We start from the raw sequence: 57,671 nt of genomic DNA on the forward strand, positions 1-57,671 counted from the left end.
GGCCGCATCGCTGCCGGACTTCTTCTCTGCAATGCTCATCTGCCACCGCCACGCGGTGTATGTTCTGCACCGATGAGCATCGCATTGACAGCCTCGGACGGCACCGTCCTCGCCGCCCACCGGTTCGGCGCAGGACCCTGCCGTGTGGTGGTCGCCGGTGCAACGGGAGTACCCCAGCGTTTTTACGCGCGTTTCGCGGCCTACTTGGCCGAATGCGGGCTATCGACGCTCACGTTCGACTATCGCGGTATCGGTGCCTCCAAGGACTCGCCACGCCATCACTTCGGCATGCGCACCTGGGCGGAACAGGACCTGGCCTCAGCGATCGAGTACGCCGCTTCCGGAGGCCCGGTAGCGGTGATCGGCCATTCCTTTGGTGGTCAGGCGCTGGGACTTTGCGGGAACAATCATCACGTCAAAGCCTTGCTTGGCATCTCCGCCCAATCCGGCCACTGGCGGCTTTGGGATTGGCCATACAAGCCATGGATGTGGTCCATGATGCATGTTGTCCTGCCCGCCATTCTGGCAGTGCGCCGCGATATTCCAGGTGGCCTGCTCGGACCGGACTCGCTACCCGGTGGCGTCGTACGCGAATGGGCGCGCTGGTGCCGCGGCCCGCATTACATCGCCGATACACAAGGCAACCCGCTGCGTGCCGGCTTTACGCAATGGACCGGCACGGCCCGCTTCTACCTGATCGAGGATGATCAGCAATACGCGCCGCCCCGCGCGGTACACGAGCTCGCGAGCTTCTACGCCCAGGCACAATGCGAGGTCATCGAACGCGCGCCCAGCGACTGGGGTATCGATGCGCTGGGTCATTTCGATTTTTTCCGGCCCTCAGCTGTGGCCGGTTGGGCGGAGGTAGCGAAGTGGCTGACCGCAACGCTGGACGGCCCCGAAACGCGCCCGGCCAAAGACCCAATTGAGTGAAAGCACAGCACCCTGTGCCGCGCGCATGTCCCACCGTCACGTTGGAAACTGCGCAACACCAAACCGGGTGGCCGCGCCCAGCAAAGCGAAACCGCTGCCAGGCTGATCGCAGCTCCCGGCCCGCTCGCTTGACACCGCGCCCCCCGGCGCTACCGTCCGGAGCATGTCCATGATCAATCAACCTTGGCGCAGCTTGGCACTCACGGCGATGGTGCTGCTGACGTCACCGCTGGCAGCTCAAGACACCAGCGCCCTGTCGGCGGACGACATCGTCACCTGCGCGCGCGCCAATGCGCCGCAGCAAACCTTCAAGCAGGATGCGAAGCTGGAGACCGTTCGTGAGGACGGCGACGCCCGCACCCTGTACGTGCGCATGGTGGCGCAGAAAAGCGAACATGGCGTGGATGCGAATCTGAAGGTTCGCAACCCACCCGACCTCAGCGGCATGGCCTTTCTGGTGCTCTCCAATGCGGGGCCAAAGGACACGATGTTCACCTATGTGCCCGCGCTCAACCGGTCACGCCGCGTCACCGGCAATGCCTCCACGCAAAGTCTGTGGGGGACAGACTTCACCTACGCCGACATTCGCCAACTGCTGGGCGCCGTCAGTGGCGGCGATGTCACACGGGTGGACGATGAAACCGTCGCCGATCGCCCCGTCTACCGGTTGAGCGTGATTCCGCCCGAAGCGAGTGAAGCAACTTATGCGCGGGTGGAGATGGCACTGGAGCAGACGCATTGCGTGCCGCTGCATGCGCAGTTCTATGACGGCTCCGATACGCTCGTCAGGGAGTTGGAGGTCGACCCCGAAAGCATCGAGCAGGCCGGTAACCACCACTTTGCGCGCAGCATGACCATGCACAACCGGCAGACCGGAAGCCGGACGCTGGTGGAGTTGTCGCGCGTTGAATTCGACGAGTCGATACCGCGGCGCGCCTTCCATCCCCGCGGCTACGAGACCATCGATTGAAATCACCCCGGGCGTTGGGCCGACCCGCCATCGGCGTGCTGGCCGTTCTGCTGCTCGCCTGCACTGCCTGTGGCTGGCTCGCCTGGGCTGAGCTGGGCGGCTTGCGCTTCAATCCCAGCACCGAAGCGCTCATCGATCCATCCGACCTCTCGCCTGCGGATCGGCGGCGTGAGGAACTGATGATCCTGCTGACGGCAGATTCCCCGCTCACAGCAGCTCAGCTGACGGCCGTCGATCGGATCACGACGTTGCTGGAGGAACAGGCCAACGGCGCCGCGGTGCGCTCCCTGACCACAATCCAGATTCCGGTCAGCTATGACGACAGCGTGGAGCTACTGTCGATTCGTGGCTGGCTGGAGGATGCCGATGCGCAGTCGCGCGTGCCGCTGAACACCCTGCTGGACCATCCGCTGATCACCGGTCGCCTTGTATCTGCCGATCACCGAGCGGCGGGTATCCACATCACATTCGCGCCGAACATTACTTCGTCGGACGCCCAGGCGCGCGCCCTCATCCTGGTCGATACCGCACGGGCGGCAGCCGGCAGCACGCCGCTGAGCATCGCAGCCACCGGCGGGCCGTTGGTCAGCCATGCGATTTCCTCGAGCCTGCAGACGCAGTTGCAGCAGGTGTTACCGCTGCTCGCGCTGGCCTTCGTGATCGTGCTGCTGGTCGCCTTCCGCTGTATCCGGCTGGTGCTGGTCGCCGTGGCATCCGTCACCTTGGCCGTGATCGCGGCCCTGACGGCATTGGCCCTGATCGGCGGCACCCTGAACCTGGTGACCACGTTGATCGTACCCCTGGTGGCGACACTGACCGTTGCCTATCAGATGCATCTTCTGTCAGCCACTGATCACCATGACGACGCCGACCAAGGCGCTAAGGCCATTGCCCTGCCATTGCTGGTCACCGCCCTCACGACAGCGGTGGGGTTGCTCGCCCTGGCCGTTCACCCAACACCTGCGATTCGCAGCTTTGCGCTCGCCTCGGCCCTGGGGGTCGCCTCCAGCGCGCTGATCACCCGCTACTGGTCACCGGCCGCCATGAGCCTGCTGGGTGCCTGCCCGAATGCCGGACGGCCCATGGACCGCATCCTGGAGGCCCTCGCGACCCGCCTGGCCGCCTGGAATGCCCGCTTCGGCCGCTGGGTGCTCAGGATTGCCGTGCTCTGCCTGATCGTCGGACTGCTCGGTGCCCTGCGCCTGGAAACCGATGCCAATCTGGTTGACGACCTGCCGGACCACGACGTCGTGCGGCAGGACTACGCCACCGTGACCGATGCGCTGTGGAGCACGACCGGTTTCTCGGTGATGATCCGCACATCGACGCCCGGCGCCGTGCTCCAACCCGATCTGCTTCGGGCCATGGCCCGCCTGCAGGATTGGCTGGTCGACCAACCCGAGATTCAGGGCAGCTATGGGCTGACCAATATTCTGGAAGAGCTGAACGTGCAATTTGGCGGTGTGCCGCGCTCGGACGCCCTGCCAACCAATCCAATCCTGGCCAAGCAGCTGATCATCGCCGCTGCGCCGGACGACGTGTACGACTACACGAACCTGCAATTCTCAGAGACCCGGATTCATATCGGCACTGCCGTGCAGAACACCCGCGAGATCACCGAGCTGGTCGAACGGGTCGAGCAGCGCCTGGCCAGCTTTCCGCCTGGTCTCGACATCCAGCTCACCGGCAACGCCGTCACCTTCGCCCGGACCGTCAACAAGCTCACGGGCGGGCAGGCAATCTCGTTCCTCGCCGCCTTTGGCGCGATCTTCGCGATTCTGTCCGTGGTGTTCGCGTCGCTCCGCGCGGCCGCGTTCGCAATGCTGCCGAACATGGTGCCGGTGGCGCTGTTCTTCGGCTTGATCGGATGGACCGGCATGCCGCTTGGCCCGACCACCGCGCTGGTCGCCTGCATCGTGCTCGGGATCGCGGTCGACGACACGCTCCACTACCTGGTGCGCTTTAACCACCATGCACGCGAACGTGCCAACGCCCGGCAGGCCACGGAACAAGCACTGCGCGATGTGATCCGCCCGGTCACGCTGACCACGCTGGCGACCTGCATCGGCTTTCTGACGCTGACAATCAGCCCGTTTCAATCACAGGTGTTATTCGGCTGGCTGGCTGCATCCACACTTGCCATCGCCTGGCTTTGCGATCTCACCGTTGCACCGGTAGTCGGCCTGCGCGCGGATGTGGTCACGTTGTGGGATGTGCTGCGGGTCGATCTTGGCAACACGCCACAGAAAAGCATCCCGCTGCTGGCCGATATGTCACCGCGGCAGGCTCGGGTCTTCGCCCTGCTCTCCAACCTGAGAACAATTGATGCCGGCACACGCTTCATCCGCGAAGGGGATCTGGCGCGCGACATCTACGTCATCGTCGACGGCACGGCACGCGTATGGGTGGACCGAAACGGGGACGAGGTCGAGATCAACCGTGTCGGTCGCGGAACCACGCTGGGCGAAACCGGCTACTTCTCTACCCGGCGCACGGCAAATGTCACCGCGGTGACCGATCTGCGGGTGCTGGATTTCGACACCGACGATCTGGAGCGGCTACGCCGGCGCCATCCGCGGGTCGCGTCACTGGTTTACCGCAACCTCAACAGCATTCAGGCCGAACGGCTCGCCAGAGCGACCCGGCAGATCGCCGAACACGCCTGCGACTAGGCGCGCGCACCACAGACGCGCCTATCGGCGTCCCGGCGCGCCCGTTTCCTGTGTCAGCTGCTCCAGCAACGCATCCTTGTCACGCCAGATCCCAGTGATCCACTCCTGCGTGGTCTGGCGCGCTCCATCATCCGCGTTGTAATCACCCTGGCCGATCGCGGCAGGCGCCTGAACTTCGCGCACATCGATGATCACTTCCGGAATGCGCCCACAGAACAAATCCCAGAATGACCACGGGCCGCCGACGTAGAAGAACGTCACGTCGAGCACGGCATCGAGCTTGTTGCCGATGGCCCTGATCGCATAGGCCACGCCGCCCGCCTTGGGTTTGAGCAAGTGCTTGTAAGGCGATTGCTGCGCGGCATGCTTGGCCTCGGTGATGCGGGTGCCTTCAACGAAATTGAAGATCGTCACCTGGCGGTCGCCGTAGCGCGCGAACATCCGTCGCGTTGTCTCGACGTCCCGCCCCTTGAGGTTGGGGTTGGCGCGGACCTGCTCACGGGTGTAACGCTTCATGAACGGGAAATCGATGGCCCAGACCACCTGGCCAACCACCGGCAGCCAGATCAACTGCTGTTTGATGAACACCTTGTACGGTGGCACGCGATCGGTGAACGCCACCATCATCGCGAACAGATCGTTCCAGCTCCGATGATTCGCGATCAGCAGGTAAGTGCGATCCCTGGTGATCTTCGCGTCCCCGCGAATGGTCCATCGAGTCGGGAGCAAGTGGCGCATCAGCCAGCCGTTCAAAGAACACCAACCGCGGTGCGCAATCCACTCCATCACCGACACGACCCGAGAACGCAGCCGCCCCGTGGTGACGAACTTGAGCGGCATGATCAGAAAGATCGCCGTACCCATCAATATGGTCTGCGCAGAAACCAGCAGCAGCAGCGAGACGCCGCGCAGATGCGCAATCAGTCGATACATGGTGTCGTCCTTGCGCCGCGGCTAGTCCAAATCCAGGCTGGACCGAAGCTCTTCATTCTGATCGATAATGCGGAAGCCCCGATAGTCGCGGGGCGGTATGGACAGCAGCACGCAGGGGCTGGTGAGCATCTGCGTGACCATGCGGTCCTTGCCCGGTTTGATCCATTCTCCGGCCAGCCACATCACCCGGTCGCGGTCGATGGTCGCATCGGTTTTCGGCTCGATAAAGTAGCCGCCCGTCCGCCGTTCACCCATCTCCAGCAGCAACAACGGCCCGCTCGGCAGCTTCTCCGGCGGGACGATTTCCAGTCCGCGTTCAGCCTGCCAGCCGATCCAGTCCTCGGGCGTCGGAAAGTACGACAAGGCCGCGTGGCGCTGCTCGGTGCCGCAATGGATGGACCGCCGGATTTCGGAGACTCGGACATCTTCCGGCTCCGGTATTTTTTTCATCAGTCCGCACCCGCCAAGGCACGCCAGCGCGAGCGCCGGCACGCCGACGCGCGAGACTGCGCCTGAAATGTTGATTCGCATGGAAAAACGGTAACCGACACCACGGCCGATTTCCACCGAGAACACCGTTGTTTCAGCGAATTTTTCCGCCTGGACGGCTCCGAGCGCGCAGCATAGGCAGAACGGCTGGGCGGTGGTAGCGTTATCGCATGAACACTTCCGTCGCCCGTCGCGCCCGATTCGACCGCTCGAAACTACAGGATACGCTGCGCACGCTGGTTGACGACGGCATTCTGACCCGTGCTGACGCCGAGCAGGTACTGCGCGCCGAGGCCAACGCGGAGCAACCGCGGCATCCTCTGACGGCGATCGCCGCGGCCGGGCTGGCTCGCGCCGATGATCCCGAGCGGGTGTTGACGCTGGAAGCCCTGACGCACTGGTCGGCCGACCGTCACGACCTGGAGTACTACCGCATCGATCCGTTGCGCATCGACAGTCGGCAGGTCACATCGGTTGTCCCCTACGCGTACGCCGCCCGCGCCGGCATCCTGCCGATTCGGGTCGATGACGATCACATCACCGTGGCCACGGCCGATCCCAGCGAGCGCGACTGGGAAACCGACCTGGCCAAGGTCTCCGGTCGCAAGGTGCGCCGGGTGGTCGCGAACCCGGAAGACATCGAGCGCTATCTGATCGAGTTCTACGCGCTGTCGCATTCGGTGACGGCCAGCGAACAGGAACGCTCCGGCCAGGGCACCAACCCCGCCTTCCACAGCCTCGAACAGCTGATGGACCTCGGTCGGCGTGGACAGCTCGATGCCAACGACAGCCATGTGGTCAACATCGTCGACTGGTTGTTGCAGTACGCCTTCGAGCAGCGCGCCAGCGACATTCACATGGAGCCGCGTCGCAATGGAGGGCGGATCCGCTTTCGCATCGACGGCGTCCTGCACTCGGTGTACGAGATCCCGCCCTCCGTCATGACGGCGGTGACCAGCCGCGTCAAGATCCTCGGGCGGATGAACGTGGCCGAGAAACGACGGCCGCAGGACGGCCGGATCAAAACCCGGAGCCCGGAGGGCCGCGAGGTCGAACTACGCCTGTCGACCATGCCGACGGCCTTCGGCGAAAAGCTGGTCATGCGGGTGTTCGACCCCGACATCCTGGTCCGAAATTTCGACGCGCTGGGCTTCGAGCCGTCGGATCAGGAGCGGTGGACACGGATGACGACGCGGCCCAACGGCATCGTGCTGGTCACCGGCCCCACCGGCTCGGGCAAGACCACGACCCTCTATTCGACGCTCAAGCATCTGGCGACGCCCGAGGTGAACATCTGCACTATCGAGGACCCTATCGAACTGGTCGAGCCCAGCTTCAACCAGATGCAGGTCCAGCCGAAGATCGACGTGACCTTCGCCTCTGGCGTGCGCACGGTGCTGCGCCAGGATCCGGACATCGTCATGGTCGGCGAGATTCGTGATCTGGAAACCGCCGAAATCGCGATCCAGGCTGCACTCACGGGCCATCTGGTGCTGTCCACCTTGCACACGAACGATGCACCGTCGGCCATCACCCGGCTGACCGAACTGGGTATTCCGGCCTATCTGATCCGCGCCACGCTGCTGGGCGTGGTCGCGCAGCGGCTCACGCGTCAACTGTGCCCCGAATGCAAGCAGCCTGCGGCGGTTGATGCGGCCAAATGGGGGGCATTAACGGTTGGCCACACGCTCACCGCGCCGGAAACCGCCTACGAGCCGGTCGGCTGTCCGGAGTGCCGCAAAACGGGCTACCAGGGCCGGGTCGGGCTTTACGAAGTCATGGAAATGAACGACACCCTGACCGAGGCGGTGCAGGACGATCTGGACCTGGAGCAACTGCGCCGGCTCGCAGTGCGCGAAGGCACCCGCCCGCTACGCATCAGCGGCGCCGTCAAGGTTGCCCAGGGCGCAACCAGCCTGGATGAGGTGCTGAAGGTCGCGCCCACCGCGTTACACAGCGGCTGATAGCGCTCGCTCGGGAAACACCGGGCTGTCTAGCCGACGAGTGGCCACCTGGAAACCGGCCCGCTCCATTCGGAGTGCACTTCGCGGTGTGACTAGATCAGAGTTTCCCTAAACGCGCCGAAACCGCGATTCCGCGATCAGGTCGGCCACCTGCCCGGTCGGCACACCGTCGCGGCGCGAACGTTCGAAGACTTCTGTCACCGTATCCCCAATGCCACGCAGGTGCCGCTCCACCTTGTCCCAGGTGTAGCCGGTACGCTCGTAGAAGATATCGATGATGCCGCCGGCATTGATCACGTAGTCCGGCGCGTAGAGGATGCCTCGGTCCAGCAGCGCCTGATCGTGGGCACGGCGGTCCAGCTGGTTGTTCGCCGCACCGGCAATGACCTTGGCCTGCAAACGCGACAACGTGGCGGCATTGATCGCCGAACCCAGCGCACAGGGAGCAAATACATCCACGGCCTGCGCATCGATCTCGGCCACGGGCACGACATCGGCGCCGTAAGCCTCGACCACACGATCAATATTGGGCTGGTGGATATCGGCGACGACGAGCTTGGCGCCTGCCGCATGCAGGTGGCCGGCCAGCCGGTAACCGACATTGCCCACCCCCTGAATCGCCACGCGGACACCCTCTAGGTCGTCGCGTTGCAACTGAAACCGCACCGCGGCCGCCAGGCCATGGAACACGCCCAGGGCGGTGGCTGGAGAGGGATCGCCGCTGTGGGGCTCGCCACCGGGGCCAGGCCGCTCAATAACGCCGCCAACATGCGCGGTGACCTCGCCCATCCGGCGCAGGTCTTCGACGGAGGTTCCGGAATCCTCCGCGGCAATGTACAGACCGCCAAGCCGGTCGACCGCACGGCCCATCGCTCGCACCAGGGCATCCGATTTCATCTGGCGGGCATCGCCGATGATCACGGATTTGCCCCCGCCGAGATCGATATTCGCCATCGCCGACTTGTAGGTCATGCCACGCGACAGCCGCAGCACATCGGTCAGAGCATCGGCGCTGGACGCGTAAGGCCACATCCTGCAGCCACCCAACGCCGGACCACGGACGGTATTGTGTACGGCGATAATTGCCCGGAGTCCCGAAGCCTCGTCGTGGACGAAGTGCACGCATTCGTGCTGATCAAATTCGGGATGGTCGAACACGGACATGAGGCCGGCACCGGAAAAAAGGGGCGCGGATTATCGCATGCCTCGCAGGAAATACCCGGTTTGTGGCTACGCGGGCACCTCGAGGGCTTTGCGCAAATCGTCGGCGGCTTGTTTGATCGCCAGTTTAGTCCGCAGGCGACGCACCGGGTGCGTGGCGTGCTCTCGAAGCGACAGGCCACGGGCGGTCAGCTGCAGGCCCAGCGGCGCGGCGGCTGCGACCTCGAGATAGCCACGCTTGAGCAATAGTTCGCAGCTCAGCAGCAGCCAGTCCCGGTGCAGTCCATCGCTTCGCCACAAGGCCACCATGGCCTCGAAATCGAAGGCTTCGTTAGGCGAACCTATTCGTGTGACCAGGTGCCGGCTCAGCGCCCGGTCCGACGGCCGGGGGCAGTGCCGGACCGCAGGGTCCGCCGGTTGCATCTGCGCCCGCAATGCATCAGGGGGAGGCGGCGGCTGCATGTACGCAGCGCCGGAGGCGGTCAGGCGGAACTGGGTATCGAATTCACGCCTAACGATCTCCAGGTAGCCATCGCGCAGCAGGATATCCAGGGCGGCGCGCAAGTCTTCGGCCCGCCTGTCTGCTTCGCGCCAGAATCGCGCCAAGGTGGACGACAACACCTGTCCTCGCAGACCCAGCGACAGCTCATGATAGATATCCAGCACCGCGCTTCGCAGCTCGTATTCGGACAACGGCCGCTCGGCGGGGTCACTGATGCGCTCCGGCAAATCATCGACCAGGTCGCCGTAGACGTTGTTGCGGACGAAGTCCTCGTAAGCCTTGGGCGAGAACCGAAGCATCGGTTCATCCTTGGGATGATGAATCTCCAGCCAGTCTTCATCGAGCAGCGCTGCCAGCGCGGCAGCCAGCGAACGCTCGTCGAACCCGGCCTGCTCCCACTTGTACTTGATCAGCGTGGCTTCGATGCCCTCGCCGATTGAGCGGCTTGCCGTGTTGATCATGTTCAGCGCCAGGTTCTGCGCGGGGTCTTCAACGAACTTGAACAGCATTAGCGAACGTCCGCGGCAGTCTGCGTCTGGTCCATCGCTGCCCGAGCCTCGAACAGGGACATCTGATCCACCCCCCGATGGGACGACCGCGCGTGAATCACCTCATGCACAAATCGAAGCTTCTCCTTGGCCGGATGACACAACACGAACGGGTACAGATCCGCGACGCCCATGGACCGGCTAATGGCGTTGAGCCCAATACTCAGGTGCACGAACAGGTGAAGAAGCTCGTCAAAGGGCGTCGCGGCCAGCGCCGCGTCCGGATACGGGGCCGGTGGAATCAGGCGCCCCTGAACCACAAACCCGAAATCGTTGGCCGTGCCCAGCGTATCGATCATGTGCAGATAGTGGGCGAAGGACTCGGCCCAGTCTTCCCAGGGATGAGAGCTGGCGTAGGGGCTGATGAAACGCTCGTTCCAGTCCCGCGGTGCCCCCCGCTTGTAGTAGCGCTGCATGGTCTTGGCGTAGTCCTGGCGCTCGTCCCCGAACACGTCGCGGTAGCGGTCATGCAAATCGGTGCCGTCAATCAGCAGCGCCCAGTAGTAATGGCCGATCTCATGCCGAAAATGCCCCAGCAACGTGCGATACCGCTCCTTCATCTGCACGCGCATGCGCTCGCGCGCAACATGATCAGCCTCGGCCAGGTTGATGGTGATCGTGCCATTGGCATGGCCGGTCCAGACCGTTTCAGCGTCTTCTACCGGGTGGACGAACTCGGTGTCCGGATCGCGGTCGGTCTCGAAACGAAAGGCCAGCCCCCACTCCAGGTCTTCGGCCTTGGTGCGTACCGGCAAACCCAACTGCAACATCGTGTACAACAGATGACGCTTGGCAGACTCCAAGCGGTACGCATATAGACGCTGGCGCGCATCGTCCAGATCCGGCGCGTGCTCGGTCAGCCGGCAGGACAAGCAGTACGGCTCCGGATCGTCGGCCGGAACCATCCAGTTGCAGATGTCGAACTTGCGATAATTGCGGCAACGGCGGTAGTTCTTGCCATCTGGAGACTTCCAGCGCCCGCCGCCGGCGCTCTCCACCGCGGACATCCGGCGTTCGTCCGGCAGGAACGCAAGCCGGCGTTCACAAGCCTCACAGCGTGTGTTCTTGAAGAAAATCGTGTTGCCGCAGACACAGTGGAAGGTTTGCATGGGTGCAGATTGTGCATCATGTTGCCTGCCGGTAGATCATTATCCCCTTCACCCGAACGCCGACTGGACCGTCCATGAGCATCGTTGTCGCGCTGAATCATCGCACCACGTATCGATACGATCGCCCGGTCAAACTCACGCCCCAGATCATTCGCCTGCGACCCGCGCCGCATACGCGCACGCCGGTGCAAAGCTATTCGCTGAATGTCCGCCCGCAGCCGCATTTTCTGAACTGGCAGCAGGACCCGCACAACAACTGGCAGGCGCGGGTCGTCTTTCCCGAGAAGGTCGATCACTTCGAGATCGAGGTGGATCTGCTCGCCGATCTGGCAGTGTTCAATCCATTCGACTTCTTCATCGAGGACTGGGCCGAAGAGGTCCCGTTCGTCTACTCCGATGCGCTGGCCGAAGATCTGGCGCCATATCTGGACACACCGCTGCCGGCATCGCATCTCGGCCGCCGCTTTGTCGGTCTGCTCAACGCGATGGAGCCGCGCAAGCCGATGCGCACGATCGACTTCCTGGTCGCGCTGAACCAGCACATTGCCAACGAAATCGACTATGTCATCCGCATGGAGCCAGGCGTGCAGACGCCGGAAGACACGCTGGCGAAGGGGCGCGGCTCCTGCCGCGACTCGGCCTGGCTGCTGGCGCAGCTGCTGCGCCACATGGGTTACGCCACACGTTTCTGCTCCGGCTATCTGATCCAGCTAACCCCCGACGTGAAATCGCTGGACGGCCCCAGCGGCACCGAAGTTGATTTCACCGATCTGCATGCCTGGTGTGAGGTGTTCTTGCCCGGCGCCGGCTGGGTCGGACTGGACTCCACCTCCGGCCTGTTCTGCGGCGAAGGCCACATCCCGCTCACGGCATCGCCGGAACCCTCGTCCGCAGCGCCCGTCACCGGAGGCATGGAACCCTGCGAGGTCGAATTCGAGCATGCGATGTCGGTGCAGCGGATTGTCGAGACACCGCGAGTCACCAAGCCCTACACCGATGAACAATGGGCCAGCATCGACACGCTGGGGCAGGCGGTCGACGAAACGCTGGCCGAGCATGACGTACGTCTGACACAAGGCGGCGAACCGACGTTTGTCTCCATCGACGATTTCGAATCCGCCGAATGGAACACAGCCGCCGTGGGTCCCACCAAGGAGGCCCGTGCTCGGCAACTCATCGGCCGGCTGGCGGAGCGCATCGCCCCCGAGGGCCTGATGAGCTTCGGGCAGGGCAAATGGTATCCGGGCGAATCCCTGCCACGCTGGGCCTACTCGCTATACCTGCGGCGCGACGGCAAGCCGATTCTCGAGCAGCCGCTCTCCGACACCCCCGTCGATCAGCCCGACGAGGCGCTGGTCGCGGCTGCCAAGGCGCTGACCGCCGGCCTGGCCGACAAGATCGGGCTGTCCGACGACTTCGTCCAACCGGTCTACGAAGACCCGTGGCACTACATCCGCAAGGAGCGCGGGCTGCCCGAAAACGTGGACCCGATGGACTCCCGGCTGGATGACGTTGAAGAACGCACGCGGCTGGCCAAGGTGTTCGAGCGCGGGCTGCGTACGCCTCGCGGTTTTGTGCTCCCGGTCCAGCGGCAGAACTCCAAGGCTGGCAAGCCATGGATTTCCGAACTGTGGAAAACCCGCACCCGCCACCTGTTCCTGCTGCCGGGGGATTCGCCTATCGGATTCCGCCTGCCGCTGGAAGCCCTGCCGTGGGTGCCGGAGGACGTCTACCCGCAGGTGGTCCCCGACGACCCGACCGAGCCGCAACCGCCGCTGGAGCGCCCGGCGCAGATGGTCCATCCGTCGCACCGTGCCACGCCCACGGACCGCTCGCCCTCGCCGCAGCCCCCGGCCAGCGAATCCGGCCCCGTTCGCACGGCGTTAACGGTCGAACCCCGCGATGGCCGCCTGAATGTGTTCATGCCGCCCACGCAGAATGCCCAGGACTATCTGGATCTGATCGCGGCCATCGAGGCCACCGCGAAGACCTTGGATATGCCGGTCCGCATCGAAGGCTATTCCCCGCCCCCTGATCCACGATTGGACAAGCTATCCGTCACGCCAGACCCCGGTGTCATCGAGGTGAACGTGCAGCCGGTGGCGGACTGGGAGGCCATGAAACAGCAGACTTTCGGCCTGTACGAGGACGCACGGCAGTGCCGTCTGGGCACCGAGAAGTTCCTCATCGACGGCCGTGCTGTCGGAACAGGCGGCGGCAACCATGTGGTGCTGGGCGGAGCAACCACCGCTGACAGCCCCTTCCTGCGCCGTCCGGATCTGCTCGGAAGCCTCATCCGCTACTGGCAGAACCACCCCAGCCTGTCCTATCTGTTCTCGGGCTTGTTCATCGGACCAACCTCGCAATCGCCGCGAGTCGACGAGGCCCGCGATGATGCGCTGTACGAGCTGGGGATCGCCTTGTCCGAACTGCCGAGCAAGGGCGAGGACGCTCCGCCTTGGCTGGTCGATCGCATCCTTCGGCATCTGCTCACCGACCTCACCGGCAACACGCACCGCAGCGAGATCTGCATCGACAAGCTGTACTCGCCGGATTCACCTACCGGCCGCCTGGGTCTGGTCGAATTTCGCGGATTCGAAATGCCGCCGCATGCACAGATGAGCCTGGTGCAGCAGCTATTGCTGCGATCGCTCATCGCCTGGTTCTGGGAGACCCCATACGAGGCACCACTGACGCGGTTCGGACACACGCTGCACGATCGTTTTCTGCTCCCCGAGTTCTGCTGGCAGGACCTGCGGGATGTGGTCTCCGACCTGAACACCGCCGGCTATGCCTTCGATGAAGCCTGGTTCGCACCACATTTCGAGTTCCGCTTTCCCGCGCACGGCACCGTGACCTATCGCGGCGTCACCATCGAGTTGCGGCACGCGCTGGAGCCGTGGATCACGCTGGGCGAGGAACCGGGTGGCGGCGGTACCGCACGCTACGTGGATTCATCCACCGAGCGGGTCCAGCTCAAGGTGAATGGTCTGAGCGGCGATCGGTTTGCCATCGCCTGCAATGGCAGGCAGGTGCCGTTAACCGCTACCGGCCGCGCCGGAGAATCCGTGGCCGGCGTCCGATTCCGCGCCTGGAAGCCCTGGTCAGCGCTGCATCCAACCCTGGAGGCCGACTCCCCGCTGGTCTTCGACCTGGTCGACACCTGGAACCACCGCTCACTGGGCGGGGTGACCTACCACGTCGCCCATCCCGCGGGCCGCAGCTACGACAGCTTTCCGGTCAACGCCTATGAGGCCGAGTCGCGGCGGCTATCCCGATTTGAGACCACCGGCCACACGCCCGGACCGTTCCGCTTCGCCGCGGCAGCGGACAACCCGGATTTTCCGACCACCCTGGACCTTCGCCGGTCATGACGCCTTGGGGCCGCCGGCGAACCGTCGGAGCATGACCGGCAGCAAGCTGAGGTCGGTGAGCAGGGCGACCAGCATCGCCAATGCCGATAACAAGCCGAACAGGACGCTGGGCACGAAGTCAGAGAACCCCAGCAACGCGAATCCGCAGACGATGACCAGCGTGGTGTAGATCAGCGCAGCACCAACGCTGCGGTGCGATGCGCGGACGGCGTCGTCGGGCGCCTCCCCCGCCTTGCGCTCTTCCAGAAAGCGATGCACGTAGTGGATGGTGTCGTCCACGGCGATCCCCATTGCCACGGCGGCAATGGTGATGGTCATGAAATCCAGCGAAATCCCGGCCCAGCCCATCACCCCCAGCACGACAAATGCGGACAACACGTTGGGTATCACCGCGATCAGGGCGATCTTCACTGAACGGAAGATCAGGCCGAAGGCCACGGCAAGCGCGATGAACACCACGCCCAGGGTCAGGGCTTGCGAGGTGAACAGGCGTTCGAGCAGATCCTGATACAGCACGAACAGGCCGGTGATCAGGTAGTCATCGGCCTGCAAGCCCTGGTCCTCGAAACCGCTGCGCAGCGATTGCAGCAGCGCGCCGCGATCCAGGCCCTCGGTGGTGTCCTTGATCCGAGCCGTCAGACGCAGGTGACCAACGGACTCCGAAAAATAGCCACGCACGAGGCTCTGCCGCATCGACTCGTCCAGCATCCAGTAGACGGCGGTGAGCTCGGTTTCGGTCAGCGGCCGATCACCATTGAGCGCACGCGCCAGTTCGGTGAAGTTGACCAGCGACAGCACGGTGCCCATGGCCGGTTGGTCCTCCATCACCGCCTGCAGACGCTGAAGCGTTTGCACCGTTTCGGCGCGAATCACGAGGTCGCCGCTGTCCGGCCCGCCACCAGGCATGTGATAGACCACATCCAGCGGCGTCGAGCCGCCAAACTCCTGATCGATGAACGTGAGTTCCTCATGGATGCGGGTGGATTCGTCGAAGTAGTCGATGAAGCTGTTTTCCACATCCAGCAGCAAGGTGCCGCCTATCGCCAGCACGAAGATGACAACGGCGGCCGACGACACCACGCCGCCGCGTCGAATCGACAGGCCGGCCAGCCCATTGACGGTGCCACGTACCCAGCGGTCGTCACCGGCGCCGCCCACCCGGCGCAACAACAGCATCGCCGCCGGAAATAGCACGAGGCTGGTCAGAATCGACATCGCCATCGCCAGGATCATCATTAGGCCGAAGGCGCGAACCGGCTCAATATCCGTCAGCAGCAGCGACGCGAAACCCACCGATGTCGTCAATCCGGCGTAAAGACATGGTCCGAGCTTGCGCCGGAGCGTGCGGGTGACCAGCGCGGCCTGGTCGGCCTGCCGGTCTGCCTCGGCTTCTTCGCGGTATTGCACGATCAAATGCACCACCACCGCCAGGGTCAACACCAGCTGCAGCGCGATGAAATTGGCGGAAATCACCGTGGCCTTGAGGCCCAGCAGGCCAAACAAACCCACCGTCATTATCACGCTGACCCCGCAGCAGACCAGCGGCAGCAACACCCAGCGCAGGCGGCGAAACACCAGCAGCAACACCAGGCTGATCATCCCCAGCACAGCCAGGCCGAAGACCTGAAGATCGCTGCGAACCATGCGGATCAGATCCACACCGAGCACCTCGGCCCCGCCCAGGTAAATATTGGCCCGGTCCCGGTATTCATCCGCGAGGTCGCGAATGGCGGCGATATCGTCAACACGCGCGCGGCGCTGCGCTTTTTCCAGCGGGCTCGCTTGTTCACGCAGCCGGGCTAGCTGCGCGGTCTGCTCCTCGGTGAGCGCGCCCTCCAGCCGTCCGGACTGAATCTCGACAATCTGCTCCTGCAAGCGATCCAGCTCCGGGTTGTTGCGGAACAGCACCTGGATGGCTGTCGCGGTGAGGTCTTCGTTGACCAGAAGACCTTGGTAGATCGGGTGCCCTTCCAAGGTCTGGCGCAACGACTCCGGGCTGCTCGACCGGTTCTCCAGCAACCAGGCATCGGGGTCGAAATCGCTCGAAAGCTGCACCGAGGCATCGGCGGGAATCAGCGGAACATTGACCAGGGACCGCGCGGATCTCACCGTCGCGAGCTGACTGATGTCGCGGCTCAGGACACGCAGATCATCCAGAGACTCGGCGTCGAACAAACCGTGCCCGGCGGGCTCGTAGGCCACGAGGACAAAGGCCTCGGAGGCAAAGCGCTGCTGAACTACCCGTGCCTGGATGTAGTCCCGATTGCCTTCGGAGATCAGCGTCTCGGCCGAGGCGTTGATCTCGAAGCGGGGAGCGAAGACAGCCAGCGCCCCCGCCAGCACCGCGAATGCCGCCAATACCCACCAGGCATGGCGGACCAGCCACTCCGATGGCTTCATTGCTGCGCCTCGTCCGGCAGATTCGGGGACTTGCGCGGATAGTCCTCATCGCGCTGCACCCCCTGCATGTAGAGGTTGCGCATGAAGATGTACGGATCCTCCGCGTGCTCCTGCAGCTTCTTGTACTGCTGCGCGCTAGGGCCGTACTCCTGGAGCACGTCAAATCCGTTGATCAGCGTCGCCTCGGGTTGCTCGGCGAGGTAGGGGATCGGGTTCAAAAAGTAGTCGACCACCAGGCCGGAGCCGCGGCGCAGATCCGCCGGTCCGTAGAATGGCAGGACGACGAAGGTGCCCTGACCGGCGCCGTAGCCATCCAGCGTGTCGGCAAACCCGGTGTCTTCCTGCTCCAGCCCCATCCAGGCCTTGGCTGGATCGAACAGCCCCGCCAGGCCAACCGTCGAATTAACCAGAAACCGCGTGGTGTCGATGCCGGCGGCCCTGAACCGGCCCTGCAACAGAAAGTTGACCGTGCGAATCGGCATCTTGATGTTGTCGAACGCATTGCCAATACCGGCACGAACGGGTCGCGGAACCACGGTTTCATAGCCTTTCGACACCGGCGAAATCACATACCGGTAGGTGACATCGTTAAACGCGAAGACTGCACGATTCACCCGAATCAGCGGATCAGGCGGCGCCTCGTAGGCCACGACCGTCGGCTCGATGTCCTTGGCGGTGGAGGGAACTGGCGGCGCGCTGGCGGCGTCGGAAGCCTGATTGGCAGAAGCCGTAGGCTCGGATGCGGGCTCGGGCTCCACCGGTTGGCTGGCGCAGCTAGCCACTGCGAACAAACAAGCCACCACCCCTGCACGCAGCAGATTTGCGGTGTGGTCATTCCAGCTACGTGGCCTCGCAGACTCGGCCGGCATCGCGTCTCCTTGACGACATGGATGCCGCATCCTGCAGCATCACTCCCGCCCCCGTACCACTGACCCTAACCGACCCGCTGGGTTCACAACCAATCGGTCATCAGGATGCCGATGCTGATCCGGTTGTGATGGTCCTGATAGTCGATCAGGCTTTCGGCGTAGCCGGTGAAGAACTGCACGTACCCACGTGCCCGGCCGGTCCAGGGAAAACTCCAGCCCAGCTCCAGACTGCCGCGGTTGTCGGCACGGGCATTGTTGCGCCACACAGCCGAGTAGGTGTCATTGTCGTTGCGCCAGGCCACCACCATCTCGAATTGACCGGCGTAGCGTTCGATATTCGGATTGTCATCGCCGCGGGGGTCGTCCGGCGCTTTCTTCTCCCGATCCGGGATGCGAATCCATGGCTGAAACGCGACCATCAGGTCTTCCACTTCCCAGATAAAGGTTGAGTAAACCCGGTTCCAGCTTCTGGATTCCGGGAGATCCCGTCCGTTGGACTGGTGATTGATGCCGACTGTGATCCGGTCCAGCCGCGTGCCCAGTACCGGCCAATCGACGTCAAAGCTCAGAAACGCCTCGGGCTCGTGATTGGTTTCACGAAAGGGTCGCGACTGCGAAGCATCGTAGGCCTGCCAAAACGACCGCGCCGTGTAGGCGATCGACAGATCGCCGCCGCTGCCCAGTACATCCCGCAGGATCGGAATGCGGAAGCTGAGCTGAAACTTCACTTCCAATCGTTCCGAGAGACCGTTGCCGTTCGTGCTCGCGACATTGGGGCTGTCCTGGTACGCCAGCGGCAGCACATAGTTCGGCCGATAGGGCGTGAGCACGAAGGGATTCAGCTCGGTCACCTGCTCGAAGCGCAACCGGCGTTCCAGAGCCGTCCCGCCCGAGCTGCCTTGAGCCTGGTTAACTTGCTGGGCGGAGAGGCCGTTGCGGAGCTGGTCTTCGCAGGCCAGACGCAGCGTCTGCACCTCAACATCCGGTGGAGCCGTCGCCACGAGGTCACGCATGCATGCCTCGATATCTCCAGCATCGATCGTGTTCGCGCTCCCCGCTTGCGCCCCTGCTGCTGACACAAAACCCAGGCTTGCCAACGCAAGCCCTCCTATCGCCGCACGCATCATGGCACTCCAAGAACCCGGCTGGTTGAATGTGGTTGGAAAGGCAAAGCCAGCTCACGTCGGCGCCAGCGCGTCGCCGCCAGCCCGCTGGTAAATCCGGCATCGTGTGTGGCCTCGCGGTTGTGCGCCATTGCGCGACACGATCAGCCTGTGCCTAAACTTCCGATCATCTTAACGACAAGGACAAGCCACGCATGGAATTTACCAAGGAGATGTTGAACGACCCACAGGCGCTGCTGCTCCTGGGCATACCGATTGCCAAGGGCCTGGTGTCCGCCATCGCCATCTTCTTCATCGGCCGCTGGGTAGCGCAGCTGATTATCAAGCTGGCGAAAAAGGCGATGCACCGCGCCAAACTGGACGAAACCCTGATCACGTTTCTCAGCAATGTCGCCTACGGGCTGCTGCTGGCGATCATCATCATCTCCGCGCTGGGTCAGCTGGGCGTGGACACAACCTCCGCCGCCGCACTGCTCGGTGGCGCTGCACTGGCGATTGGTCTGGCCTTGCAGAACCAGCTCTCGTCCTTCGCCGCCGGCGCGATGTTGATTCTGTTCCGGCCGTTCGCCAAGGGCAACGTCGTGGACATCGGCGGCCAGCTCGGGATCGTCGAGGAGATCAAGATCACCTCCACCATCCTCAAGACCTTCGACAACCAGCTCGTGTGGCTGCCGAATGCCAGCGTCTGGGGCAACAAGATCACCAACTACAGCGCCTTGCCGACGCGGCGTGTCGACCTCGCCATCGGCATCGGGTATGGCTCGGATCTGAAAAAGGCCAAGGATTTGCTGGTGGACATGCTCAAAGAGGAGCCACGCATCCTGGATGATCCCGCCCCCAGCGTGGTCGTGAGCAACCTCGGCGACAGCTCCGTCGACTTTGCCGTGCGCGGCTGGGCGGCATCCGCCGATTGGTGGGGAACCCGCTGCGACCTGATCGAGCGGATCAAGCTGACATTCGACGAGAACGATATCGAGATTCCGTTCCCGCAGCGTACGGTTTATCTGCGCGGTGAAGCGTCGGCGACCGAGGAAAAGTAGTCGCTAGGCGCCAACGAAAACACCCCGTCTAACGGGGTGTTTTCATATGGTGGCGTGAGCAGAGCAGTGGTTCTTCAATCACGCCCGGTCAGGTGGGCACCAAGGCGCAGACGCAGCGCGTTGAGCTTGATAAACCCGGCCGCGTCGGCCTGGGAGTAGGCGCCGGCATCGTCTTCAAACGTTGCGATGCGCGGGTCGAACAGACTGTCGAACTCCGAACGACGACCCAACACTTCGACATTGCCCTTGTAGAGCCGCAACCGGACATCACCATTGACCGGGCGTTGGCTGTCGTCGATGACCTTCTGCAACAGCTTGCGCTCGGGCGCGAACCAGTAGCCGTTGTAGATCAACTTGGCGTAGCGTGGCATCAACTCGTCTTTCAGGTGGGCGACCTCGCGATCCAGGGTGATCGATTCGATCGCCCGATGCGCCTTGAGCAGGATGGTGCCGCCGGGCGTTTCGTAACAGCCGCGCGACTTGATGCCGACATAGCGGTTCTCGACGATGTCGATACGCCCGACACCATGCTCGCCACCGACAGCATTGAGCTTGGCGAGCACCTGGTAGGGCGTCATCGCCTCACCATCAATGGCGACGACATCACCATGAGCGAATGTCAGCGTCAGTTCCAGCGGCGTGTCCACGGCCTCGCGCGGATCCTTAGTCCATAGCCACATGGCGGGATCGGGCGATACCCAGGGGTCTTCCAGCTCGCCGCCTTCGTAGGAAATGTGCAGGGCATTGGCGTCCATGGAATACGGCGAGCCGCCATCCTTTTTCCGCGTGATCGGGATGTTGTTGGCCTCTGCATAGGCGATCAGCTTCTCGCGTGCATTCAGATCCCAGAACCGCCAAGGTGCGATCACCTGGATATCCGGCTTGAGAGCGTAGGCGCCCAATTCGAAGCGAACCTGATCGTTACCCTTTCCAGTCGCGCCATGGGCAATGGCATCGCCGCCCGTCTGCTCGGCGATCTCCACCAGGCGGCGGGCAATCAGCGGACGCGCGATCGAGGTCCCGAGCAGGTATTCCCCCTCGTAGATCGCGTTGGCGCGAAACATCGGGAATACATAGTCGCGGACGAAGGTCTCGCGCAGGTCCTCGATGAAGATTTCCTCCACGCCGAGGGCTTCAGCCTTGGGCCGGACCGATTCGACCTCTTCGCCCTGCCCCAGATCGGCAGTGAAGGTGACGACCGGGCACTGATAGCGATCCTGCAGCCACTTGAGAATGACTGAGGTATCCAGGCCTCCGGAGTAGGCGAGAACGATCTTGCTGGGTTGACTCATGGTCCGTGCTCGTTTGCTGCGGGTCAGGCGAAAGGCGCGAGAGTATAGCCTGATAGACTGCCGATTCCTCCGCTACACCCCGGTCCCAACGTGTCCGAAAACCCGGCGGCCAACCCGGCCATCGCCAAACGCTTTCGTGGATTTCTGCCTGTCGTCGTGGACGTGGAAACCGGTGGTTTCAACGCGGCAACCGACGCCTTGCTGGAAATCGCGGTGGTGCTGGTGAGAATGGACGAGACCGGGCGTCTTTATCGGCACGAAACGGCGGCGTATCACGTCAAACCCTTCGAAGGCTCCAACCTGGAGGCGGCCTCGCTTGAGGTCAACAAAATTGACCCATTCCACCCGCTACGTCCGGCGGTTACCGAGCAGGACGCGTTGTCACGGCTGTTCAAGGAGATACGGGCTGAGATCCGCGCCACCGGCTGCACCAAGGCCGTGCTGGTCGGGCACAACGCGCACTTTGATCTCGGCTTCCTGAACGCCGCAGTGGCGCGAACCGGCATCAAGCGCAATCCGTTCCATCCCTTTTCGGCATTCGATACCGCGACCCTGGGCGGCGTGGCCTACGGACAGACCGTACTCAAGCGCGCGCTGTTGGCCGCCGGCCTCAGTTACGACGATGCCGCGGCGCATTCAGCACGTTATGACACCGAACAGACGGCTGATCTGTTCTGCCAGATCGTCAATCAGTTTCAGCCCATATTCGAGTCCGTGGCCGCCAGCGCTGCGGTCAACGCAGTACCCCCCGCGCTGTCATAGAAGCTTCACGATGCGTTAATGTCGCGACAATAGACCGGTCCTAGACTTCGACCATTCGAACTGCCGGCAGGTGAAGCATGGCTGTTACATCGCGAGACACACGTCAACAACCCGACCTGACGTCCAGGTTTGTTCACGAGTTCGCCGTCAGTGACGCGGACGTGAAAGCCTGCCAGCAGTTGCGCTACAAAATCTTCGCCGAGGAGATGGGCGCCCAGATCGACGGCGGCGAGGACAAGCGCGATGTCGACCACTTCGATGCGTTCTGCCACCACCTGATCGTTCGCGACAGGCATAGCAATCGCATCATCGCCTGCACCCGTCTGCTGACCTGCGAGGCAGCCGCACAAGCCGGCGGGTTTTATTCGTCGGGCGAGTTCGAGCTGGATCGCATCGCGGCGCTGCCAGATCGCAAGGTCGAGGTGGGCCGGACCTGTGTCGATGCCGAATTCCGCACCGGCGCCATCATCTCAAAGCTGTGGCAAGGACTCACCGCGTTCGTGGCCCAGCACAATTACCGCTACCTGTTCGGCTGCGCCAGCGTCGGCCTCGACGATGGTGGCGAGCAGGCCAGCGCGATCCTGGACAAGATCGAACGCCGCTACATGGCACCGGAAGCGATTCACGTGACACCCAAGCGTCCGTACAGGCTGCAACGGCCTCCGGCGGAAGTCGCGATGCGCATGCCCCCGCTGCTCAAGGCCTATGTCAGCCTCGGCGCCAAGGCCTGCGGCGCGCCGTACTGGGACGAATCCTTCAATTGCTGCGACGTGTTCATGTTGCTCGATATTCATGAAATGGCGCCGCGTTACGTCCGCCGGTTCATGCCCGCTGACAATGCCCCGGCACGGAGCGCAGGCCATCATCCGGCTCACGCTTAGGAGCCTGCTTGTCGCAGCACACCTGCTGCTCGGACTGCTGATCAGCCTGCTCATCGATGTACTGGCTGCATTGGGGCCGCCGCGCGGACGCATCGTGCAGTGGTGGCACCGCCAGTTGTGCCGCTGCCTGCGGGTCAAGATCCACGTGCATGGCGCCCGGCCGAAGTCGGCGGTGATGCTGGTCAGCAACCATGTGTCCTGGCTGGATATTCCAGTACTCGGCGCGCTGGTGACCACACGCTTTGTCTCCAAGTCTGAGGTCGCGGCTTGGCCCGTGATCGGACGTCTCGCAAGAGCCTCTGGCACCGAGTTTCATCGTCGCGGGGGCGGCGCCAACGGGACACGCCGCCTGATCACCCGACTCACCGGCCATCTCGACAACGGCCAGACCATCACGGTGTTTCCCGAAGGCACGACGACATTGGGAGCCACCACCCGGCGCTTTCAGCCTCGGCTATTCGCCGCGGCGGTTGAATCAGGCCGTTCGGTGGTCCCCGTGCTCCTGCGATATGGGCCAGACCCGGAAACGGCGACCATCACGCCCTATGTGGGCGACGACATGTTCGTGCCGCACCTGCTGCGCATGCTGCAGCGGCCACGCATTGTCGTGGATGTCTGGTTCCTGGATAGCCTGAGCAGCGAGGGCAGCGACCGAACGACGCTGGCGCGCCAAGCGCAGCATGCCATCGACACGCAGTTGGCGAAGTCGCCCCCCGAACTGCTTCCGGAACGCGAACCGGCGTTGCCACGCCATCGATTGCCGATCTGACGATCTAACAGCGGGCTCGCAGCGTCAGCGGTGATTGACCTCGGCCAGCCGTTCTGGCGTGCCGATATCGCTCCATACCCCGTCGTAAACCTCGCCGCTCACGGCGCTCTGCGCCATCGCCCGGCGTAGGCAAGGTGCCAACGCAAAGGCCCGCGCTTGCCGGCCAGCGACCAGCGCGGGGTGAATCAGGCTGATTCCGCTGAAGGTCCATGGCGGTACAGCGGCATCCACGACCTGTCCGTCCACGAGGTCGAAATCCGCGCGCATGCCGGGCAATGGCGGCACCAGAACCAGATGGGCCAGGCGCCCCGCCGGCCAGTCCAGGGTCGCCAACCGAGCAAGGGGGAAATCGCTCCAAACGTCTGCATTGCAGACCAATACCGGCTCGTCAGCCGGCAGCAAGGGCAACGCATTGGCGATGCCACCTCCAGTTTCCAGCGCTGCCTCGCCCTCGTCGGAATAGCGCACGCGCAAGCCCCAGCGGGCGCCGTCCGCCACGTAGCTGCGGATCTGGTCCGCCAGCCAGGCAACATTGATCACGACATCGCCGATGCCCGCCTGTGCCAGCGCGCTCAGACGCCAATCGATCAGCGGCCGACCGCACACCTCGATCAGCGGTTTCGGTGTGGTATCGGTCCAGGGTCGCAGACGCGATCCGCGACCCGCCGCCAGTATCATCGCGTGACGCATCAGAATCCGCCCAGGCTAAAGCGCGCCGCCGACCGGGGTCGGCACATCGAAATCGCTGAGCATGTCACCGAGCGGCGCCAGTTCCGGATACCGCGCACAGACATCCAGCAGATGTTGCTGCACGCGCGGCAGGTCATTCAGGTAGTTCGACTTTCCATCGCGATGGTGCAGCCGGCAGAAGATGCCCAGCACCTTCAGGTGACGCTGCACGCCGGTGAAGTCGAACCAGCGCGTCACCGTTCGTGGGTCGGCTGACCAGACACCGGCGTCCGTCAGGCCAGCGCTCCAGCGCTCCAAGCCCTGGCGCTGCACATGTTCAGGCCAGACGACGTAGCAATCACGCAGCAGCGAAACGATGTCGTAGCAAAGCGGGCCGTGCATGGCATCCTGAAAATCGAGCATGCCCACCAGACGGCCATCCGCCACCATCAGGTTGCGTGAGTGATAATCACGATGCACGAAGCCGCTGGGCTGGGCCGTGACCTCGGCCGCAACTAGCGCCATGAGCTGATCGAGCGCGGCCCGACGCTTGGCGCTCGGGTCCAGGCCGTGGTGCCGCTGGAGAAACCACTCCGGGAACAGGCGCATTTCACGCAGCAGAACATCCGTGTCGTAAGCCGGCAATTTCTGTAGCCGGGGGGACGCCTGCGCCTTGACCTGCAGGTCCACCAACGCGTCGATGGCCTGCTCCAGCAATGGAATGGCCTCGGGTGCGTCGACGCGATCCAGCAACACCGTGTCGCCGAGATCGTCGAGCAGCAGAAATCCGGCATCGGGTTCGTCGGCATGCACGCGAGGCGCTAACACCCCCCAATCGGCAAGCCAGCCCGCCACCTGCATGAACGCATCCAACGGCTCATGCTCGGGCGGCGCATCCATGACGATGTACCGCTGCTGATCGCTACGCGCGCGAAAATAGCGGCGGAAGCTCGCATCCGCCGACGCCGGAGCGAACCTCCACGCTCGATTCGGCCGGATCCGCCTGACCCAGGCTTCCAGATCGGTCCGGCGCGGGTCCTGGCTGTCGTCACTCACTCCATGCACTCCGTATACTGTGCGACCCGTTGTTCCGGCGCTTGTCCCGTCTCATTGGCCCGCTCCACTTTCTTTGTTGCCAGTTGGCTCGCAATTGCCGGAAGCGCTAGTGCTGCGACCGACGGCTGCCCCATTTTTGCCGATTCGGCCCCCGAGGCGCGAACCGAGCCAACGGTGCAACTCAGCGCTGACCATGTCGATGCGACAACGGACGGCAAGACCCGGCTGGAAGGCGATGTCACGCTCCACTATCAAGACAAGCGCATTCGGGCTCCGATGGTCGAATACGATCGCGCAACCGGCGAGGCACGCACCGATGGCGGCGCCGAATTCGCCAACTCGGAGTATGCCATCGGCGCCGAACGCGCCTCCGTTGATCTGAATACCTCCACCGCGCTGTTCGAGAACGCCGATTTCACGCTGTACGCGCGGGGCGCGCGCGGCCAGGCGGACCGCATTGATCTGAACGATGACCTCAGCGTGTCCATGGACCGCGTGCAGTACACAACCTGCTCACGCCCCAACCGTGGCTGGAAGCTCAAAGCTTCGCAGATCACCTTGGACCCGCAAGAGGGCCTGGGGACCGCAACCCATGCCCGGCTGAACTTCCTCGGCGTGCCAGTCCTCTATGCGCCGTATTTCTACTTTCCCATCGACGACCGTCGGCGCACGGGTTTCCTGATGCCCAGCATCGGCGACTCGGCCGAAACCGGCTTCGACGTCTCGACACCGTTCTATTGGAATCTGGCGTCTTGGTACGACGCGCTGATCACGCCGCGCTACATGGCGCGACGCGGCGCCCAGCTCCAGGCCGAGGGCCGCTACCTGCTAGACCAAGGTCGCGGCGAACTACGCTACGAGTATCTGCCCAACGACGAAACCCTGCAGATCCGGCGCACCCTGTTCGGGTTCGAACATCAGGGCGTATTGTCCGACCGCTGGGAGATCGCTGCGGATTTCACCGAAGTCAGCGACCGTGGCTATTTCGAAGACCTGGGGACGACACTCGATCTGGCGGCCATCTCGCATCTGGAGCGCGAGGCGCGCATCGCCTATCAGGCACCTGCGTGGTTCTCGACATCGCTGACGGTGGAGGACTATCAGACCATCGATCGCACGGTTGCACCGGCGGATGAACCCTACCGCCGCCTGCCCCGGCTGCAACTCAACGCCTTGTCGCCCAACGACTGGAACCGGATGCGCGTAGGCCTGTCCAGCGAGTATGTGAACTTCGAGCGCGACAATGCCGTGGAAGGCACCCGGCTGGACCTCAACCCGTTTGTGCGTCTGCGCCATGACGCGGTGGGCTGGTTCGTCGCCAGTCAGGTGGACTACCGCTACACCGCCTACGATCTTCGCGACCGCAACGACGGCCGGCCGACGACGATTACACGACAACTCCCCTCGGCGAGCCTGGATGCCGGATTGCGCTTTGACAGGATTGTCAGCCCGGGTCTGGTGCAGACGCTCGAACCGCGCGTCTACTACCTGTACACACCCTACCGGGACCAGGACGCCATTCCGCTGTTCGAAACCGATGACCCCGACTTCAGTTTCGTACAGCTGTTTTCGCGCAACCGGTTCTCCGGTGTCGACCGGGTGGCGGACGCAAACCAGATCACCGCGGCATTCACCACCCGTATTTTGGAATTGGGCACCGGAAAAACTCGCTTCGAGGCCGCGCTGGGCCAGATTTATCGCTTGCAGCCCTCCGAGGTGACGCTGCCAGACGAGCCCAACACCAGCGGGCGCGATAATTCCGACATCGTCGGCACAATGCGCTGGCTACCATTCGACTGGCTACGCCTCGGCGTAGGTGCGCAGTGGGACCCCGCCCGGACGCAGCTCAACCGAGCGAATACCTCGGTGAAGTTCAGACCACGGCCCGGTTATCGATTCGACCTGGGCTATCGATTCCGGCGTGATCTGCTGGAGCAAACCGATCTGGTGGTGCAGCTTCCTCTAACCCAGAGCTGGTCGGTTGTCGGCCGGTGGAACTACGCCCTGGACGATGCCAGCACGCGCGAAGCCTTGTTAGGCGCGGAATACAAGGCCTGCTGCTGGACCGGCCGGGTTGCTTGGCGGCGCTACATCGCCAACACGCGCGGCGAGTTCAATACCAGCCTTTATCTACAACTCGAACTGACCGGCCTGTCGCAAATCGGAGCCGGAATCCGGGAATTCCTTCCTGACTGACCGAACCGCGTCACGCCCGACGAGGTCAACCCCTATAATGCGCCCACGCGTCTAGAGCCGAACACCATGAAACACCTGCTACGCGCCGTGGTCACCACCATCGCGCTCACCTCCTCCGCCCAAGCCGCCCAATTGGTCGACTACGTCGTCGCCGTGGTAAACGAGGACGTGATCCTCAACAGCGAGCTGGAACAGGCGGTGGAATCGATCGAGCGTCAGATTCGCGCATCGGGTAACACGCCACCGACCGAAACCGAGCTGCGTGAGCAGATGCGCGAACGATTGATCATGCAGACACTGCAAGCCCAACGGGCCGAGCAGCGGGGCATCCGCGTCACCGACGACGACCTGAACAAGGCTCTGCTCCAAATCGCTCAGCAGAACGGGATGGACTTGCGTGACTTCGCGCGGGCCCTGCGGGCCGAAGGCGTGGACTTCCTGCTCGTGCGTGAGCAGGTTCGCAACGAATTGCTGGCCACCAGTCTGCGGCAGCGGGAAGTCGATGCCCGCGTCAATGTCACGGACCGCGAGATCGATGCGTTTCTGGCCAAAACACGCAAGAACGACCAGGCCACCGAATATCGCCTCGAGCACATCCTTGTCTCCGTTCCGGATGGCAGCACTGACGACGTGAAGGACGCTGCCCGCGCCGAAGCCGAACAGATTCGGCAGGCGGTCGAAGATGGCGCAAGCTTCTCGCAGATGGCCATCGGGCGTTCCGATGCCACGACCGCACTCGACGGCGGCGATCTGGGCTGGCGAACCGCGGGCGCGTTGCCGACGGTGTTCGCCGACGAGGTGGACGACATGAGCGTCGGCGCCGTCAGCCAGGTGATCGAAACCGGCAGCGGCTTTAACCTGATCCGGCTTGCCGATCAGCGCGGAGGCCAAGCCGCGCAAATGATTACCGAAACCCGCGCGCGTCACATTCTGCTCCAACCCAACGCCATCCGTGACGAGACAGCCACGCGCGAGCAGGCCGCCGAGCTGCTGGAGGAGCTTAAGGGCGGCCGTGACTTCGCGGAAGTCGCCCGCGAGTACTCGGATGACAGCGGCTCGGCCAACCAGGGCGGCGACCTGGGGTGGCAGCCACCGGGCGGATTCGTGCCGGCATTTGAAGAGCGGCTGGATTCGCTGGACAACGATGAGATCAGCGAGCCTTTCGAAACCCAGTTCGGTTGGCATATCGTTCAGTTGATCGACCGTCGTCAACGTGACAGCGCTGAAGACATCGCACGCAACCAGGCGCGCCAGGCCATCCGCCAGCGCAAGGTCGGCGAGGAGTACGAAGACTGGCTGCGTCGCCAGCGTGCCGAGGCCTATGTCGAACTGCGTGCCGAGCCTACGATCACCCAAAACGACGCCAGTACCGCGACTGAATCCTGATCCGCGAGCCCGGATGAGCCGCCCGCTGGTCATCACCCCGGGGGAACCGGCGGGCATCGGTCCCGACATTGTGCTGCAGTTGGCCGCAGCCGGTTTTGACCCTGGCTGCCGCTGGTTTGTGGTTGCCGATCCGGCCGTGCTGACGCAGCGAGCCAATCAACTGGATCTCGCGGTTCATTGTGACGCGATAGGCTCCCCGCTGGACGCGCCGCCGCCCCGGCAGGGCGTTCTGCCATTCGTCCCGCACGAGGCCGGCGCCGTTGTCATCGCGGGGCAGCCGCAGACAGCCACGGCCGCGCACGTGCTCGCGGCCTTGAGGCTCGCCGTGGACTGGGTTGCGGCCGGACAATGCAGCGCCCTGGTGACCGGTCCGATTCAGAAAAGCATCATTAACGAAGCCGGCATTCCGTTCAGCGGCCACACCGAAGCCGTGGCACGCCAACTGGGCGATGACCTTCCCGTCATGATGCTGGCCGGGCCGACACTACGCGTTGCGCTGGCCACCACACACCTGCCGCTGAGCGCGGTCCCCAAAGCGGTCACGCGAGCAACGGTTGAGGCAGTGATACGAACCGTGGATCGCGATCTGCGATCGCGCTTTCGCATTTCGGCACCCCGCATTCGGGTCGCGGGGCTCAATCCGCACGCCGGCGAAGCCGGTCACCTGGGCACCGAAGACATGACTGAAATCCAACCGGCCATCGAGGCCTGCCAACGTGATGGTCTGAACGTGACAGGACCCTATCCGGCCGACACCTTGTTCAATGCCAGCCTGCGCGAACAAACCGACGCGTTCGTCGCGATGTATCACGATCAGGGCTTGCCGGTGGTCAAGGCACTGGACTTCGGCGACGTGGTGAATGTGACCTTGGGGCTTCCGATCGTCCGAACGTCCGTGGACCACGGCACCGCTCTGGACAAGGCCGGGACCGGTGCCGCCGATCCGCACAGCCTGTCGGTCGCCATGCGTCTGGCCGCACAACTTGCCCCGACGGGCAGCGCTATGAGCGCGCCATGAACCACCCCACCCAACACCGCGCCCGGAAACGCTTCGGTCAGCATTTTCTGCATGATAAAACGATGATCGGGCGCATCATCGACGCGATTCGACCGCTGCCCGGCGAGCATGTCGTGGAAATCGGACCGGGCCTGGGCGCGCTCACCGACCCGCTGTTACGAACCGGCATCTTGCTCACGGCCGTCGAGATTGATCGGGATCTGGCGCAACGCCTGCGAGACACTTATGCAGGCGATGAACGATTCACGCTCATCGAATCCGATGTGCTCAAGGCGCCGCTGGATGCCATCCAACCACGACCATTGCGACTGGTTGGCAACCTGCCCTACAACATCTCGACACCATTGATCTTCCGCCTGCTCGATCTGCCGGAGGTGCGCGACATGCACTTCATGCTGCAGAAAGAGGTCGTGGACCGCCTGATTGCTTCGCCGGGTTCGTCCGACTACGGCCGGCTCAGCGTCATGGCCGCGGCAAAGGCGCAGGCGCAGTCGGTCCTGCGCGTGGCACCCGGGGCGTTTTCTCCGCCACCGAAGGTCGATTCCGCCGTCGTTCGGCTCATTCCCCGTACGCCTGACTTTGTCGTTCCCCCGGGAGATGCCTTCGATCAGGTCGTGCGCCTGGCCTTCTCCGCCCGCCGCAAGACTTTGGCCAACGGCTTGAAGCCGGTTCTGACCCGTGAGCAGATTGGGGCCTGCGACGTGGACCCGGGAATTCGCCCTGAACAGGTCACGCCAGCGCAGTTCGCTCAGCTGGCCGGTGTAGTGGCAGCCCAGAATCAAACACGATAACGTCTGCCGTCCTCTTGACGAACGAAGACCCCATGAGCGCATACCAACACATTCTTGCTCCGGTCGATCTGCGTCAACACAGTCATATCGTGCTCCACCGGGCCGCATTCGCCGCATCCATGCACAACGCCAAACTCAGCGTGCTGCATGTTGTGGAGTATCTGCCGCTCGATCCAGTGGGCGATACGCTGTCCCCAACGCCGATGGAAGTCACGGACGAACTCGCGAAACAGGCGGAGACCCGCATTGCCGAACTCTGCAATGAACTCGGCGTGGAGACCCACCAACAGATCGTACGGGTGGGCGCGACCCAGGACGAAATCGTCGAAACCGCGCGCGAGCAGGGCGCTGACCTGATCGTGATCGGCAACCATGAGCGACACGGTCTCGGCGTCTTGTTCAGCCGCACCGAGGACCGGGTTCTGCACTCGGCCACCTGCGACATTCTCGCCGTCCATTTGCCGACGGACTAATCGCGCGGCCCCATCAACGCGTGGAGCGCACCATCTCGGCAAAGGCCTCCACGCCCACCGGCCTTGCGACCGCAGGACCGGCCACGTAGTCAACGCCTGCCCTGGCGAGGCTATCCATCGATTGCGACTGGCCGACTCCAGCCGCGATGACCTGAGCCCCTAAACCGTTCGCAGTGGCCACCAGGGTCTTAAGCGTCGCCTGCGAATCCGCCTGCCCCAAGGTGCGGACAACCGCCGCCGGGATGGTGGCAAAACGAATCGGACACTGCGCCATCCGCCCCAGGCGCTGGTAGCCGGCCCCGAATTCAAGAATGTCGAACTCAACACCGTTGTCGCGCAGCACCGTGAAACCGGCCGTCGCGCCTTCCAATACATCCAGCAAGCCGCCCTCTTCCAGCCCGAGCACCAGCCGATGACCCGGCATGTCGTAACGGGTCAGCAGGTCGGCAACCTTGATTGCGAAGTCGCGCCGCCGAAGCTGCCAGGTCGACAACGCGACCAGAAACGGCCATTCGCCCTGGCGCTCCGTATCGGGCAGCGACTGATAGAGTTCACAAGCGCCCCGGAGCACACGAAGCTCGAGTTGCTCCAATACCCCGGTCCGCTGTGCCGCTTCGTAGAGTGCCGTTTGATCGACCGGTCCAATGTCAGGCGGCGACCATTCCACCCGCACGTGAACAGCACCCAGACGGCGCGACTCCGTATGCACGACGGGCCGGGCGACGATCTGAAGTTCGTCGAGCGCGATGGCGTTGCGCAACACCTGATCGATATGCAGCGTGCGTTGGGCATCCGGCGTGATCTCGGCGTCGTAGATCCGGTAATTACCCCGCCCGGCACGCTTGACGGCATACATGGCCTCGTCAGCATGACGCAGCAGCGATTGCGCATCGACATGATCCATCGGGTAGATGGAGATGCCCATGCTAATGCCGATGGTGATCTCGTGCTGGTCGATCTGGAACGGCGCCTCGAATAGCTGCAGCAGCTTGCTCGCGATGCGCTCTACATCTGCGCGATCGACCACGCCATTGAGCAGCAGGGTGAACTCGTCGCCTGCGAGGCGAGCGACGGTGTCGGTCATCCTCACACCTTCGAGCAAGCGCTGGCCCACCGCTTTGAGCAGACCGTCACCGACCTCATGTCCCAGCGTGTCATTGACGCGCTTGAACAAGTCCAGATCGACGAACACCAACGCCAGCAAACGACCCGTCCGGTCGCTGCGGTGCATCCCCTGCTCCAGGCGGTCCATGAATAGCAGCCGATTGGGTAACTCGGTGAGCACATCATGGTGCGCGATGAATTCCAGGCGGGCTTCCGCCTCTCGCCGCGCGGTGATTTCTTCCGCAATGGCGAGGAACACCGGCGGCTGCTCACGCTGTGAATATGACAGCGTGATCTCCACCGGGTAACTGCCGCCGTCCGCACGGCGATGATCGGTCTGGTAGGTCACGGACTCCAGCCCCCCTGCGCGAAGCTGGGCCAGACGGTCATGAAACTCGGCCTCCTCCAGTTCTGGCGCCAGATCGAGGGGGGTCATCCGCAACAGCCGCTCGCGATCGTAACCGAGCATATCCAGCGCGCCTCGGTTGGCGTCCAGGAAGTACAGCGTCTGCGCGTCAAACAGATACACCTCTTCGCCTGCGCTATCGAACAGGCGTCCCAGCCGTTGCGACAGGTTCACCTCGGAGGCTTCATGGCTACGATCTCGCAGCGTCAGCAGGTACCGCGCCTCGCCGTCAGCCGGCAGACGGTTCACGATCAGGTGCACAGGAAACGTCGTGGCGTCCTTGCGCCAACCGACCACCTTGGGCCGCTGGCCGTCGTCACCGCCGACGTAATCGTCCAGGCGCGTGTCGGGTGCGTTGAGAAACGGGACAGGGAGCAGCTTGCTCAGCGAAACCCCGGGCATTTCGGCCTCGGTGTAGCCAAACAGACGCGCAGCGTGCGCGTTGGCATACACGACGGAACCCGCGCCGCTCAGCGTAATCACGCCGTCTGCCAATCGGGCGAGAATGGCTCGCGACTGCTTCAGCTCGTGTTCCAGTGTGCTGTGCGTAGCAGCCAGGCGGGCCGTGTCCTTGAAGAACAGCAAGCTCCCGATGACCGAATTGCCTCGGGTCAATCGCGCGGCACCCGCCGACACCGTATGCGAAAACCCCTGACGGTCGATAATGCCCATCGACTGCGGCGCAATATCATGTTGCTCCCGCAACGCCTGCTCGGCTGGCGTCATCTCGAATTCGCTGTTGTCCGTATCGACGCAGAACACGGAGTACACCAACTGCTGCAACGCGTCATCGTGAGACCAACCCGTCAGGCGACTCGCCTGTGCGTTCATCCAGCGGACGCGAAACTTGGGGTCCGTGACCACGACCGCATAACCCATCAATTCAAACCAGCGCCCCATGCGACGTTGGGCACCGTCTAAGGTGGCCTGCTCGGGCGTTCGAACGGGGCGGGGCGCGCCTGAAACCGGGCGCCGTCCGCGTATCGGAGGGGCTGCAGCCGCCAGCAGCAACCAGAGCATGGCAGCGCAGGAGACCACCAGCGCCACCAGCGCGCGAATGTAGGCAGGTCGCTGCGCCCCATCGCCTGGCGGCCACCAGACCGTGTCCGGGCTTGCAACCGTCAGATAGCCGAGGCCGGTTCCGTTACTGACCAGGCGCACCCGGCGCTCAGCACCGAACCAGTCAATGACCTGACCTTGGGCCGCCGCCCCCCAACGAGCCGGCAACCATGACGGCAAGGGAAGCGTCGCCCGACTGGCAACGGCTAACTCGCGACCGCGAATATCAATGACTTGTGCACGAAGAATTGGGCTGCCCTGCCCCGAGACCAGGGCCGCCGTGCTTGCGGAGATCTTCGCAAACTCCCCGCTGGCCAACGCTTCACTAAATCGAGAGGCTGCCAGTTCAATGCTGGCAGCGGCGACCATCTCACGCTGGAGATGAAGCTGCCGAAGCTGACCCAGCATGAGCGTTACGGCGGCAAACAACGCCAATGCCATGACGATGGCCGTGGTACGAAACCAAGGCATCACGCGACAGACACGCTCCCCCGACCTTCGTTGTTCACCCCCGTTGCCCCCGTGGGTCGTTGCTCAACGTGCTCGACGTCAAGCGCCGCGTTGATGGGTTAACAGCGTCGGGCGCTTGACGGAAACCGACTCGATCGTCACATCGGCTCCGGCAACCTTGATACCCAGCCCGCTGAATGCGTCGGAAAGAGCGTTGGCTACTGCGGGTTCGCTGAGGTCCCGCAACAGTGTGGCGAGGAAGTCATCCAGCGCAGAATCCAGCGGCGCAGGCACCAACGGCAGATCGGCTTGAAGCAAGATGCCACGCACCGCGTCGACCAAGGCCGGCGCCAGATCATCGCTGACCGCCGGTGCCGATAATGTCTGGGGAAACTCCACACCCGCCCCGCCAAAGGTCAGCGGGGTACGGCTTTGGGAAGCGACCTGAACCACGCCGCCGCCAAGGTTTCGAGCACCGCCCAGCAGCCGTGGCAAATTAAGCGTCAGCTGCCGAATTTCGAGCGCGGCAAGCGACGACACCGTTTCTACGTCGATCTCGTGGTACGGCGTCGCCGTCGACGCGCAGCGGATATCGGTCACGGCTGCCGAGGCCTCCGCCAGTGCCGCGTGCACGTCGACGTGGAGCAATGCCGTCGCCGGGGTAGCGCCAAGCAGGGATAGCCGCGCATCGACGGTTATCTGTGCGGTATGAGCCCGCGTCAGCGGTTCACCCTCTTCGGAAAACGCCTCACCCCCGATGGCCACAGAACCCGGGTCAATCACGGTAACCGTCGGTATAACGGTCGCCACGCCCGGAAGATCCAGGATCGGCGCCAGATCGATGGGCACGACGGCGTTCACCACAAGCCCCGCCGTTTCCACCAAATTGCCAAGGTTGACGAACAACTGATCGTCAATCAGGTTCGGGTCACCGACGATATCGAAGATCTCGCTGGGCACGATAGTGAGGCCCGGATCGAGGCTCACCGACAGAACCCGAAGCGTTTCGTCGACGTAGGGTGGCAGGTCACCAAGCGCTGATTCGTACAGCAGAACGATGAAATCACCCAGTGGCAACTCGACGTTCGACGTCAGGATGTTTTCGCCGTCCAGCAATCCCGCCCCGGCGTCCATCAGCGCGCCGAGTTGGACCTGGGTGTCGAACAGCCCCTGGTACCCGGCGACACTCAGCTCAAGCCGAGACCCACCGCCAAGCATGGTCGAATAAATCGAATGACCGATCGTCGATGTCTCGCCCGTGTCGAAGTTGGCGATGTAGCTCCCAACGAATGGAGCCACTTCGGGCCCTGCGATGGCACTGGCGCTGGCGACCAGCCGTGCGCTGCTCTTCGCACCGAAGGCCTGAGTCAGAAAATTGGGTTGTGGCCGACTCAACGTGACCCGGACGGCAGGCGAATTGCCAAGCTGTCGCGGCGTCGATACCGATCGAAGTCCGCCCTCACGTCGCAACTCCCCAATCACCACTTCGCCGTCTTCCAGCCAGTCCTGGGCGCTGGCGTCACCATTGCGGAGCAAGGACAACCGAGCCTGCTCGTCGGCTAGGGCCGCGTAATCGGTCACACGCCCGTCCAAACAGCCGCCGACCATCATCGCGGCATCCATGGCTGCCATGTTGGCCAGCCGTTGAAGGTCACGTTTGGCAAGATAAAGCTGCGCGGCATGAAACACGAGGCTGAACGCCGAGACCGCAGCCACGGTCGCCAACGCTGCAAAAACTGCTGCAGCGCCGCGTTGACGCCGCCACAGCGTCACGACCCACTCCCCTCCGGTGCGAACTGCTCACGGGGGAACTGAACCGGAATCGGGTGAGAAAAACTGTCGAGATAGCGTTGATAGACACGATCGGCCGCATCGCCATCCATCGGCCGTTCGGCCTTGGAGGCAGCACGACCCGAGGCCTGCAGCTCCAGCCACGCCCGTGTGGCTTCGCCATCGCCCGGCGACGGAGGGGCCGCAAGCGCAGCCGATGCCAGCAGCAGCCCGCCCACTGTCATGACCATTGGAACAGTTTTCATACTGCCCTCCTGCTTATGAGCCACCCAGGCCCCCATGTTGTGAGGCCACGAGACGAGCCGCCTGCTCTTGCAAACGAGCGCGCTCCGCCTCAGGAACGCCATTGTCGTCGGCCAAGGAATCGGCCTGCTCCCGGTTGCCGACCACGTAATGCAGCAGAATCATGTTCCGCGGCGCACGTTGATCGGCCGGAGCCAATTCCATCGCCGTAGCCAGCTGACGAAACGCATTGTCATACTGACCCGCCAATATCATCGCATATCCCAGGTCGTTCCGTGTCGTCGCCTGTGTGGGCCTCAGATTGACGGCACGTTCCAGGTAGCCGAGCGCGATATCGAGGTGATCGCCGGCCAGTAATAACCCCATGCCGTGCGCGGCCTCAGCACCGTAAGGCCCATCCAGTAGCGTCTGGTAAATAGCGCGAGCCTGCGGGACCTCGCCGAGATGTCGCATGCAGTCTGCCTGGAGCAGGAGAATTTCCGGGGTTTCGCCGTACTCCAGGGCGAGCGCGTCAAGGTGGGCGCGGGCCGCGTAGAACTTGCGCTGCGCGATCATCTGCCGAACGAGCTCTGTATGCACCTCCTCGGTGTCCTGCTGGTTGGCAGCACGGACGGCATCCTCCGGTGTTTTGGGCGGAGTCTGGCAAGCACCAAGAACGCCGACCAGCACGCAAACCCCAGCAACGCGACAGCCGGCTTTCACTGCGTAGCTCCCAGCACCCGAAAAATCGACACGAACGGCGGACCCGCGACAAAGATCAGCAGGGCGGGAAGAAAGCACAGGACCATAACCACGGTCATGCGGCCCGACAGCCGGTTCACCGCTTCCCGCATCTCGAAGACACGCCGCTCTTCCATCACGGTCAGGGCCTCGGCCAGTGGCTCGCGCAGCTCCCCGCCGTAGCGGTCGGCCTGTCGCAGAATCGACAGCACCGTTTCCAGCTCGCCCACATCCAGGGCAGCACCCAGCTGCTTGAGCACCTGTGCCGTATCCCCTCCGGCTTCGATCTGCCGCAGCACGAGCTGCATTTCGTCGTTTAAGACCGGCAACACCCCTCGCGCTTCGCGAATCAGGCTTTGCAAGGCTTGACGCGTTGATAGACCCGCCTCGAACAACAGCATGAGCAGGTGGATGAACATCGGCACTTCATGACGAATCGCACGACAACGGCGCTGAGCCACCGACTTGAGCAGCTGCTTGGGCAATAGAAGGGCGATGGCCAGGGCAACAAACAATGCCATCGCAAACTGCGTGATCGACCATCCGGCGCCCCCCAGCCACAGGACGAACGCTCCGATCACCGCCAGCACCGGCAGCGCTGCCTGTGTGGCGTAGAACGCGACGCGGGACTGCGGCGTTCGCCACCCCGCCTGGACAAACAGGCGCGCCGTCTCATCCTGGGTGTCCATCCATTGCTCAACCCGGCGCCCCGCCAAAGCCATGCGTGACACAACGGCTCCGTAGCCTTCGACGTCGTCACCGACCATCTTCAGGCCGGTGACGCGAGCTTCCAACCGCTGTGTGCGGCGGCCAGCCAGCGCACCGAGCAACAGCAAGGCGCAGCCCACCAGAAACAAGGCAACGGCCAAGGCAACCACGACCGGAAACATCAGCCGGCGTCCTGCGAAGAACGGACCATGGAGTAGATCACGACGATCCCGACCGCCTGAAGCAACACCGAGGCCAACAACATCAAGCGGGTGCCGATCTGCCCCCACATCTCGCGGTAATAGTCCGGATTCTGAGTCAGCACATAAACCGTAAGCCCGACCGTGATGAACACGAGTGCCGCTGCCGACAAGCGGGTTTCTGCCGTCAACGCCCGCAACTCCCGGGCCGCCGAATCGCGGCTGCGAATGGCATGGATCAAGCTCTTGAGAATGCGGCGCAGACTGCCGCCGTACTGTCGGTTCACACTCGCAGCCATCGCCAGCACATGCAGATCGCTGATCTCGTGAATCTCTCCCTGGCGCGCCAATGCTTCTTCGACCGGCGCGCCCAGTCGAACCTGACGGCTAACGGTCATGAAGACATCGCGCACGGGCTCACGCGCCTCGCGCGCCGCTTCCGCCAGGGACTCCTCCAACGAATTACCGGCCGACAGGGCACGGAGTATCTGATCGAGAAAATCAGGTAACTGCTCAAGAATGGCCGCGCGCCGAGCCGCGGATCGCCGCGACAGAAATGCGTAGAGGGCCAGCAACGCGACAGCGACCAGCAAGACCGCCACCAGCAACCCACCGATGATCGCGGCCAGCGCCGCCACGCCGAGCGCGATCAAGAGCATATTGCGAACTCGGCCGGGATCGGCCTGCAACCCGGCCCGCCAGAACTGGTGGGTCAATACGCGCACCAGGGGATTGCGGATATCCGAGGTCTTGATACGACGCACATGCACGTCGCCCGCCCCGCCACCGATGGCCCGCAGGCGCAGCAGCACGTCTTCGCGCTCCTCGCGCTGGCGCGCGGAGGCGAGCAACCACAGGGCTCCCGCGATTGCGACTAGGGCGACGACGATGCCAATCACGACCACCATCAATGGGCCTGACTGCGCACGTCAACGTGCTGCTGGCGGTCAAGGTCGAAACGGAAGACATCCGCCAGCTGGACATCCGTGCCACGCATGCCCTCGATCTCGGTGACAGACAGCACGCGGCGTTCGCCCGACGGCATTCGCGACACGTGAACCATCAGATCAATGGCGCTGACAACCTGCCCCCGCAGGGTCACTTCGCTGCCGGTGAATCCCGCGAACCCGGCCAGCAACTCGAGGCGGTGAATGGCGTCCTGGCAGCCATTGGCGTGCAGGGTCGTCATCGAGCCGTCATGCCCGGTATTCATCGCCTGAAGCATGTCCAGCACCTCGTCACCGCGAACCTCGCCGACGATGATGCGGTCCGGCCGCATGCGCAACGCATTGCGCACGAGATCACGGGTAGTAATCGCCCGCTCCCCTTCCAAGTTGGGCGGGCGCGACTCCAAGCGCACGGTATGGGCGTGATCAAGACGCAGCTCCGCCGCGTCCTCGATGGTCACGACTCGCTCGGCATTCGGTATCCATGACGACAACAGATTAAGCAAGGTGGTCTTGCCGGACCCCGTGCCGCCGACCACGAGCAAGTTGGCGCGGTTCCGCACCCGCAGTTGCAAGTACTCGAGCAATTCGGCATTCAATGTGCCGTTGTGGCGTAACTCGTCACTGGTCAACGGTCGCTTGCGAAATTTTCGAATGGACACGCAAGGGCCGTTCAGGGCAATCGGCGGAATGATGGCATTGACTCGCGAGCCATCAGGCAGCCGCGCATCAACCATCGGTGTCGATTCATCGACGCGGCGACCGAGCGGAGCAAGAATCCGCTGGATCACGCGCACCACATGGGCATCGTCCATGAACCGCAGCGCGACTTCTTCCAGCCGACCGGCGCGCTCGACGAAAACCTGGCCCGGACCGTTGACGACGATGTCGTCGATATCGTCGTCATCAACCAGGTCTTGGATCGGCCCGTAGCCGATCAATTCGTGGCGCGCATCGGTTGAGAGAATCTCCACCTCACGCTGGTTCACCGGCAGCTTGTGGTCGACGACGTAACGCCGAACCTGCTCCAGACACAGCTGCCGAACCTGCGCGTAGGACATCGCGTCGATATCCAGATTCCGCTCGTCAATCAGATCGATCAGGTGCCGATGAAGCGCCGACTTCAGTGACTGATACTGCTCCGAGAGTCGGAACCGCTGTTCTTCCTGCGCGGCCATTCGCACATCAGCCCGCGAACAGGCGTGAGGCCCAACTACTGCCTGCTGCAGCCAGTAGGTCGCCGGCTTCGCCGGAACGCTCCAGACGATCCGTCAGATCCAGCACACCACGGGCGTAAGCATCACGCGGTGCGAGGGAAAATAGAGATTCACCCGCATTCATGGCCTGGATGCGTTGCGCCGGCTGTCCGCCGAGCGTCGCGTACACCGGCACGTCGAGCAGTTCGGCCAGATTGTCGGCCGTCAAACCCAGCCGCGATCGATAGTTCTCGATGATCAGGCCCATACGATCCAACGCACAGGCCTCGACACGCAGGCCCTGCAACAGTGTCTTGTTCTGGCGGCTGCGCAGAATGGATTGATCCGTGACCAACAATGAACGCGTGGACTGGGTGATCACTGCGCTCAGCGTCGGCACGGCCATGTGTGCATCAACCGCAAAAACAATCGCGCCGAAATGCAGCCGCAGCGTTTCCAGCAACGCGATCAGGCTCTGCTGATCCAGCGACGGAAATCCCAGTGTTTCCTCGCTCAGCGACAATACATACAACCCACTTTCGTGACGCGAGAATGCGGTATCGATCAAGGTTTGATCGCATCGATAAACGTCGTGCAACGCGTCTAGCAGCGTATAGGTTTGATTGACATTGAAGTACACCAGCGACGCACCGACGGGGCTGGCGAGGTCGATCAGCAGAACACGCTCGCCCGGCGGTGCGCGGTCTGCCAAGGCAAGTGCCAGATGCCCTCCGAGAAATGCGACACCATCGCTGGGCGCGGCGCTCACCAAACTGTACAGGCGAGCCTGATCATTGCCTCGAGCGCCCGCCGATGACCGCCGGAGGACCTTGCCCACCAGCCCGGCCAGGTTGTCGTTGTCCTTATTGAGAACGAAGTAATCACGCGCCCCGGCCCGCACGGCGGTTAGCACCGCCTCGGATGACGACTCCGCGCCCACCGCAAACACCGGCACGTCGGGGTGGCGTGCAAGCAGCTGATCGACCTGCTGCGCACCAGTGCCGGGGTTCTCCGGATCGACTTCCACGAACGCCAGACCGACACGGCCGACGTCCGGCATCGACGCGAGACCGCGCACCAAGTGCACCTCGACACCACCGCCCAGGGCCTCGCTTAACCAATGTGCGTAGACCGGGTCGGTCGCGACAAGAATGGCTTGTGTTTTCATGGCCATCGTTACTCGGAGAATCCGGAGCCGCTTCCGAACCGGCCTTTTTCCAACAGCAACAATTCGCCAAAGCTGGGCTTGTATCCATCCAGTTCCGCGCCGGGCAATGCGGGGGTACGCGCGCCCGCCGCCAAGGGGCGCACAATGGTCGGTGTCACCACCATGATGAGTTCGCGCTCGTCCCGGGTGTACTGACTGCTGCGAAAAAACGCCCCCAGAATTGGCACATCGCCCAGAAACGGAATCTTGTCCACACTCGATTGCAACCGATTGCTGATCAGGCCGCTGATGACGAAACTCTCTCCATCGCCGAGCTCGATCGTCGTGTCGGTGCGACGGACGGCCAGACCCGGTACCGCGACCCCACCGGATTGAAAGCCGGAATTGAAATCCAGTTCGCTGACCTCAGGCGCCACCTTCAGCGCGATGCGATCGGCTGACAACACCGTGGGGCTGATCGTCAGCCGCACACCAAATTCCTTGAACTCCACGGACACCGCATTGCTATTGCCCTGGACCACGGGAATCGGAAACTCGCCGCCCGCCAGGAAGCTGGCCTGCTGCCCACTAGCGGCCACCAAGCTGGGTTCAGCCAACGTGCGAGCCAAGCCACGACGCTCCAGCAGGCTAATCACGCCGAGCACGCTGTTCGTCGCATCGCCGATGGCGAGTTGGAAGGCATCCTGCACGGCGCGGAATCCGGAATTTGAACTCAGCTCGAAGTTACCCAACTCGTTGTTCTGCACGATGGAGCCCAGCGTGCCGGGGGGCGACACGGTCACGGTCGTGTTAAGCGAATTCTTGATGAAGTTAAAACCGAACTGCTTCAGCGTCGTGCGACTCACTTCAACGATCTTGATGGCCGCGTGCACCTGCGTTTCGATCGCGACGGTGGAAGCGTCGATCGTGGGATTGTCTCCCGAGCCGGCGCTCTTCGCCCTGGCCCGCTGATGCGCGGCCAAACTGGGCAATTCCCCGGACAACCCCTTACCCGGCACGATCTTAGCCCGGCCCATGTCCGGATCGGCGGGCAGGCTCTGCGTCGGGTCGGAGGCTTCGCGAACGGACACACGGTATTCACGCGGCACGCCGGCGTTCTTGCCCCAGACCATCAGACTGGTGATGCCCAGCGACTTGCCGGTGACCAGGACCTCGCGGCGGTTAATCACGTTGACGTCTGCCACGCTTGGGTCGCCCACCGCCACACGCTCAATCTCGGAGGGTTGCCGCAACAGCTGATGCGTCCCCTTCTCGACCAGAAGAACATGGTCCTTGGGCAGGTACGCCAGGGCGGGCCCAGCCAGCAGAACAACCAACCCCAGGCCCACGACCCACCGGGGCAACCATTTTTCGGTGACACTCATGGTCGGACGGACTCCAATTCGTTCGCCTTGTAGACGTAGACCGGCGCCTGCGTCCGCGCCTCTGTCGCGGGCTTCTTCTTCTCGATACCGATCAACTCTTCCCGGGTAACGACGTCGTCCGACACCGCTGCCCGCGTTGTCGTGGTCTGCGCCAGCGGCAATCCGGCGGAGCCGCTGCTGGAATCTGCGTCGACTTGCCCATGCAAGGCCAGGCGAATTTCACCCAGACTGGCACCCAACATGACCCGCGTAACGTCGTTGTCGGGAACTGCCACTACAGCGGTGCGAATGCGTTGGCGCCGGTTTCCAGAGGTGTCCTCCACCCCCTGCGGCCGGTCGATGACCCGTTCCTCGTAGCCAAGAATCAGCGCTTCTCGTAGCAGCGTTCTGGCCTGCGCATCGTCACCACCCGATCCGCGCAGGAAAACCAACACGTCGACCGTATCCCCCGGGCGTACGAAACCGCCCACTGCCACGACCTCGTCAATTTGCAGCGACATGGCCTTGCTGCCTGCGGGAATAATGCGCGCGAGCACATTGGCGTCGCGGAAATAGCGCGGTGTGACCGGTGCTCCGGCATCGATATCGACCAGTGGAACTCGTCCCACCACGTCATCCGCATTGGCGAAGTATCGCTGTGGAGCGATCGTGACAGGCGTTAGCGCCACATCGTCACGCTGGATCTGTGCGTTTGCGGCCAACGGCTTCAATGCAACGACCACGAGCGTGGTCGGGATCACTTCTTCAGCCTCGGTGGCGTCCGGCAGCGGCTCCGGCGTCCGCGCGTATTCCACGCTCATGCGATAAGCGATCACACCGGCGATGCCTGCGATGACCAGCATGACAATGGCCAGGACCTTCATCGCTGAACTACTCACGCCGCTCTCCCCTGCTCACGTCTTTCGTACTCCACTACGCCGCGATCGAATCACCCGCCAAAGCTGCGGGCCACGATCAACTGTCTCCCGGTTCGGCTCGTGCCGCATCCACAAGCGCTGAGGCCTCCGCCCGCAGCACCTCTGGCATCGGCGGGGCCTGCCCGACCAGGGGTAGGGTTATTGACGGGAATAAGTCCGAGATCACGAACTCAAGACGAACCCGCACAAACCGCTGACCACCCTGGGGAACCAGCGCAACGTCAACAAGTTCCCCGCTCGATCCGACGACCAATTCCCGCTGATCGCCCGGCAGCCACTCTAGCAGGGTCGAAGCCGTTTGTTGTGCACGTTGTTGCACTTGCGACTCATAGTTCTCGTTGTTTACAGGGTCGACTGCGACGGCGGACTCAGCGGCTTCTTGCGCCACAAAGGTCAACGATTCGGTGAGCAGGAAGATATAGGCGTAGACCAAGATGCCGTACATCAACAGAAACAGCAGCGGAAAGACGAACGCGAACTCCAGCGCCGTCGCCCCTCGCTGTCGGGATCGATTACAAGAATCGAGTTGTCGAGCCGGTCTAGTCAAAACAGCTTATCTCCCCACCACCACGGCCCCGAGACGAGCCAAGCACACAGGCTGATACCGAGGGCGGGCAACATCGCCAACCGCTTGGGTTTAACCCCACCGCGCAGCCAGAAGGCCAATGCAGCCAAACCGAACAATAGCGACGTTGCGAGAAATATTTCCAGCAAATGCCATGCTCCGAAGCCAAGGCCGACGAGGGCATAGGCCTTGACGTCCGCGCCCCCCGTCCAACCGCGCAACCACGCCGGCAGGTTCAACGCGAGCGCGACCGTCAGCCCAGCGCCACCCATCAGCAACGCCAGGTTGATCGAGGGATGACGATGCCACAAGGTTCCTAGCGCGAGAGGAAGCGCTCCGACGAACCACCGATTGGACACACGTCGGCTACGGACGTCCAGAGCGCCGATGCAGCCCGCCCACACGGCCCAGGCCAGCGCCAGGGCGAACCCGATCAAGATCGCACTATTCCGACGAGCAGCCCCCTTCAACGACCTGGTCGCAGGCATCCCGGAACAGGTTCTCCAGGCCATCGCCCAATGATCCGAGAATTACGATGAGCGCAACGGCAATCAGCCCGATTACTAAGCCATATTCCACGGCTGTTGCGGCTTCGTCGTCACGCCAGAGTTTGTAGAGCGTCACCAAGTACGTGAGCATCGCGTAGTCCTTCTCGTTCGGGCGAGAGTATTTTTTGTCACGCTATTGTTAACACCCTGCGGCTGGACCGCAACGACGGCGGGGGGATTCACCAGCACCGCTCGTCGGCGCTTCGACATGACCGACCACGGAGGCGGACAACACGCCATGCGACATTGGATAGTGGGAGACCTACAGGGCTGCCACGACGACTTCTCACGCTTGCTGGACTTAATCGCGTTCGATCCGGCGGCAGACAAGCTCTGGGTAGCCGGCGATCTCGTCAACCGCGGACCAGATTCACTACGCACGTTGCGGGCGGTCTACGCGCTGCGCGACAGCGTGGACTGCGTGCTGGGCAATCATGATCTTCATCTGCTCGCAGAGGCTGCAGGCGTCGCACCGAAGCCGCAGCCGGATCTGCACCCGATCTTGCGCGCGCCGGACGCCGATGAACTGCTGGATTGGATTGCAACGCGGCCACTGGCCGTGCGGCTGCCCCAGTTTGAAACCTTGATCGTGCATGCCGGGCTTCACGTCAGCTGGGCGGTCGACGATGCGCTGGCCTACTCGGACGAAATTCAGCGGCAGCTGGCCGGACAGGAGCGCAAGGAATTCTTGCGGCAGATGTATGGCAATGAGCCTCAGCAATGGGCCGATCGCCTGACCGGCATGGAGCGCTGGCGATTCATCGTCAATTGCTTCACCCGGATGCGGTATTGCTCATCCGACGGCGCGCTGGACTTCGACGCCAAGGGAGCCCCGCAGGACAATCGGGATGCCACTCCCTGGTTCCAGTTAGCCAGCCGGCAGAGTCGCGACACACGAATCGTGTTCGGTCACTGGTCGACACTCGGCACGGTTCGCTGGCCGGAACACAACGTGATCGGACTCGACACCGGCTGTGTCTGGGGCGGATCGCTGACTGCCCTGTGCCTGGATGACGATACGCTCACATCCACGCCCTGCCCATTGCACCGGACGCCGGGCTAAAAGTCGCCTTCACGGCGGGGGCCAGTCCGCGTGCTACGCACCGGACCGGCCTAGCAAGCGCTAGTGGCCTGACAGCCCCGTCTTGGCGGCGCTTTCCTTGGTCACCAGGAAATGGGCCAATGCCGGCATAACCAGAATGGCGCCAAACATGTTCGCGGTGAACATGAACACCAGCAGTATCCCCATGTCTGCCTGGAACTGCAGCGCGGAGAACAGCCAGGTTCCGACGCCCAGACCCAATGCGACGCCCGTGAATACCACGGCCTTGCCGGTCTGCCGGAGAGTTCGATAAAACGCCTCTTCCAGGGAGTGCCCACGGTTCACGCCATCGGCTAGCTGGCTGTAAACGTAGATGCCGTAGTCAACACCGATACCGACAGCCAGGGCCACCACTGGCAGCGTCGCCACCTTGAGCCCGATGCCCAGCGACGCCATGACGGCATACGCCATGACCGAGACCAGCGACAATGGCAGCACCACGCAGAGCACGCCAGAGAACGAGCGGAACGATAGCCAAAGGAATACGACGACGACCACATAGACCCAGAACACCACCTGGATCTCCTGCGCCTCGACGACTTCGTTCGTCGCCGCCATCACCCCGACATTCCCGGACGCCAGGGCAAAGTTCACGGGGCAGAATTCCTCTAGCGCACCAAACTCATCTTCGACTTCGCTGTAGCGCCGATTGATCTGCTCGAGTTCCTCGGCACGGGTGGCATCTGGCTCCGCCGTTTGCAGCGCTGCGAGATTGTCCCGCTCCAGCCGCAGCCGGCCCAGTTCATCACGCTTAGCCGACTTTTCGGCGCAATAGTCCTCAGAGACGTCCGGGTGCTCTTCATAGAAGGCTGCGCGATTGGATACGTTAAACGCCTTCACCGCATCAGTAATCGTGTGAATCGTCGTGGCCTTGTGATCCTTGGTGAAGATCAACACCGGCATCGCAGAGCAATCCGGATTCAGCAAGCCGGACGACGTATCAACCGGCGTAATCGCCTGCACGATCACGTAGCGGTTGCGAGGGAGCACACGCCAAGCCAGCGATCCTTCGTTCCATCCCGCATTGATGATCTTGGCGACCTGCGGCAAGGAGATCACCGATTGCACTTCGTCGGTCAGGTTGCTCATCTCCCAGGCGAACCGGTCGATGGTTTCCATCTGCTCGTAACGAATACAGGCTTCGGGGGCCGTTTCCGCAATCACCTTGAGAATGTCGACCCCAATCGAGAAGTTATCGACAATCGCACGCGAATCCTGGTTGTAACGCGAGTCAGGCCGCAGCTCAGGCACACCGGATTGTGAGTCGCCTACCTGCAGGTCCTCGTACTTCCAGAGCGACCAGCCGAGCAGGATCGAGCAAATCAGCAACGTGACGATCGCTGGCGTCCGCCGCGTGTTCTTCGCCATCAGCCGCCAGAGGCCGTCGCCAAAGCGATCCCGTACGGCCTGCTTCCGCTTGAACGAGTCGATGTCGCCGATTTTGATCCAGGTCAGCCAGATCGGCATCATCACCTTGTTCGTCACGATGATCGCAGCCACGCCGAATGCCGCGTTCAGGGACATCTCGCGGATGATGTCGATGGGGATCAGGTAAATCGTCGCGAAACCCGCAACGTCCGTGATCAACGCTGTCGTGCCGGGGATAGCCAAACGCCGGAAGGTTTCCAGCGAGGCGTCAAAACTATTGCGCCCGTTGTGAGCGACCTCGCCCACCCAGGCATTGGCGTACTGCACGCCGTGCGAAACGGAGACCGACAGCACGAGGAACGGCACCAGAATCGCGAAGGGATCCAGGCCGTAGCCAAACAATCGCAGCAGGCCGAACTCCCAGATCACCGCGACAACGGAGCAGACCAGGGGCAACACCGCGAGCTTGAACGAGCCGGTGTAGAGCCACAGCAAGACCATGGTCATCAACAATGTCAGCAGGAAGAACCCGACCACTTCCAGCGTTGCGTCGGTGACATCGCCAACGACCTTGGCGAAACCGATCACATGAATCTTGATGTTCTCGGTTTCGTAGGTCTTACGGATCTCTTCTAGCTGATGCGACACCTTGCGATAATCGAGCTTTTCGCCGGTCACCGGATCGAATTCCAGAAGCTCGGCGTTGACCATCGCGCCGGTCTGATCCTGCGTCACCAGGCGACCGATAATGCCGGCCTTGCCGACATTGGTCTTGATCAGGTCGAACATCTCCTGCGTGGGCTGATACTCCGCAGGAATCACATTGCCGCCGGCGAACCCTCCCTCGACAACTTCGGTATAGCGGACATCCGGCGTGAACAATGACGACACGCGCGAGCGGTCGATGCCGGGGATGAAGAAGACGTCATCGGTGACCTTGCGCAGCGTGGAGAGGAACTCCTCGTTGTAGAGCTCCCCGTCCTCTTGGATCAGAGCCACCTTGATCAGGTTACCGCCACCAAAGGCCGACTGATACTGCTTGAGCACCTTCATGTAGGGGTGCTGCAAGGGGATGGATTTCTCGAACCCCGCATCGGGTTTGATCTGGGATGCCTGGTAGCCGAAGAACGCCGTCAACAGCACCAGCAACAGCATGCCGACGCCGCGACGCGCATACACCAGGGGTTCAACGACTCGGAGGATGTCGTCGGTCGTAATCATTCGCATGCCGAATTCCTTTGGGGCTCGCCGCGCGTGGCCTAGCGAAGTTCGATGATGTGCGTGCCGCGATCACCCACCGCAAGCAGCCGGCCGTTGTTCACCAGCACGCTGTTGAGGCTGGCGCCTACACGGTTTGGCAGTCGCTCCAGGCTACGGCCGCCGTCGTTCGACTGCAGCACGGTACCGTTAAGACCGACGATCACGGTCTCGCCGGACGGCAGCACGGTGCCACCCGACAAGGTTTGGCCGGTTCCGGTATTGACCTTGGTCCAGGCAATCTCGTCGGTGGAATCACTGCGGTAAGCGTTGCCGCGCAAGCCGAAGATCAGGACGCCATTTTCACCATGAGCGACAGCATCAAAGTAAGACCCGGCATACGGTGATGGCACCGACTCCCAGGTCTCGCCGTCATCTCGCGAAACCGCAACGGTCCCGCTCTCGCCGACAATGACCAAGGTACCGTTGTTCAGCCGCTCGATTGCATTGAAATGCCATTCGTCATCTCGGGCTGGCGTGTCGTGCTCGGTCCAAGATTCGCCACCGTCGATGGTCTCGTAGAACAGACTGTAGGCACCGATCGCGAATCCACGTGTCGGCGACAAGAACATCACATCCAAGAACGGTTTTTCGAGGTCTGGCTCGAAGTTCTGCAGCGTCCAGTTTTGTCCGCCGTCTTCCGTCGCCAGAATGACCGCGTCATGCCCAACGGCCCAGCCGTGCTGCGCGTCGGCAAACGTGACGGCGGTCAACGTCGCCCGCGTCGGCACATTCGCCTGCGCCCACTGGTGTCCGTCGACAGAAGCCAGGATGTGGCCACGCTCGCCAACCGCGACAAATCGCGATCCGGCATTGGCCACATCCAGCAGCAGGCTCTTGGAAGCCAGCGGCATCATCTGCGCGGGTTGATTCTCGATATCGGCGGCCGCAGCCATGCCGGTTACGGCCAGCAACGCGGCCATGAAGGTGGTGCGTGGCACCATACGTTGTCTCCTAATGTACCGAGGCGTACTTATCGCGAACGCACGATATCAGTTTCACGCCTAGCGTCGAGCCAGCTTCTTGACATTGGACGGGTTGAAATACGTTTCCCAATCAACGTCGATCGAGTAGGTCTCGTCATCCTCGTTATTCATGGCCTGGACCAGATAACGATTCGCCAACAGATCGTATACCGATTCGAGGATGGGCCCCATGTACGGCACATCGTAAGCCATTGCAGAGTGACTCTCCTGGACGCGCCACAATTCGTCGCGCTTGTCGTAGATATCCACGGCGACGATCTGCCACGAATCCTCATCCACATAGAACGTACGGCGCTTGTAGATGTGGCTTGTGCCGGCCTTCAACGTGGCATCGACCACCCACACGCGATGCAACTCGTAGCGGGTCAGATCCTGGTCGATGTGACCACGCTGGATGATGTCGTCGTAGCTGTAATCGTCCGAATGAATCTTGTAGCTGTTGTAAGGCGTGTAGATTTCCGTTTTGCCGATCAGCTTCCAGTCGTAACGGTCCATCGCGCCATTGAAAGTATCCGTCTGATCATTGGTTCGCAGGCCGTCGGAACCGGTTCCAGGGTTGTCGTACGCGACGTTCGGGGCCCGACGCAGACGGCGTTGACCCGGGTTGTACAACCAGGCCGCACGCGGTTCACGCAGCTGGTCCATGGTCTCGTGCACGAGCAAAATCTGGCCAGCCAAGCGAGGCGGTTGCGTCGTGACCTGCAGGAAATACAGCAGCACATTGTCGAGATCCCGTGGCTCGATGCCCGGCTGGCTGTAGCGGAACGTCACATCCTCGCGCAACTTGACGAGGTTATAGGATCCGGTCGACGTCACCGCTGCCTGGTTATTCCAGCGGCGCACTGAAAAATCCCGGTAGCGCGTCTTGTGATTCCAGATCACCTCGTGACCGTTTTTCGGAATCGGAAACGGTATCCCGGTCACCGCGCCGGTGACCGTGTCACCGCCCCCGCTCAGCTTCGCGTTCACCGCATTCGTTTTGGTCGCGTCGTAGATGAACTGCGGGTTCGCGAAGCTCCGGCGCGTCTTGTAGACCGGCATGACGTAGGTTTCGGGAAACCGCTCGAACAGGGCAATTTGTCCCACCGTCAGCTTGTCGCGGTACTGATCGAGATTGTCCGCGGTGATGGTGAATTCCGGACGGTCGTCAGGGAACGGGTCCGTGTAGCGCGTACCCGCCCCTTTGTAGGAGCGCGGAGCTTCCTGAAGCCCCCCGTCCCAGGCCGGAATACCGAGCGCCTTGTCGCCGGCCATCTGTGCTCCGACCGGCGTCAACTCATTACCCAGCCGATCTGCCTCTTCCTGTGTCACCGCCGCATTTGCGACCGCGCTGAGCAAACTGCCCAGCGCCGCCACTGCGATCAAATCGCGCATGGTCTCCCCCCTTGGTTCCCTTGAGCTTGTTAGAAGTTATAGCCAAGGTACACGTACACATTGTCACGGTCACGACGGGAGTTGTAGTCCGATCCGCCGGTGAACGTCGTCAGCCGCACCTCGCCAACCCACTTGTTCAGATAGTCAAAGCGCAGCGCCGTGATCAGCGTCTTGTTGCCTTCAATGAAGTTCTGACCAAGCCCAGGTGCGATGCCGTTGACGTCCCAGAAGAATCCGACGATGGGCTCCAGGTTCGCTCCCAGCAAGGCATTCTGATAGCGGAAAATGCTCAGCACACGGACACCCCAGGAGAAGTCCGTGGGGAAATGATCCAGAGCTTGTGAGGTCGGGTTCTGGCGGCAGGAATTCGGATTGTCCAAGCCTTGACAGGCAGCACCAAGGCTGCCGCTATCGAAGCCGTTGGTCGTGTTGTCCGCACCCACGGAGGCATGTGTATTGACCTCGGCCCCGTTGTACTGCAGCTCGGAGTACTCCGGCATGTTCGGCAAGTACGTTCCGCCAATCTCCGCGACCGTCAGGATCTGCGAGGCATCAAACCAGTTCGCGCCACCCCAGGTGTTGATGAAGGTGAACTGCAGCTGGTGCACTTGCTCGCGCTCCCAGCCACGGATGTAGTAGTTCTCGACGCCGTTCATCGTGCCGTCGGCATCCACCGGATTATCGCGATACAGGGTGTTGACGAAGTCCGGGACCGCAGACCGCCGTCCCGGCAGGACCGTCCCGGGAATCACCTCCACATCGTTTTCTGGGAAGGCTGGCTGCAGACCGGCGTAAACCAAGTCCGTGGAATGCACCTGAATCGGCAGGTTCTCGCGGAAGGAATACTCACCCGACACCGCCCAATCGCCCACCGTCGTATTGAACGACACGCCGTACATCTTGATGTCTTCGGGGTACTCGACGAACAGCTGCATGGTATCGACCGGCAACGGCTCTTGCGCAGGCGTGAGCTGTCCGGCTTGCAGGCCGGCGACGACGGCCGCAACGTCCGGCACCGGTTGATCCGGGCTCGCCAAACAGGGTGCCAGCGCCGCCGGGCCCTGCAAGCTGGAGTCGATACAGGTGGGGTCAGCCGCGTAGGCGGAGACCGTCGGAATCCGCGCGTGGTAGTTCGCGAAGTACGCGGCCAATTCCGTCCCGTTATTCAGCCATTCTGCAAAGTAGCGCAGCGCGAACCCGTACTGTCCCTCGTCGTCCGGACGTTGATCACCGACCCGGAGAACGGTGCGGCTGGACTGTGAACCCAGGATGAACAAGGGATCGTCTTCGTTGTTCGCCGACGCGTAAATCTGCTCCGGATCTTCCGGCTGTTTCGCAAACGAGAGCATCGCGTAGGTGCCGCCAGCCCCCACCGTGTCGCTAACCGAGTAGAACGTGCCAACGGGATCCGCGATCGCCGGCTTCCACTCGTACTGATAAAACGCTTCGAGGAACAGATTCGACGTGATATCCGTATTGATGATGGCCATGCCAACCGCCTGAAACGCCTCTTCCAGCTGGAACCCCGGCAGACGCGCGCGGACCCCATGCGGAGGGTTGATGGCATTCAAGCTGTTAAACACCAGGGCAGAGGATTCGCCCCAGTTCAGGCCTTGTCGTCCGACGCGAACCAGAATGTCGCGCCCGCCGAAGAACGGGATGTAGCCACTGACGTGGTAGCTGGCCCAGTCGAAGTTCGATCCGGCGACGTCATCGACAGCCCCCGCCCGCGGCGTTTCTGCCGGCTGTAGCGTCGTGTCCGGATGGTAGTTCGGCGAATTCAACACCTCTGAATCGTAAAGGTAGATCGGGTTGGCGTAGACGGCCAGGGAACCCAGCACGGGGACCGGCACGTCGAAGCTGATCTCTGAATTCAGTTTCACCGCGGCGGCGACGACATCGCCCTTATCGAAACTCAGGTTGCCGCCATCGCTGTTTTGCGAGAACGAGCCGCGCGCGTTCACATACTCGAGGTTCTCGCCAAAATCCGTGCTGGAGCAACTGCTTTCGTCGCCAACCCGGCCACCACCCAGCGAACCGTCGGGGTCCCGCTGAATACAGATGCCGGGCTCGAGGTTGGACTTGCCGACCAAGTAGTCGGCGCGATCCTGAATACGCCAGGTGGCACCTGCGGTCAGCAGGCTCTCGATGCTGCCCTCAATCGGCCCCAGTTCAAACTGGATCGCATGGACTGCACCAGACGCACTTATCAGCCCCGCCGTCGCCATGCCAAGCCAGATTTTGCGTGTCGACAGCACACGCCCACTCGCGCGCTCGAACGCTCGCAATTCGTTTTGTATCGCCATGGATTGTCTTCCCCCAAAAGGCGTTTTTTGTCCCGGCGCTGCCACTCCCTGGCAGAACCCGACCGGGCCGGACGCTGGTTCAGGGCTGCTTGCTCTCCTCGACAGCCCTGCCTATTAATTCTGCGCTGCATTTAAGCAGACAAAAATTCCCACGGCAACGCAGACTTACTGGGCATCAAGCATCCAAATTGCGCAGGCCTGACGGCCTGTCCGCCCTCGATCACGCCGGTAGGAATAGAAACGGCGCGGGTCTCCGAAGGCGTCCAATCGGGAATCAAATCCCGCCACATCAAGCGTTTTGAGCTGGTGCAAGGCGATGCCCGGCAGATCAGCAAGCCAGCGTTTTCCCGCGATTGGATGAAAAAACCGGGCGGCCTGCCTGTCCTGTTCCACCAAGGGGGCGCGGACCACGGCGTCCACTTCGTAGTGCGCGGATCGAATCGAGGGACCGATCCATGCGATCAGTTGCGCGCCCTTTGGCGCGTGCGCGCAGGCCGCTGCTATCACGCCTCCGGCGAGCCCTCGCCATCCCGCGTGCACCACGGCCACCCAAGGGGTGTCGCGAGCGCAGAGCAAAATCGGCACGCAGTCGGCGGTCATGACGACCAGTGGACGGTTGGGGCGCGTCGAAACTGCGGCGTCTGCCGTGATCTCATGCTCGCTCCGCGGATCGACGGCCACATCGATACCATGCACCTGATTCAGCCAGACCGGGGGCCCCGGCAACCCGGCCCGCTGCGCCCAAAGCGCCCGGTTGCGCTCGACCTGAGCCGGGTCGTCGCCACAGTGCGTGGCCAGATTCAGCGAGTCATAGGGCGTGGAGCTGACCCCACCCTGGCGGGTGCTGGCCGCGGCCCGCACCCAAGCTGGCGCAGGCCAGTCCGGGTGAATCAAAGACACCGGAGAGACGCTACTCCGGCGCACCGAGGGCGGCGATCAATTGCTGGAGGTCTGCCGGCAGGTCGGCCGTCAACTCAATCTGCTCGCCCGTCGTCGGATGCGAGAACCCGAGTTTTCGCGCATGCAAGGCTTGGCGACGAAAGCCGGTCAACGCGGCTTGCAACTCGGGCAACGCGCCGGCGAGGCCGCTCCCCCGCCTGCCATACTGGGGATCACCGACCAGCGGAAAACCCACGGATTGCAGATGCACGCGAATCTGGTGGGTGCGCCCGGTTTCCAGTCGCACGTCGAGCAGGCTGTGATATGCCCAACGCGCGTTCACTCGGTAATGAGTCACGGCTTGTCGGCCATCGCGGCGGATCGCAAAGCGCGTGCGGTCCGTCGGGTGTCGACCCAGCGGGGCTTCGATGGTTGCGCCGGCGATGACCCGCCCCCAGACCAGGGCCTGATAGCTCCGATGCACCTCGCGAGCCTGCATCGCGGACGATAGCGCGTGGTAGCTCGCCGGATTGCGAGCCACCACGAGCAGGCCACTGGTGAGCTTGTCCAGCCGGTGGACCAGCCCCGCCCTTGGCAGACGGTCCAGTGCCGGGTCCAGATGCAACAGCGCATTTTGCAAGGTGCCCCGCGCCTGGCCGGCACCCGGATGCACCACCAGCCCGGCGGGCTTGTTGATCACCAGGCAATCGGAATCCTCAAACACCACGTCCAGCTCGATCGCCTCGGGCGCGGGTTCGACCAAGGCCTCGAACACCGGGTCCACCTCAATACGCTGCCCTGACGTCACCGACGCCCGCTGGTTGGTCGAGATATCAGCGCCCAGCCGAACGCGTCCGTCGCCGATCCATCGCTGGATACGGCTGCGCGACACATCGCCCATCAACTCGGCCAGCGCGCGGTCGAGCCGCATGCCTGACAGAACTTCCGGGACTTCAAAAACTCGAATGTCGGAACTCATCGACACGATCGGTATACTCTTGCGGCCTTTTCTGCGAACACGACCCCGAATGATAGTCACCCGACTACCGGCCCTGCTGCTGGTTGCCGCGAGTTTAGTGCTTGGCGCCTGCGCTAGCGACGATGACAAGCTCGCCCCGGCCAATCCCTTCCGCGATGAAGTCCCCAAGCGGCTGCAACGATTGCAGGCTGACGAGGCCTATCGAATGGCGCGCCGGTCGCTGGACGCATCGGATTTCGATGGCGCAATCGGACAGTACCGGGCGATCCTGCTGCGTTTTCCGTTTTCGGATTACGCCACCCAGGCGCAGCTGGAACTGATCTACGCGAACTACAAGTCGTATTCGCCGGATAGCGCGTTGGCCGATGCCGACCGCTTTCTGCGCGAGCATCCGCGCCACCCGCAGATCGAATACGTCTACTACCTGCGCGGATTAATCCACTACAGCCGCGCAAACGCCCGTGGCGACCTGCTGCCCTGGTCGGAGTCGCACACCTACGATCCGACCTACGCGCGGCGCGCATTCGATGCGCTGGGCCAGTTGATTCAGCGCTACCCGGACAGCAAATACGCAGGCGATGCGCGCCAGCGCATGATCCTGCTGCGCGACCGTCTCGCGCAGCACGACCTGGAAATCGCCAAGTACTATCTCAAGCGAAAGGCCTACGTGGGTGCCAGCCGCCGGGCCGAAGATATCCTCGAGCGCTTCCAGGGCACGTCGGTGATCCCGGAAACGTTAACCGTGCTGGAAACCGCCTACCGGAAGCTCGAACTCACCGAGCTGGCCGACGCTACGGCGTCACTGAGCCGCGCCAATTACGGCGGGCCGGACCAGAGCGTGGCGAAGCCTGCCGCACAAGCTGCGGATGCTGAATCCCCCGAGGCGCTGCGCCTGCCGCCAGTCATCGACCGGCAACCGGCGCCGACGGAGAATCCGGCCGCAGAGGACTCGGAGACGCCAACCACACGTGGAGGCGCGCGCCTGGGTGACGACGCCTAGGGACGCTAGGGACGCCCTGCAAGACTCGCGGCACCGTCAATACGGCGCCACCTAAACGCGCTGGGCGTTAGATGTCCTCGTAGACCGCTGTGATCGGATAACGCCGATCCCGCCCGAACGCGCGTGCCGTGACCTTCGGCCCGGGCGGGGCCTGGCGACGCTTGTACTCGTTGTGACGAATCATCCGAGCCACGCGCCGGACCAGATCTGCATCGAACCCCTGGTCGACGATTTCCGACAGCGTCGCATGCTCCTCGACATAGGCGCGGATGATGGCGTCCAGCGTCTCGTAGGGCGGCAAGCTGTCGGAATCCTGCTGGTCGGGTCTCAATTCCGCCGACGGCGGACGGTCGATGACCACCTGCGGAATGAACGGCGGCTCCCCGGCCGGCACCTGCCGGTTTCGCCAGTTCGCCAAGCGAAACACCAGGGTTTTGTACACATCCTTGAGCGGCGCGAAGCCGCCGGCCATGTCGCCGTACAGGGTGGCGTATCCCGTGGCCAGCTCGCTCTTGTTCCCGGTCGCCAGGACCAGGTACCGGAACTTGTTGGACAAGGCCATCAGCAAGGTGCCGCGCACACGGGACTGGATGTTCTCTTCGGTTACATCTTGTTCGCAACCGGCGAATTCCCTGCCCAGGGCCTGCCCGAACTGTTCGACCATCGGCTCGATGCCGATGTCGGAGAAGCGCACGCCCAGCGCCTCGGCCTGTGCTCGCGCCTCGCGGCGCGACAGCTCTGACGTGTACCGCGACGGCATGGCGACGCACCAGACGCGGTCCGCGCCCAGCGCATCCACCGCCAGGGCCAGCACCAGCGATGAATCGATGCCTCCGGACAAGCCGATCAGCACGCCATCAAACCGGTTGCGATTGACGTAATCCGCAACCGACATGGTCAGCGCGCGCCAGCACAGCTGCTCCATGGATTGGTCAGTTTTTTTCGCCGGCTTGGCATTGGCGACGTGGTCGATTGGCACGTCGGCGAGGAAGACCCCCTCTTCGAACGTCGGCGCCCGCGAGATGATCTGACCGTCGTGACGCGCGACCATGGAATCACCATCGAACACCAGTTCATCCTGCCCGCCCACGCAGTTCACGTAGACAATGGACAGGCCGGTCTCCTTGGCCCGCTCGGCAAGAATCTCGTTGCGTAGCGCGTGCTTGGTCTCGTGGAAGGGCGAGGCGTTGATGTTGACCAGCAAGCTGGCGCCGGCCTTGGCCACATCCGCCGTCGGACCGGGCTCCCAGATGTCTTCGCAAATCGTCAGCCCGACCGTCAGTCCGGCCAGTTCGAACACGCAGGTCTTGTCGCCCTGAGCGAAGTGTCGCTCTTCGTCGAAGACCCCGTAATTGGGTAGCTTTTGCTTGCGATACTTGGCCAGACGCTTGTCGCCCAGATACACATCCGCAGCGTTGAAGATGCCCTTCTCGGTGTACTCGGGGTAGCCGACAATGACGCAGATCCCCGCCACCTCGCGGCGAATCCGCGTCAGGCCATCCTTCACCTTCTGCGGGAGACCCCGCCGCAGCAGCAGATCATCCGGCGGATAGCCCAGGACGGCCAGCTCGGGAAACACGACCAGATCGGCCTGGTGCGTCTCCCGGGCCTCAATGGCCGCCTTGACCATCTTGTCGACGTTGCCGTCGACAT

Annotated in this window: 47 protein-coding genes (1 of these 47 running past the window's edge); 16 read left to right on the forward strand and 31 right to left on the reverse strand. The window is 62.9% G+C overall.

Features of this window, described 5'->3' with window-relative positions:
• Positions 1-72: 72 nt before the first annotated feature.
• From ACE1EY_RS04445 to ACE1EY_RS04455, 3 genes are all read left to right on the forward strand, one after another.
• On the forward strand, positions 73-933 hold the full coding sequence (locus tag ACE1EY_RS04445) for an alpha/beta fold hydrolase (protein ID WP_291513431.1): 861 nt from the start codon (positions 73-75) through the stop codon (positions 931-933).
• Between the two features lie 169 nt (positions 934-1,102).
• Entirely contained in the window at positions 1,103-1,903 is an 801-nt protein-coding gene (locus ACE1EY_RS04450) for an outer membrane lipoprotein-sorting protein (protein ID WP_291513432.1), read from the forward strand.
• On the forward strand, positions 1,900-4,575 hold the full coding sequence (locus tag ACE1EY_RS04455; RefSeq protein ID WP_370299579.1) for an efflux RND transporter permease subunit: 2,676 nt from the start codon (positions 1,900-1,902) through the stop codon (positions 4,573-4,575). Before ACE1EY_RS04450 ends, ACE1EY_RS04455 begins: the two co-directional genes overlap by 4 nt.
• 21 nt (positions 4,576-4,596) lie before the next feature.
• Here ACE1EY_RS04455 and ACE1EY_RS04460 read toward each other — a convergent pair whose 3' ends face one another.
• Both ACE1EY_RS04460 and ACE1EY_RS04465 read right to left on the reverse strand, forming a co-directional pair.
• Positions 4,597-5,508: an acetyltransferase gene (locus ACE1EY_RS04460; protein WP_291513434.1), complete on the reverse strand. Its 912-nt coding sequence runs from the start codon at positions 5,506-5,508 to the stop codon at positions 4,597-4,599.
• Between the two features lie 21 nt (positions 5,509-5,529).
• The gene (locus tag ACE1EY_RS04465; RefSeq protein WP_291513435.1) at positions 5,530-5,958 is read right to left on the reverse strand and encodes a protease complex subunit PrcB family protein; all 429 of its coding nucleotides are present in this window, start codon (positions 5,956-5,958) and stop codon (positions 5,530-5,532) included.
• A 209-nt stretch (positions 5,959-6,167) separates the two neighbouring features.
• On the opposite strand from ACE1EY_RS04465, the gene ACE1EY_RS04470 reads away from it, so the two are divergent.
• Positions 6,168-7,961: a GspE/PulE family protein gene (locus tag ACE1EY_RS04470; RefSeq protein ID WP_291513436.1), complete on the forward strand. Its 1,794-nt coding sequence runs from the start codon at positions 6,168-6,170 to the stop codon at positions 7,959-7,961.
• 108 nt (positions 7,962-8,069) lie between these two features.
• On the opposite strand, the gene ACE1EY_RS04475 is transcribed toward ACE1EY_RS04470, so the two are convergent.
• The 3 genes from ACE1EY_RS04475 to ACE1EY_RS04485 form a co-directional block, all read right to left on the reverse strand.
• Positions 8,070-9,125 (reverse strand): Glu/Leu/Phe/Val dehydrogenase dimerization domain-containing protein, encoded by a 1,056-nt coding sequence (locus tag ACE1EY_RS04475; protein WP_291513437.1) that lies wholly within the window; start codon positions 9,123-9,125, stop codon positions 8,070-8,072.
• 66 nt (positions 9,126-9,191) lie between these two features.
• Entirely contained in the window at positions 9,192-10,133 is a 942-nt protein-coding gene (locus ACE1EY_RS04480; RefSeq protein ID WP_291513438.1) for a hypothetical protein, read from the reverse strand.
• The gene (locus tag ACE1EY_RS04485) at positions 10,133-11,281 is read right to left on the reverse strand and encodes a putative zinc-binding metallopeptidase (RefSeq protein WP_291513439.1); all 1,149 of its coding nucleotides are present in this window, start codon (positions 11,279-11,281) and stop codon (positions 10,133-10,135) included. Before ACE1EY_RS04485 ends, ACE1EY_RS04480 begins: the two co-directional genes overlap by 1 nt.
• 74 nt (positions 11,282-11,355) lie before the next feature.
• On the opposite strand from ACE1EY_RS04485, the gene ACE1EY_RS04490 reads away from it, so the two are divergent.
• Entirely contained in the window at positions 11,356-14,655 is a 3,300-nt protein-coding gene (locus ACE1EY_RS04490) for a DUF2126 domain-containing protein (RefSeq protein WP_370299581.1), read from the forward strand.
• Here the strand turns inward: ACE1EY_RS04490 and ACE1EY_RS04495 are convergent.
• From ACE1EY_RS04495 to ACE1EY_RS04505, 3 genes are all read right to left on the reverse strand, one after another.
• Positions 14,650-17,055 carry an efflux RND transporter permease subunit gene (locus tag ACE1EY_RS04495; RefSeq protein WP_291513442.1) on the reverse strand — a complete coding sequence of 802 codons (2,406 nt, stop codon included), beginning with the start codon at positions 17,053-17,055 and terminating at the stop codon, positions 14,650-14,652. The genes ACE1EY_RS04490 and ACE1EY_RS04495 overlap by 6 nt on opposite strands.
• Positions 17,052-17,924, reverse strand: a complete 873-nt coding sequence (locus ACE1EY_RS04500; protein WP_291513443.1) for a VacJ family lipoprotein — start codon at positions 17,922-17,924, stop codon at positions 17,052-17,054. Before ACE1EY_RS04500 ends, ACE1EY_RS04495 begins: the two co-directional genes overlap by 4 nt.
• Positions 17,925-18,007: 83 nt before the next feature.
• A complete protein-coding gene (locus ACE1EY_RS04505; RefSeq protein WP_291513444.1) occupies positions 18,008-18,937 on the reverse strand; it encodes a phospholipase A in 930 nt (309 codons plus the stop codon).
• A 305-nt stretch (positions 18,938-19,242) separates the two neighbouring features.
• Between ACE1EY_RS04505 and ACE1EY_RS04510 the strand changes: the two genes are divergently transcribed.
• Positions 19,243-20,088 (forward strand): mechanosensitive ion channel domain-containing protein, encoded by an 846-nt coding sequence (locus ACE1EY_RS04510; RefSeq protein WP_291513445.1) that lies wholly within the window; start codon positions 19,243-19,245, stop codon positions 20,086-20,088.
• A 74-nt stretch (positions 20,089-20,162) separates the two neighbouring features.
• On the opposite strand, the gene ACE1EY_RS04515 is transcribed toward ACE1EY_RS04510, so the two are convergent.
• Positions 20,163-21,380, reverse strand: coding sequence for an argininosuccinate synthase (locus tag ACE1EY_RS04515; RefSeq protein ID WP_291513446.1), 1,218 nt, complete (start codon positions 21,378-21,380; stop codon positions 20,163-20,165).
• Between the two features lie 90 nt (positions 21,381-21,470).
• Here ACE1EY_RS04515 and rnt point away from each other — a divergent pair, with 90 nt between their 5' ends.
• From rnt to ACE1EY_RS04530, 3 genes are all read left to right on the forward strand, one after another.
• Positions 21,471-22,142 (forward strand): ribonuclease T, encoded by a 672-nt coding sequence (rnt, locus tag ACE1EY_RS04520; RefSeq protein ID WP_291513447.1) that lies wholly within the window; start codon positions 21,471-21,473, stop codon positions 22,140-22,142.
• Between the two features lie 77 nt (positions 22,143-22,219).
• Positions 22,220-23,023, forward strand: a complete 804-nt coding sequence (locus ACE1EY_RS04525) for a GNAT family N-acyltransferase (RefSeq protein ID WP_291513448.1) — start codon at positions 22,220-22,222, stop codon at positions 23,021-23,023.
• Positions 22,980-23,792 (forward strand): lysophospholipid acyltransferase family protein, encoded by an 813-nt coding sequence (locus tag ACE1EY_RS04530; protein WP_370299582.1) that lies wholly within the window; start codon positions 22,980-22,982, stop codon positions 23,790-23,792. Before ACE1EY_RS04525 ends, ACE1EY_RS04530 begins: the two co-directional genes overlap by 44 nt.
• Before the next feature lie 24 nt (positions 23,793-23,816).
• Here ACE1EY_RS04530 and murU read toward each other — a convergent pair whose 3' ends face one another.
• Together murU and ACE1EY_RS04540 are read right to left on the reverse strand one after the other, a co-directional pair.
• Complete coding sequence (gene murU / locus ACE1EY_RS04535) at positions 23,817-24,482, reverse strand: N-acetylmuramate alpha-1-phosphate uridylyltransferase MurU (protein ID WP_370299583.1); 666 nt, start codon at positions 24,480-24,482, stop codon at positions 23,817-23,819.
• A 15-nt stretch (positions 24,483-24,497) separates the two neighbouring features.
• Entirely contained in the window at positions 24,498-25,517 is a 1,020-nt protein-coding gene (locus ACE1EY_RS04540; RefSeq protein ID WP_291513451.1) for a phosphotransferase, read from the reverse strand.
• Positions 25,518-25,691: 174 nt separating this feature from the next.
• Between ACE1EY_RS04540 and ACE1EY_RS04545 the strand changes: the two genes are divergently transcribed.
• The 5 genes from ACE1EY_RS04545 to ACE1EY_RS04565 all read left to right on the forward strand — a co-directional run bounded on the left by ACE1EY_RS04545 (position 25,692) and on the right by ACE1EY_RS04565 (position 31,381).
• Positions 25,692-27,713, forward strand: coding sequence for an LPS assembly protein LptD (locus ACE1EY_RS04545; protein WP_291513452.1), 2,022 nt, complete (start codon positions 25,692-25,694; stop codon positions 27,711-27,713).
• Positions 27,714-27,779: 66 nt separating this feature from the next.
• Positions 27,780-29,099, forward strand: coding sequence for a peptidylprolyl isomerase (locus ACE1EY_RS04550; protein ID WP_291513453.1), 1,320 nt, complete (start codon positions 27,780-27,782; stop codon positions 29,097-29,099).
• A 13-nt stretch (positions 29,100-29,112) separates the two neighbouring features.
• Positions 29,113-30,117 carry a 4-hydroxythreonine-4-phosphate dehydrogenase PdxA gene (gene pdxA / locus ACE1EY_RS04555; RefSeq protein WP_291513454.1) on the forward strand — a complete coding sequence of 335 codons (1,005 nt, stop codon included), beginning with the start codon at positions 29,113-29,115 and terminating at the stop codon, positions 30,115-30,117.
• Positions 30,114-30,908: a 16S rRNA (adenine(1518)-N(6)/adenine(1519)-N(6))-dimethyltransferase RsmA gene (gene rsmA / locus ACE1EY_RS04560; RefSeq protein ID WP_370299584.1), complete on the forward strand. Its 795-nt coding sequence runs from the start codon at positions 30,114-30,116 to the stop codon at positions 30,906-30,908. Before pdxA ends, rsmA begins: the two co-directional genes overlap by 4 nt.
• Positions 30,909-30,940: 32 nt before the next feature.
• Positions 30,941-31,381: a universal stress protein gene (locus ACE1EY_RS04565; protein ID WP_291513950.1), complete on the forward strand. Its 441-nt coding sequence runs from the start codon at positions 30,941-30,943 to the stop codon at positions 31,379-31,381.
• A 13-nt stretch (positions 31,382-31,394) separates the two neighbouring features.
• On the opposite strand, the gene ACE1EY_RS04570 is transcribed toward ACE1EY_RS04565, so the two are convergent.
• The 13 genes from ACE1EY_RS04570 to ACE1EY_RS04630 all read right to left on the reverse strand — a co-directional run bounded on the left by ACE1EY_RS04570 (position 31,395) and on the right by ACE1EY_RS04630 (position 44,858).
• Positions 31,395-34,421: a diguanylate cyclase domain-containing protein gene (locus ACE1EY_RS04570; RefSeq protein WP_370299585.1), complete on the reverse strand. Its 3,027-nt coding sequence runs from the start codon at positions 34,419-34,421 to the stop codon at positions 31,395-31,397.
• Between the two features lie 78 nt (positions 34,422-34,499).
• Positions 34,500-36,173 carry a hypothetical protein gene (locus ACE1EY_RS04575; RefSeq protein WP_291513948.1) on the reverse strand — a complete coding sequence of 558 codons (1,674 nt, stop codon included), beginning with the start codon at positions 36,171-36,173 and terminating at the stop codon, positions 34,500-34,502.
• The gene (locus ACE1EY_RS04580; RefSeq protein WP_370299586.1) at positions 36,170-36,436 is read right to left on the reverse strand and encodes a DUF3613 domain-containing protein; all 267 of its coding nucleotides are present in this window, start codon (positions 36,434-36,436) and stop codon (positions 36,170-36,172) included. The genes ACE1EY_RS04575 and ACE1EY_RS04580 overlap by 4 nt, the downstream gene beginning before the upstream one ends.
• 13 nt (positions 36,437-36,449) lie before the next feature.
• Positions 36,450-37,136 (reverse strand): hypothetical protein, encoded by a 687-nt coding sequence (locus ACE1EY_RS04585; protein ID WP_291513946.1) that lies wholly within the window; start codon positions 37,134-37,136, stop codon positions 36,450-36,452.
• The gene (locus ACE1EY_RS04590) at positions 37,133-38,044 is read right to left on the reverse strand and encodes a type II secretion system F family protein (RefSeq protein ID WP_291513945.1); all 912 of its coding nucleotides are present in this window, start codon (positions 38,042-38,044) and stop codon (positions 37,133-37,135) included. Before ACE1EY_RS04590 ends, ACE1EY_RS04585 begins: the two co-directional genes overlap by 4 nt.
• Positions 38,044-38,970: a type II secretion system F family protein gene (locus ACE1EY_RS04595; RefSeq protein WP_370299587.1), complete on the reverse strand. Its 927-nt coding sequence runs from the start codon at positions 38,968-38,970 to the stop codon at positions 38,044-38,046. The genes ACE1EY_RS04590 and ACE1EY_RS04595 overlap by 1 nt, the downstream gene beginning before the upstream one ends.
• On the reverse strand, positions 38,970-40,187 hold the full coding sequence (locus ACE1EY_RS04600) for a CpaF family protein (protein WP_291513943.1): 1,218 nt from the start codon (positions 40,185-40,187) through the stop codon (positions 38,970-38,972). The genes ACE1EY_RS04595 and ACE1EY_RS04600 overlap by 1 nt, the downstream gene beginning before the upstream one ends.
• Positions 40,188-40,194: 7 nt before the next feature.
• A complete protein-coding gene (locus tag ACE1EY_RS04605) occupies positions 40,195-41,373 on the reverse strand; it encodes a hypothetical protein (RefSeq protein WP_291513942.1) in 1,179 nt (392 codons plus the stop codon).
• Between the two features lie 8 nt (positions 41,374-41,381).
• Positions 41,382-42,737: a type II and III secretion system protein family protein gene (locus tag ACE1EY_RS04610; protein WP_291513941.1), complete on the reverse strand. Its 1,356-nt coding sequence runs from the start codon at positions 42,735-42,737 to the stop codon at positions 41,382-41,384.
• Positions 42,734-43,615, reverse strand: coding sequence for a Flp pilus assembly protein CpaB (gene cpaB / locus ACE1EY_RS04615; RefSeq protein WP_370299588.1), 882 nt, complete (start codon positions 43,613-43,615; stop codon positions 42,734-42,736). The genes ACE1EY_RS04610 and cpaB overlap by 4 nt, the downstream gene beginning before the upstream one ends.
• Before the next feature lie 76 nt (positions 43,616-43,691).
• Positions 43,692-44,201 carry a TadE/TadG family type IV pilus assembly protein gene (locus ACE1EY_RS04620; RefSeq protein WP_291513939.1) on the reverse strand — a complete coding sequence of 170 codons (510 nt, stop codon included), beginning with the start codon at positions 44,199-44,201 and terminating at the stop codon, positions 43,692-43,694.
• Positions 44,198-44,656, reverse strand: coding sequence for a prepilin peptidase (locus ACE1EY_RS04625; protein ID WP_291513938.1), 459 nt, complete (start codon positions 44,654-44,656; stop codon positions 44,198-44,200). Before ACE1EY_RS04625 ends, ACE1EY_RS04620 begins: the two co-directional genes overlap by 4 nt.
• A 7-nt stretch (positions 44,657-44,663) precedes the next feature.
• Positions 44,664-44,858 carry a Flp family type IVb pilin gene (locus tag ACE1EY_RS04630; protein ID WP_291513937.1) on the reverse strand — a complete coding sequence of 65 codons (195 nt, stop codon included), beginning with the start codon at positions 44,856-44,858 and terminating at the stop codon, positions 44,664-44,666.
• 147 nt (positions 44,859-45,005) lie between these two features.
• Here ACE1EY_RS04630 and ACE1EY_RS04635 point away from each other — a divergent pair, with 147 nt between their 5' ends.
• Positions 45,006-45,830, forward strand: a complete 825-nt coding sequence (locus tag ACE1EY_RS04635; protein ID WP_291513936.1) for a symmetrical bis(5'-nucleosyl)-tetraphosphatase — start codon at positions 45,006-45,008, stop codon at positions 45,828-45,830.
• A 60-nt stretch (positions 45,831-45,890) separates the two neighbouring features.
• Here ACE1EY_RS04635 and ACE1EY_RS04640 read toward each other — a convergent pair whose 3' ends face one another.
• The 6 genes from ACE1EY_RS04640 to ACE1EY_RS04665 all read right to left on the reverse strand — a co-directional run bounded on the left by ACE1EY_RS04640 (position 45,891) and on the right by ACE1EY_RS04665 (position 55,018).
• Positions 45,891-48,464, reverse strand: a complete 2,574-nt coding sequence (locus ACE1EY_RS04640; RefSeq protein WP_291513935.1) for an efflux RND transporter permease subunit — start codon at positions 48,462-48,464, stop codon at positions 45,891-45,893.
• Positions 48,465-48,496: 32 nt separating this feature from the next.
• Complete coding sequence (locus ACE1EY_RS04645; RefSeq protein WP_291513934.1) at positions 48,497-49,438, reverse strand: YCF48-related protein; 942 nt, start codon at positions 49,436-49,438, stop codon at positions 48,497-48,499.
• Positions 49,439-49,498: 60 nt separating this feature from the next.
• Positions 49,499-50,854 carry a DUF1329 domain-containing protein gene (locus ACE1EY_RS04650; protein ID WP_291513933.1) on the reverse strand — a complete coding sequence of 452 codons (1,356 nt, stop codon included), beginning with the start codon at positions 50,852-50,854 and terminating at the stop codon, positions 49,499-49,501.
• Between the two features lie 29 nt (positions 50,855-50,883).
• On the reverse strand, positions 50,884-53,160 hold the full coding sequence (locus ACE1EY_RS04655; RefSeq protein ID WP_291513932.1) for a DUF1302 family protein: 2,277 nt from the start codon (positions 53,158-53,160) through the stop codon (positions 50,884-50,886).
• 165 nt (positions 53,161-53,325) lie between these two features.
• The gene (pgeF, locus tag ACE1EY_RS04660) at positions 53,326-54,060 is read right to left on the reverse strand and encodes a peptidoglycan editing factor PgeF (RefSeq protein ID WP_291513931.1); all 735 of its coding nucleotides are present in this window, start codon (positions 54,058-54,060) and stop codon (positions 53,326-53,328) included.
• Positions 54,061-54,070: 10 nt separating this feature from the next.
• The gene (locus ACE1EY_RS04665) at positions 54,071-55,018 is read right to left on the reverse strand and encodes an RluA family pseudouridine synthase (protein WP_291513930.1); all 948 of its coding nucleotides are present in this window, start codon (positions 55,016-55,018) and stop codon (positions 54,071-54,073) included.
• A gap of 49 nt (positions 55,019-55,067) precedes the next feature.
• Here ACE1EY_RS04665 and ACE1EY_RS04670 point away from each other — a divergent pair, with 49 nt between their 5' ends.
• Complete coding sequence (locus tag ACE1EY_RS04670) at positions 55,068-56,018, forward strand: outer membrane protein assembly factor BamD (protein ID WP_291513929.1); 951 nt, start codon at positions 55,068-55,070, stop codon at positions 56,016-56,018.
• Between the two features lie 67 nt (positions 56,019-56,085).
• Here the strand turns inward: ACE1EY_RS04670 and ACE1EY_RS04675 are convergent, their stop codons facing one another.
• Positions 56,086-57,671, reverse strand: partial view of an NAD+ synthase gene (locus ACE1EY_RS04675; protein ID WP_291513928.1) — the 3' portion only. It continues 52 nt past the right edge of the window; only the last 1,586 of its 1,638 coding nucleotides appear in the window; the start codon falls outside the window, past its right edge; the stop codon is at positions 56,086-56,088.

This window comes from Abyssibacter sp., from assembly GCF_964229365.1.
Classification (GTDB): domain Bacteria; phylum Pseudomonadota; class Gammaproteobacteria; order Nevskiales; family OUC007; genus Abyssibacter.

What these genes read in the sequence shown, in the direction of transcription:
- ACE1EY_RS04570 (WP_370299585.1), bottom strand. Translation starts at nt 34,421, where the DNA reads ATGCCTTGGTTTCGTACCACGGCCATCGTCATGGCATTGGCGTTGTTT.
- ACE1EY_RS04635 (WP_291513936.1), top strand. Translation starts at nt 45,006, where the DNA reads ATGCGACATTGGATAGTGGGAGACCTACAGGGCTGCCACGACGACTTC.
- ACE1EY_RS04655 (WP_291513932.1), bottom strand. Translation starts at nt 53,160, where the DNA reads ATGGCGATACAAAACGAATTGCGAGCGTTCGAGCGCGCGAGTGGGCGT.
- ACE1EY_RS04445 (WP_291513431.1), top strand. Translation starts at nt 73, where the DNA reads ATGAGCATCGCATTGACAGCCTCGGACGGCACCGTCCTCGCCGCCCAC.
- ACE1EY_RS04475 (WP_291513437.1), bottom strand. Translation starts at nt 9,125, where the DNA reads ATGTCCGTGTTCGACCATCCCGAATTTGATCAGCACGAATGCGTGCAC.
- pdxA (WP_291513454.1), top strand. Translation starts at nt 29,113, where the DNA reads ATGAGCCGCCCGCTGGTCATCACCCCGGGGGAACCGGCGGGCATCGGT.
- ACE1EY_RS04650 (WP_291513933.1), bottom strand. Translation starts at nt 50,854, where the DNA reads ATGCGCGATTTGATCGCAGTGGCGGCGCTGGGCAGTTTGCTCAGCGCG.
- ACE1EY_RS04630 (WP_291513937.1), bottom strand. Translation starts at nt 44,858, where the DNA reads ATGCTCACGTACTTGGTGACGCTCTACAAACTCTGGCGTGACGACGAA.
- ACE1EY_RS04550 (WP_291513453.1), top strand. Translation starts at nt 27,780, where the DNA reads ATGAAACACCTGCTACGCGCCGTGGTCACCACCATCGCGCTCACCTCC.
- ACE1EY_RS04515 (WP_291513446.1), bottom strand. Translation starts at nt 21,380, where the DNA reads ATGAGTCAACCCAGCAAGATCGTTCTCGCCTACTCCGGAGGCCTGGAT.
- ACE1EY_RS04485 (WP_291513439.1), bottom strand. Translation starts at nt 11,281, where the DNA reads ATGCAAACCTTCCACTGTGTCTGCGGCAACACGATTTTCTTCAAGAAC.
- ACE1EY_RS04610 (WP_291513941.1), bottom strand. Translation starts at nt 42,737, where the DNA reads ATGAGTGTCACCGAAAAATGGTTGCCCCGGTGGGTCGTGGGCCTGGGG.
- ACE1EY_RS04665 (WP_291513930.1), bottom strand. Translation starts at nt 55,018, where the DNA reads ATGAGTTCCGACATTCGAGTTTTTGAAGTCCCGGAAGTTCTGTCAGGC.
- ACE1EY_RS04640 (WP_291513935.1), bottom strand. Translation starts at nt 48,464, where the DNA reads ATGCGAATGATTACGACCGACGACATCCTCCGAGTCGTTGAACCCCTG.
- ACE1EY_RS04510 (WP_291513445.1), top strand. Translation starts at nt 19,243, where the DNA reads ATGGAATTTACCAAGGAGATGTTGAACGACCCACAGGCGCTGCTGCTC.
- ACE1EY_RS04605 (WP_291513942.1), bottom strand. Translation starts at nt 41,373, where the DNA reads ATGAAAACACAAGCCATTCTTGTCGCGACCGACCCGGTCTACGCACAT.
- ACE1EY_RS04460 (WP_291513434.1), bottom strand. Translation starts at nt 5,508, where the DNA reads ATGTATCGACTGATTGCGCATCTGCGCGGCGTCTCGCTGCTGCTGCTG.
- ACE1EY_RS04465 (WP_291513435.1), bottom strand. Translation starts at nt 5,958, where the DNA reads ATGAAAAAAATACCGGAGCCGGAAGATGTCCGAGTCTCCGAAATCCGG.
- ACE1EY_RS04600 (WP_291513943.1), bottom strand. Translation starts at nt 40,187, where the DNA reads ATGGCCGCGCAGGAAGAACAGCGGTTCCGACTCTCGGAGCAGTATCAG.
- ACE1EY_RS04595 (WP_370299587.1), bottom strand. Translation starts at nt 38,970, where the DNA reads ATGGTGGTCGTGATTGGCATCGTCGTCGCCCTAGTCGCAATCGCGGGA.
- rsmA (WP_370299584.1), top strand. Translation starts at nt 30,114, where the DNA reads ATGAACCACCCCACCCAACACCGCGCCCGGAAACGCTTCGGTCAGCAT.
- ACE1EY_RS04590 (WP_291513945.1), bottom strand. Translation starts at nt 38,044, where the DNA reads ATGTTTCCGGTCGTGGTTGCCTTGGCCGTTGCCTTGTTTCTGGTGGGC.
- ACE1EY_RS04580 (WP_370299586.1), bottom strand. Translation starts at nt 36,436, where the DNA reads ATGAAAACTGTTCCAATGGTCATGACAGTGGGCGGGCTGCTGCTGGCA.
- ACE1EY_RS04500 (WP_291513443.1), bottom strand. Translation starts at nt 17,924, where the DNA reads ATGCCGGCCGAGTCTGCGAGGCCACGTAGCTGGAATGACCACACCGCA.
- ACE1EY_RS04495 (WP_291513442.1), bottom strand. Translation starts at nt 17,055, where the DNA reads ATGAAGCCATCGGAGTGGCTGGTCCGCCATGCCTGGTGGGTATTGGCG.
- ACE1EY_RS04505 (WP_291513444.1), bottom strand. Translation starts at nt 18,937, where the DNA reads ATGCGTGACCTCGTGGCGACGGCTCCACCGGATGTTGAGGTGCAGACG.
- murU (WP_370299583.1), bottom strand. Translation starts at nt 24,482, where the DNA reads ATGCGTCACGCGATGATACTGGCGGCGGGTCGCGGATCGCGTCTGCGA.
- ACE1EY_RS04530 (WP_370299582.1), top strand. Translation starts at nt 22,980, where the DNA reads ATGCCCCGGCACGGAGCGCAGGCCATCATCCGGCTCACGCTTAGGAGC.
- ACE1EY_RS04670 (WP_291513929.1), top strand. Translation starts at nt 55,068, where the DNA reads ATGATAGTCACCCGACTACCGGCCCTGCTGCTGGTTGCCGCGAGTTTA.
- ACE1EY_RS04525 (WP_291513448.1), top strand. Translation starts at nt 22,220, where the DNA reads ATGGCTGTTACATCGCGAGACACACGTCAACAACCCGACCTGACGTCC.
- ACE1EY_RS04450 (WP_291513432.1), top strand. Translation starts at nt 1,103, where the DNA reads ATGATCAATCAACCTTGGCGCAGCTTGGCACTCACGGCGATGGTGCTG.
- ACE1EY_RS04645 (WP_291513934.1), bottom strand. Translation starts at nt 49,438, where the DNA reads ATGGTGCCACGCACCACCTTCATGGCCGCGTTGCTGGCCGTAACCGGC.
- ACE1EY_RS04490 (WP_370299581.1), top strand. Translation starts at nt 11,356, where the DNA reads ATGAGCATCGTTGTCGCGCTGAATCATCGCACCACGTATCGATACGAT.
- ACE1EY_RS04470 (WP_291513436.1), top strand. Translation starts at nt 6,168, where the DNA reads ATGAACACTTCCGTCGCCCGTCGCGCCCGATTCGACCGCTCGAAACTA.
- ACE1EY_RS04480 (WP_291513438.1), bottom strand. Translation starts at nt 10,133, where the DNA reads ATGCTGTTCAAGTTCGTTGAAGACCCCGCGCAGAACCTGGCGCTGAAC.
- ACE1EY_RS04565 (WP_291513950.1), top strand. Translation starts at nt 30,941, where the DNA reads ATGAGCGCATACCAACACATTCTTGCTCCGGTCGATCTGCGTCAACAC.